The organism is Streptomyces sp. NK08204 (assembly GCF_020400585.1).
Lineage (GTDB): Bacteria > Actinomycetota > Actinomycetes > Streptomycetales > Streptomycetaceae > Streptomyces.
The window spans coordinates 1-57,671 of record NZ_JAINVF010000031.1; the positions used below are offsets into that span (position 1 = coordinate 1).

Annotated in this window: 35 protein-coding genes and 4 pseudogenes (1 of these 39 running past the window's edge); 20 read left to right on the forward strand and 19 right to left on the reverse strand. The window is 70.0% G+C overall.

What is annotated here, in order from left to right:
- Nucleotides 1–92 precede the first annotated feature (92 nt).
- Together K7G59_RS30655 and K7G59_RS30660 are read left to right on the forward strand one after the other, a co-directional pair.
- Nucleotides 93–628, forward strand: a pseudogene (locus K7G59_RS30655) (transposase).
- Nucleotides 629–807: 179 nt separating this feature from the next.
- A complete protein-coding gene (locus K7G59_RS30660) occupies nucleotides 808–2,220 on the forward strand; it encodes an endonuclease/exonuclease/phosphatase family protein (protein WP_225839941.1) in 1,413 nt (470 codons plus the stop codon).
- A 190-nt stretch (nucleotides 2,221–2,410) separates the two neighbouring features.
- On the opposite strand, the pseudogene K7G59_RS30665 reads toward K7G59_RS30660, so the two are convergent.
- Nucleotides 2,411–2,680: pseudogene (locus K7G59_RS30665) on the reverse strand (transposase); the annotation flags it as partial.
- Between the two features lie 185 nt (nucleotides 2,681–2,865).
- Entirely contained in the window at nucleotides 2,866–3,597 is a 732-nt protein-coding gene (locus tag K7G59_RS30670; protein WP_225839942.1) for an EcsC family protein, read from the reverse strand.
- Nucleotides 3,598–3,843: 246 nt separating this feature from the next.
- Here K7G59_RS30670 and K7G59_RS30675 point away from each other — a divergent pair, with 246 nt between their 5' ends.
- The 3 genes from K7G59_RS30675 (at nucleotide 3,844) to K7G59_RS30685 (ending at nucleotide 5,910) form a co-directional block, all read left to right on the forward strand.
- Nucleotides 3,844–4,419, forward strand: a complete 576-nt coding sequence (locus K7G59_RS30675; RefSeq protein WP_225839943.1) for a helix-turn-helix domain-containing protein — start codon at nucleotides 3,844–3,846, stop codon at nucleotides 4,417–4,419.
- Nucleotides 4,412–5,323: an MBL fold metallo-hydrolase gene (locus K7G59_RS30680; protein ID WP_225839944.1), complete on the forward strand. Its 912-nt coding sequence runs from the start codon at nucleotides 4,412–4,414 to the stop codon at nucleotides 5,321–5,323. Before K7G59_RS30675 ends, K7G59_RS30680 begins: the two co-directional genes overlap by 8 nt.
- Before the next feature lie 122 nt (nucleotides 5,324–5,445).
- Nucleotides 5,446–5,910: a hypothetical protein gene (locus K7G59_RS30685; RefSeq protein ID WP_225839946.1), complete on the forward strand. Its 465-nt coding sequence runs from the start codon at nucleotides 5,446–5,448 to the stop codon at nucleotides 5,908–5,910.
- A 16-nt stretch (nucleotides 5,911–5,926) separates the two neighbouring features.
- Here the strand turns inward: K7G59_RS30685 and K7G59_RS30690 are convergent.
- The 9 genes and pseudogenes from K7G59_RS30690 to K7G59_RS30730 all read right to left on the reverse strand — a co-directional run bounded on the left by K7G59_RS30690 (nucleotide 5,927) and on the right by K7G59_RS30730 (nucleotide 22,190).
- Nucleotides 5,927–6,930 (reverse strand): annotated as a pseudogene (locus K7G59_RS30690) (IS5 family transposase).
- 306 nt (nucleotides 6,931–7,236) lie between these two features.
- Nucleotides 7,237–9,393: a UvrD-helicase domain-containing protein gene (locus K7G59_RS30695; RefSeq protein WP_225839948.1), complete on the reverse strand. Its 2,157-nt coding sequence runs from the start codon at nucleotides 9,391–9,393 to the stop codon at nucleotides 7,237–7,239.
- 50 nt (nucleotides 9,394–9,443) lie between these two features.
- Complete coding sequence (locus K7G59_RS30700; RefSeq protein ID WP_374114310.1) at nucleotides 9,444–10,988, reverse strand: protein kinase; 1,545 nt, start codon at nucleotides 10,986–10,988, stop codon at nucleotides 9,444–9,446.
- Between the two features lie 169 nt (nucleotides 10,989–11,157).
- Nucleotides 11,158–11,622 (reverse strand): ATP-binding protein, encoded by a 465-nt coding sequence (locus K7G59_RS30705; RefSeq protein WP_225839952.1) that lies wholly within the window; start codon nucleotides 11,620–11,622, stop codon nucleotides 11,158–11,160.
- Nucleotides 11,623–11,786: 164 nt separating this feature from the next.
- Nucleotides 11,787–12,881 carry a hypothetical protein gene (locus K7G59_RS30710; protein ID WP_225839954.1) on the reverse strand — a complete coding sequence of 365 codons (1,095 nt, stop codon included), beginning with the start codon at nucleotides 12,879–12,881 and terminating at the stop codon, nucleotides 11,787–11,789.
- A 387-nt stretch (nucleotides 12,882–13,268) separates the two neighbouring features.
- Complete coding sequence (locus K7G59_RS30715) at nucleotides 13,269–16,451, reverse strand: type I restriction endonuclease subunit R (RefSeq protein ID WP_225839956.1); 3,183 nt, start codon at nucleotides 16,449–16,451, stop codon at nucleotides 13,269–13,271.
- Nucleotides 16,448–17,782 carry a restriction endonuclease subunit S gene (locus K7G59_RS30720; protein WP_225839957.1) on the reverse strand — a complete coding sequence of 445 codons (1,335 nt, stop codon included), beginning with the start codon at nucleotides 17,780–17,782 and terminating at the stop codon, nucleotides 16,448–16,450. The genes K7G59_RS30715 and K7G59_RS30720 overlap by 4 nt, the downstream gene beginning before the upstream one ends.
- On the reverse strand, nucleotides 17,779–19,770 hold the full coding sequence (locus tag K7G59_RS30725; RefSeq protein ID WP_225839958.1) for a class I SAM-dependent DNA methyltransferase: 1,992 nt from the start codon (nucleotides 19,768–19,770) through the stop codon (nucleotides 17,779–17,781). The genes K7G59_RS30720 and K7G59_RS30725 overlap by 4 nt, the downstream gene beginning before the upstream one ends.
- Nucleotides 19,771–19,895: 125 nt before the next feature.
- On the reverse strand, nucleotides 19,896–22,190 hold the full coding sequence (locus K7G59_RS30730; RefSeq protein WP_225839959.1) for an N-6 DNA methylase: 2,295 nt from the start codon (nucleotides 22,188–22,190) through the stop codon (nucleotides 19,896–19,898).
- A 210-nt stretch (nucleotides 22,191–22,400) separates the two neighbouring features.
- Here K7G59_RS30730 and K7G59_RS30735 point away from each other — a divergent pair, with 210 nt between their 5' ends.
- From K7G59_RS30735 to K7G59_RS34830, 3 genes are all read left to right on the forward strand, one after another.
- Nucleotides 22,401–22,970: a hypothetical protein gene (locus tag K7G59_RS30735; protein ID WP_225839960.1), complete on the forward strand. Its 570-nt coding sequence runs from the start codon at nucleotides 22,401–22,403 to the stop codon at nucleotides 22,968–22,970.
- Between the two features lie 184 nt (nucleotides 22,971–23,154).
- Nucleotides 23,155–26,571 carry an ATP-binding domain-containing protein gene (locus K7G59_RS30740; protein WP_225839961.1) on the forward strand — a complete coding sequence of 1,139 codons (3,417 nt, stop codon included), beginning with the start codon at nucleotides 23,155–23,157 and terminating at the stop codon, nucleotides 26,569–26,571.
- Nucleotides 26,572–26,642: 71 nt separating this feature from the next.
- Nucleotides 26,643–26,771: a hypothetical protein gene (locus K7G59_RS34830; protein WP_263976982.1), complete on the forward strand. Its 129-nt coding sequence runs from the start codon at nucleotides 26,643–26,645 to the stop codon at nucleotides 26,769–26,771.
- 143 nt (nucleotides 26,772–26,914) lie between these two features.
- Here the strand turns inward: K7G59_RS34830 and K7G59_RS30745 are convergent, their stop codons facing one another.
- Together K7G59_RS30745 and hutH are read right to left on the reverse strand one after the other, a co-directional pair.
- Nucleotides 26,915–28,255, reverse strand: coding sequence for an endonuclease domain-containing protein (locus K7G59_RS30745; protein ID WP_225839962.1), 1,341 nt, complete (start codon nucleotides 28,253–28,255; stop codon nucleotides 26,915–26,917).
- Between the two features lie 234 nt (nucleotides 28,256–28,489).
- Nucleotides 28,490–30,286 carry a histidine ammonia-lyase gene (gene hutH, locus K7G59_RS30750; protein ID WP_225839963.1) on the reverse strand — a complete coding sequence of 599 codons (1,797 nt, stop codon included), beginning with the start codon at nucleotides 30,284–30,286 and terminating at the stop codon, nucleotides 28,490–28,492.
- A 397-nt stretch (nucleotides 30,287–30,683) separates the two neighbouring features.
- On the opposite strand from hutH, the gene K7G59_RS30755 reads away from it, so the two are divergent.
- The 5 genes from K7G59_RS30755 to K7G59_RS30775 all read left to right on the forward strand — a co-directional run bounded on the left by K7G59_RS30755 (nucleotide 30,684) and on the right by K7G59_RS30775 (nucleotide 37,782).
- Nucleotides 30,684–31,289 (forward strand): bifunctional 2-polyprenyl-6-hydroxyphenol methylase/3-demethylubiquinol 3-O-methyltransferase UbiG, encoded by a 606-nt coding sequence (locus tag K7G59_RS30755; protein ID WP_225839964.1) that lies wholly within the window; start codon nucleotides 30,684–30,686, stop codon nucleotides 31,287–31,289.
- Between the two features lie 1,714 nt (nucleotides 31,290–33,003).
- A complete protein-coding gene (locus tag K7G59_RS30760) occupies nucleotides 33,004–34,296 on the forward strand; it encodes a triacylglycerol lipase (protein WP_225839965.1) in 1,293 nt (430 codons plus the stop codon).
- Between the two features lie 11 nt (nucleotides 34,297–34,307).
- Nucleotides 34,308–35,336 carry an alpha/beta fold hydrolase gene (locus K7G59_RS30765; RefSeq protein WP_225839966.1) on the forward strand — a complete coding sequence of 343 codons (1,029 nt, stop codon included), beginning with the start codon at nucleotides 34,308–34,310 and terminating at the stop codon, nucleotides 35,334–35,336.
- On the forward strand, nucleotides 35,333–36,787 hold the full coding sequence (locus K7G59_RS30770; RefSeq protein WP_225839967.1) for a carboxylesterase/lipase family protein: 1,455 nt from the start codon (nucleotides 35,333–35,335) through the stop codon (nucleotides 36,785–36,787). Before K7G59_RS30765 ends, K7G59_RS30770 begins: the two co-directional genes overlap by 4 nt.
- Nucleotides 36,788–37,233: 446 nt before the next feature.
- Nucleotides 37,234–37,782, forward strand: coding sequence for a hypothetical protein (locus tag K7G59_RS30775; protein ID WP_225839968.1), 549 nt, complete (start codon nucleotides 37,234–37,236; stop codon nucleotides 37,780–37,782).
- A 107-nt stretch (nucleotides 37,783–37,889) separates the two neighbouring features.
- On the opposite strand, the pseudogene K7G59_RS34835 reads toward K7G59_RS30775, so the two are convergent.
- Nucleotides 37,890–38,127, reverse strand: a pseudogene (locus tag K7G59_RS34835) (transposase); the annotation flags it as partial.
- Nucleotides 38,128–39,037: 910 nt separating this feature from the next.
- Nucleotides 39,038–40,243, reverse strand: a complete 1,206-nt coding sequence (locus K7G59_RS30780) for an Ig-like domain-containing protein (RefSeq protein WP_225839998.1) — start codon at nucleotides 40,241–40,243, stop codon at nucleotides 39,038–39,040.
- A gap of 928 nt (nucleotides 40,244–41,171) precedes the next feature.
- On the opposite strand from K7G59_RS30780, the gene K7G59_RS30785 reads away from it, so the two are divergent.
- The 7 genes from K7G59_RS30785 to K7G59_RS30815 all read left to right on the forward strand — a co-directional run bounded on the left by K7G59_RS30785 (nucleotide 41,172) and on the right by K7G59_RS30815 (nucleotide 55,406).
- Nucleotides 41,172–42,758, forward strand: coding sequence for a Na+/H+ antiporter (locus K7G59_RS30785; protein WP_225839969.1), 1,587 nt, complete (start codon nucleotides 41,172–41,174; stop codon nucleotides 42,756–42,758).
- Nucleotides 42,759–42,840: 82 nt separating this feature from the next.
- Entirely contained in the window at nucleotides 42,841–43,827 is a 987-nt protein-coding gene (locus K7G59_RS30790) for a hypothetical protein (RefSeq protein WP_225839970.1), read from the forward strand.
- A gap of 50 nt (nucleotides 43,828–43,877) precedes the next feature.
- Entirely contained in the window at nucleotides 43,878–45,764 is a 1,887-nt protein-coding gene (locus tag K7G59_RS30795; RefSeq protein ID WP_225839971.1) for an HSP90 family protein, read from the forward strand.
- A 2-nt stretch (nucleotides 45,765–45,766) separates the two neighbouring features.
- Nucleotides 45,767–48,700, forward strand: coding sequence for a hypothetical protein (locus K7G59_RS30800; protein ID WP_225839972.1), 2,934 nt, complete (start codon nucleotides 45,767–45,769; stop codon nucleotides 48,698–48,700).
- A gap of 758 nt (nucleotides 48,701–49,458) precedes the next feature.
- Nucleotides 49,459–50,202 carry an SGNH/GDSL hydrolase family protein gene (locus K7G59_RS30805; protein ID WP_263976983.1) on the forward strand — a complete coding sequence of 248 codons (744 nt, stop codon included), beginning with the start codon at nucleotides 49,459–49,461 and terminating at the stop codon, nucleotides 50,200–50,202.
- A gap of 827 nt (nucleotides 50,203–51,029) precedes the next feature.
- Nucleotides 51,030–53,861 carry a SpoIIE family protein phosphatase gene (locus K7G59_RS30810; protein ID WP_374114309.1) on the forward strand — a complete coding sequence of 944 codons (2,832 nt, stop codon included), beginning with the start codon at nucleotides 51,030–51,032 and terminating at the stop codon, nucleotides 53,859–53,861.
- A gap of 381 nt (nucleotides 53,862–54,242) precedes the next feature.
- Complete coding sequence (locus K7G59_RS30815; RefSeq protein WP_374114311.1) at nucleotides 54,243–55,406, forward strand: ABC transporter substrate-binding protein; 1,164 nt, start codon at nucleotides 54,243–54,245, stop codon at nucleotides 55,404–55,406.
- 122 nt (nucleotides 55,407–55,528) lie between these two features.
- Here the strand turns inward: K7G59_RS30815 and K7G59_RS30820 are convergent, their stop codons facing one another.
- From K7G59_RS30820 to K7G59_RS30835, 4 genes are all read right to left on the reverse strand, one after another.
- Nucleotides 55,529–55,942 (reverse strand): hypothetical protein, encoded by a 414-nt coding sequence (locus K7G59_RS30820; protein ID WP_225839975.1) that lies wholly within the window; start codon nucleotides 55,940–55,942, stop codon nucleotides 55,529–55,531.
- 19 nt (nucleotides 55,943–55,961) lie between these two features.
- On the reverse strand, nucleotides 55,962–56,375 hold the full coding sequence (locus K7G59_RS30825) for a roadblock/LC7 domain-containing protein (RefSeq protein WP_225839976.1): 414 nt from the start codon (nucleotides 56,373–56,375) through the stop codon (nucleotides 55,962–55,964).
- 39 nt (nucleotides 56,376–56,414) lie between these two features.
- Nucleotides 56,415–57,392: a MarR family transcriptional regulator gene (locus K7G59_RS30830; RefSeq protein WP_225839977.1), complete on the reverse strand. Its 978-nt coding sequence runs from the start codon at nucleotides 57,390–57,392 to the stop codon at nucleotides 56,415–56,417.
- Between the two features lie 212 nt (nucleotides 57,393–57,604).
- On the reverse strand, nucleotides 57,605–57,671 hold the final stretch of the coding sequence (locus tag K7G59_RS30835; RefSeq protein WP_225839978.1) for an MFS transporter. The gene runs 1,169 nt beyond the window's last position; 67 of the gene's 1,236 nt are visible here — the last part of the coding sequence; its start codon lies off the right edge, out of view; its stop codon occupies nucleotides 57,605–57,607.

Consider the following 57,671-nt stretch of genomic DNA (forward strand, 5'->3'; position numbering starts at 1 on the left):
CAATTGTGGAAGAAGGAGGTGTGGCCCCGGGTAAAAGGCTCGCGGCGGAGCACGGGGCCTGGATCGTCTTCGAGGACGAAGCCGGCTTCTCGATGACACCGCCCCGTGCCCGCATCTGGGGCCGACGCGGACACACCCCCGTGATCCGGGTGAGAGGCAGGTCCGCCGCAGGACCTCGGTCGCCGCCCTGTGCTGCTACAAACCCGGCGAGACCAGTCGTCTCATGTACCGGCCCCGCATGCCTCTCCTGCTCAAGGGCGCCCGCAGGAGCTTCTCCCGGCAGGACTACCGGGACCTGCTGGTGCGTGCACACATCCAGCTCGGCGGCCCGATCGTGGTCGTCTGGGACATCCTCAACACCCACCTGGCCGCCGGGCTGAAACGGTACGAGGCCGAGCATGACTGGCTCACCACCGTCCGGCTCCCGCCCTACGCACCCGACCTGAACCCCGTCGAGGCCGTCCGGTCACTCGTACGCGGGACGATGGCCAACACCGCCTTCGCTACACCCGACGACCTCGACCACACACTCCGCCGAGAGTTACGCAGGATCCAGCTACGGTCCCGCCTGATCGACGGCTGCCTCACCGCCACCGACCTGCCCTTCACAACCCCGCCCCCACCCTGAAAAGCTCAGTAGCGCGCGGGAGCGGCCCTTTCCTGGACCCTCGCACAGCAGCGGTAGGGACGCTTGTCGGCAGGCCACGGCCGACCTTAGTGTCAAGATCACTTAGGTCAACGTCCCGTTGAAATCAGGTGAACATGCGAAGATTATGTCTTCTTGTGGTAGCTGCTCTGGCTGCCCTCATGGGTGTGGTGGCGCTGCCCGCCACGCCCGCACTCGCGGCGTCGGCCCCGCCGTCATCCACAGGCCAGCGATGGGCCCTGAAGGTCAATGGGCTGTACGTCGCCGCAGAGGTGAACGACTCCGGCGACCAGTACGGCAAACTCCGGGCCCGGTCGACGTCCGCGGGCAGCTGGGAAACCTTCTCCCTGCACACCGACCACATCGACAACGTGGGCTATGGCACGACGATCACACTGAGAAACGAGGAAAACGGTCTCTACGTCACCTCGGAGATCAGCACCACCGGCGCGCAGAGCGGAATGCTGCGAGCTCGAGGTACCAAAACCGGTTCCTGGGAGCGGTTTTACGTCATCCCGCAGGGAAGCCACCAGTACGCGCTGCAGTCCGCCGCAAACGGGCTCTACGTCTCGGCGGAATTCAACTACACCGGCGGAGACGAGGGATTGCTGCGCGCACGCTCCACGTCGATCGGCAGCTGGGAACGGTTCACCTTCGAAAAAGTCGGCGGCACGGGCGACATGTCAGTGCCGTCGGCGCCTACCGCGACGGCCTCCGGCCGGCACGACGTGGCTTCGTGGAACGTGTGCGCGAACAACAACCCGAGCACGGACTGCAAGCTCCAGTACGCCGATGCGGACACCGTCGCTACCAGCGTCGCCAACGACCTCGCCACCATCCCGGCCGGGTACCTGACCCACCGGCCGGAAGCGATCTTCTTCCAGGAAATCTGTGAAAAAGCGGTCAAGCCACTGGAGTTGCAGCTGGAGAACCAGCTCGGGGGCGGCTGGGACGTACGGTTCGCGCCCACGTACTACAAGGTCATCGATGAAAACGGATCGACGGATTCCTTCCTGATGGCCCAAAAGACCTGTTCGGACAGCAACCCCCCCAGCACGGACCGGGGCTCGTTCGGGATCGCTCTGGCGGTCAAGGACACCAACACCTGGTACCGGGGGTACACCCTTCCCTCCCCCGACGGCAAGGAGCAGCGTCCTGCCCTGTGTGCCACCGTCCCCGACGCCGGAACCGTCTACTGCAACGCACACTTCAGCAGCGGCTCCTACTTCGTCAACGGTAAACAGGCCGGAGACGACCCCCGCAACATCTACCGCCCCCAGCAGGCCGACACGCTGCGGTCCATCGTGGACGGCTTCCAGGCCGACGGATTCACGCCTTTCTACGGTGGCGACCTGAACACGACCACGGCGGATGTGTCGGTTCTGTCCAACCTCTACTCCTCGCACCAGGAATGCGGCCAGGCAACGCCGGACGCACCTCACACCGGAGCACCCACGGACGGAAGCAACAAGATCGACTACATCGTCGGGCCGGTCGGCCCGACGTACAGCTGCGAAGTCGTGGATCCGCAGCTTTCCGACCACCGGGTTATCCACGCCATCGTCACTTTCTGAGGCTGCTGATGACACGTCGGCACCGCTTCACCTGAGGTCCACCACTCCCTCTCTCTCGCTGGCGGCGCCTGTCGCCCCGGTGAGAGAAAGGGTGCCGGGGTCGCGCTCGCCACCGTGGGTACCGCCCCCGAAGGGGACGCTGGGGCACAGCCCCTAATTACCGAGGTTGAACTCGTGATGTCGTGGCGGGTCATGCAGGATTGATAGTCAGGCTGGTCTCGGCGAGGCAGCCGTCTATGAGGTGGCTGCGGTACTGGATGTGCCGTGGGCCGCGTCGGATGCGCTGGACGAGGTGCTCGGGGGTGCTGAAGGCGACGTTGGAGAGCCAGCCGCGCCGCAGCAGGGACCAGATGCCTTCGACGGGGTTGAGGTCGGGCGCGTAGGGCGGCAGGTAGTAGATGGTCAGCCAGTCCTGGCCTTCCGCCCACTTCTTCAGATCAGCGGCCTTGTGGACGTTGAGTCTGCCGGCAGCTGAATCCCGCCGTTCTGCACGCCGCGACCACGCGGTGAACTGGTCCCGGTGGCGACGCCGCCACCAAGCACGTGCCCAGTGTTGCCATTACATGCGGCGCGAGCACACGGTGGGTGGACACTCCAGAACAGCGGCCGCCGCGACCGCCACCTTCGTCCACCTGGTTCGCCTTGTTACTTCGGTTCATCGCCCCGCAGGCTGTCGCCGCGCAAGGCCTTGTCCGTGGCCCGTCCGATGACGGCAGTCGCTCCCGCGTCCACAGCCCCTCCGACGAGGCCTCCCAGGATCGGGACCGCCTTGGCGAGCGTGATCGCAGCACGCTGGGTTCCATACTTCGCGAAGAGGAAGAATCCGACCTTCTTGTTGATCGCCCGGAGCATCGCGATCGGGATCTTCTTGATCATCTGCTCACCGATCTTCTGACCGACCTTCACCCCGAAGGCGGCCAGCACGCTCTGCGCGCTCATCCCTATCGCGAGCATCATCACGACGGTCCGCACGTGTGGATCACGGATGTCCCATCCCCGAAGGTGCGCGATGGAACCGGCCATCCGCATGTTGACAGTGAAGGACGCGGCCACGTTCGCAGGGATCGTCACGCCTGCGGTGAGGAGACCTCCGAGCCCGGTGACGAACCCCTGGGTCCCAGCCGCGGCCACGGACTCCTTGATGAGGCGGGCGACGACCGCATCGATGTCATCCTTCATGTCATCAGGGGAACGGCGCTCATCGTCGCCGGGTGCCCTGTAATCGGCGCCCTGCCGACGCGAAAGACGGTCCTCGGCCCAGGTCACCGACCCCGTGAGTGGCCCAACACCGTGCACCATGACCTTCTCCGCGAGATCGGCGACCCACTTCCCGGCCTTCTCGGCCCCTCCTTCATCAGGAGTCTTCACGCCAACCATCCCAGCCCCTTCCGCGAGTGCCCCATCGATGGGCACCCCGCACTGCTAGGGCGCGTATTTAGTCGCGATCATGCGGGGCCCTGGGTGAGGACCACAGCACCTCATCCGGCCTTCTCCTCCTCGGTGCCGGCCTTCTTCAGGGCGGTGATGACGTCCTCGCCAGGTATCACCCCACTACGGCCCAGCGACTCCCCAGATGCCAAAGAAAGCATTGACATCCTCAGAAGCCAAAGTATTCTTTGACATGTGGAACTCACTGATCCCAAGGCGATCCGGGCCCTGGCCCACCCTCTCCGGCTTGATCTGCTGGAGCTGCTGACCGCGACCGGCCCGGCTACGGCCGCCCACTGTGGCCGCGTTCTCGGCCACTCGCAGGCCAGCTGCTCGTTTCACCTGCGCCAGCTCGCGAAGTACGGCTTCGTCGAGGACGCGGGGCCGGGCAAGGACCGGCGTGAGCGGACGTGGCGGGTGCCGGACCCCCGTCCGGTCCTGCGGATCCGGGGCGCGGGCAAGGAGCTGGAACGCCTCGTCGTCGAGAGGGAGACCGCGGCAATCCTCGACTGGCTGGACCGAAAGGCCAGCGAGACCGCCGAATGGCGCGAGCAGGCCGACGTGGTCAGCGCCATCGCCGTGCTCTCGCCGAGGGAGGCCGCCGAGCTCAAAGCGCGGATGTGCGAACTGATCGAGCCGTACCTGCTCCGCTCCGAGTCCGACACGCACACGCTCCACCCGGGCCGGCGCGCGGTCCGATACTTCATGGCGGCGACGCCGCTTCCGCTTCTGGAATCCAGGGGAGACGAAGATGAGCCAGGCGATGACTGACCGTTCACTTGATGTCGCGTGGATCCATGGCGCGCCGGGCGAGGCGGCGATCCAGGTCCACCGCTACGACGCCGGGACGGTGATCCTGCGTCAGAGCAAGCGCGTCAACTACGAGGCACCGTTCCTGTTCCTGCTCTTCGGCGCGGACCGCGCCCTGCTGTTGGACACCGGCGCGACCGAGGACGCCGCGCTCTTCCCGTTGCGGGAGACCGTCGATGGGCTGATCGCCGAGTGGCTGGAGCGGCACCCCCGCGAGGGCTATGAGCTCGTCGTCGCCCACACTCACGGCCATGGCGATCACGTCGCCGCCGACGCGCAGTTCGCGAACCGGCCGTATACGACGGTCGTGGCCCGCGAGGCGGACGCGGTGCGCGAGTTCTTCGACTTTGGCGAGGAGTGGCCCACCAGCACCGTCCGCTTCGAACTCGGCGGGCGCGAGTTGACGATCCTCGGCTCGCCGGGGCACCACGCGGCGTCGATCACCGTCTACGACCCGGCGACGGGCATCCTGCTCACCGGCGACACCGTCCTGCCGGGGCGGCTCTACGCCTTCGACTTCCCGGCCTTCCAAGACACCCTCGACCGACTGGTCGCCTTCGCCGCCGAGCACCCCGTGACGCACGTCATCGGCTGCCATGTCGAGATGAGGAACGCGCCGGGCCGCGACTACCCGATCGGCTCGCAGTACCAGCCGGACGAGCGCGCACCGCAGATGACACCTGCCCAACTGACCGCCGTCCGTGACGCGGCCGTGTCCGTCGCCGGCCGGCGCGGGGTGCACCGGTTCGACGACTTCCTCATCTACAACGAGCCGCGCAAGCGCGACATGTACCGCCTGCTGGCCCGCGGCCTGACGCACAAAGCCCTCGCACGCCTCAAGCCGAAGGCGGCGGCTGGCCGATGAGGTGGAATTCCTCGCGGGTACGCCGCTACCGCTAGGGCGCGTATTTGGTGTGATCAACAGGCCCGGGTGAGGTGCTCGAGCCAGATAAGGTGCCCCCGAAGTCAGGCATGAGGGGGATCTCGTTGGAGCGACGGAAGCTGATCGGGATCGGGGCAGTGCTGGCGGTCCTACCCGCCTGGTGGACCCTGCGTCAGGTGGCGAACGGGGCCAAGGGGGACTGGCACACCGACGCCACACCGCTGGAGCGGGCGTTCCCACTGCTGGGCCCGCTCACCGACGCCAAGTGGGTGAGCAGCCGAGACAACGCTCGGGGCACACCTTCGCCGGAGCTGGTGATCTCGGGCTTCGCCCGGCTGACACCGGGGAAACTTGCCGAGCTGACGGCGGCCCACGCCTTCGTCTCCGAGGGGCCTGCCGATGACTTCTCCTCGTGGTTCGAGAAGCCGCTCAAGGGCGAGGGGCCGGAGAACCCCCAGTGGATCCGGTCGCACGAGCTCGACCGCGATGGCAGCGGCTACTCCACCAAACTGTGGTTTGACCGTCGCAGCGACACCGTCCGCTTCTGGGCACTCAACCCGTACGGCTAGGGCGCGTCGATTGTGATCAATGGGCTGCCCGCGTGAGATCCCTGATCCAGATCATCGAGGCGCGCAGGTGGAGTCCGGCGAGGTAGCTGTCTGGGGTCTTGTCGTATCGGGTGGCGATGCCTCGCCAGGCTTTCAGTTTGTTGATCAGGCGCTCGACGGTGTTCCGCTCCTTGTAGAGGTTCGCGTCGTGACTGACGGGCCGGCCGCCCCTGAAGCCCTTCTTCTTCCGGTTGGCGGCCTGGTCCTTCTTCTCCGGGATGACCGCCTTGATGCAGCGTTTGCGCAGGTGGGCGCGGTTGCCGCGGGAGGAGTAGGCCTTATCGGCGGCGACCGCGTCCGGCCGGGTGCGGGGGCGGCCGATGGGCCCGCGGACTCGTATCTTCCTGAGCACGGGGATGAACTGCGGGCTGTCCGCGGCCTGGCCCGTGGTCAGGACGAACGCCAGCGGGCGGCACTTGCGGTCGGCGGCGAGGTGGACCTTGCTGGTCTGCCCACCCCTGGAACGTCCGAGGAGGGCGGCCTTCAGCCGGAGTTTTCGCCGACGCCGGAGGCGTCGTCGCTCCTCCCGCTCGGGATCGCTCGTGGCGTCCTGCCCGTATTGTTCTTCGAGGTTGCCCCTTTTGACCTGGCCTTCTCCTCCTCGGCCGCAGCCTTCTCCAAAGCGGTGATGACGTCCTGGCCCAGGTGCATCCCGGCAGCGTCGTGGTGAGCCCTGGCGGTGGTGGAGTCGATGCTGACCAGGGAAAGGTCCACCTCGCCCCGCTTCGCGGCTTCCGCGATCAGGCCCTCCAGCAGGGCCTCGAAGACGCCTGCGTCACGCCACTGCCGGAAGCGGTTGTGCACGGTCGACCAGGCGCCGAACTCCTGCGGCATCTCCCGCCACTGCCCGCCGGTCTTGAACCGCCAGATCACACCCTCGAACTGCTGCCGCAGCCGCTCGGGGTACGGACCGTACTCGCCGATCGGCAGGTACAGCCCGATGAACTCCCACTCATCATCCGTCAGTTGCACTCGCGTCACGCAAGAAGATCTACCGCTCCAGGCCCCACCGCGAGGGCAAATCCCGCACATTGATCACGACTCAATACGCGCCCTAGGGGGCAGGAGAAGGATTCCGGTCGCAGACACCCCCGGCAACGGGTCGGGCGGTTGAAGCCGCATCCCCCTCGCTACCGCCCGTCCACCCCTTCGCGCCGCGATGTCCTTCGCCGCGCCACCTTCACGAGCTGAAGCGACTACAGCTTCGCATGCGGATGAAAGCCCCGTCAAACAGTGCTCGTTGACTGGTCTCCGTTTATTTCAGGGATGTTGAGCGGACCGTGCCGGCTACCCAGCCCCGCAGCCCGCCTCCACCAGGAACGGACTCGGCTCGCCCGACCACGACACGTACAGACTGTCGCGCGCTCTCGTGCAGGCGACGAACAGGAGGCAGCGTTCCGACATCATGTCCGTCTCGTGCTGCTTGGCGTCCAGCTCGGCCGGCGTCACCGCCTTCGCGAACGGCACGGCACCGTCATCGGCGCCGATCAGCGCAACGCAACGGAACTCGAGTCCCTTGAACGAGTGCATCGTTCCCACGCGTACGGCGTCCGCCGCACCCGCGGTGTCGGCGGACCGCAGCGGTACGGCGGGGATGCCGGCGGCCTTGAGGTGGGTCACCACCTTGGCGCACGTCTTGTTGAACCGGGTGCTCACCCCTATCTCCTCGGCGCCGACTCCGGCGTCCAGCCACACCCCCACCTGGGCGACCAGCGCCGCGAGTTCGGCGTCCTCGTCCACCGCCGCGTGCACGGCCGGCCCGTCGCCGTGCAGCGCGGAGCGATAGCCGAGCAATGTGTCGTCGCGGCCCTCGTCCTCGAGCTGGGCGATGGGGCGGCCGATGAGCAGGGCGGTGGACCAGCGCAGGATCTCCTGGGTGCTGCGGTAGTTCTTGCGCAGCTTCACCGACCGCCCGGTGACCTTGATGCCGAGCGACTTCAGGGACACCTTCGAGTCGTAGATGCGCTGGTGCGGGTCGCCCGCGATGAACAGGTCGTCCGGGCGGGCGGGCACGGCCGCGCGCAGCAGACGCCACTGCGCCGGGTGCAGGTCCTGCGCCTCGTCCACCACCACATGCCGGTACTGCGGCCCTTTCTCCGCCAGCAGCCGAGCCGCCTCCGCGCAGGTCTGCAGCCAGGTGCGGGCCCCATCCGCGGCCAGGCCGTCCGTGAACCGCTCCACCGTCTCCCACACCAGCGGCCGTTCGGCCGCGGTCAGCCGGCTCCCGCGCCCACGCCGGTCCGCGGACTCGTACTCGGCGAGGCTTCTGATGTCCTGGGCGAGGATGACGTGCCGGTACTCCTGGGCGAGGAACTGTGCGCTGCCGGGGAACCCGGTCGCCTTGGCGGCCTTGCCCCAGCGGCTCTCCTCCTCGTTGTTCATCAGCGGCCGCAGCGCCACCGCGCCCGGCGCCTCGGCGACGACCCGGCTGGCGAAGCCGTCCACCGTCGAGATGTCCACCCTCTCGCACAGCTCCGGGGCCTCCACCAGCGACTCCAGGCCGGAGCGCAGCGCGTTGACGAGCGCGTTGGTGTAGGTGGTGAGCAGGATGCGGTCCCCGTCGCGCAGGTGCCCCAGCAGGTGCTTGACGCGGTGCAGGGCGACGACGGTCTTGCCGGTGCCCGGCCCGCCGGTGACCTGGGCGGGCCCCGAGTACGACGCCCGGTAGGCCACCTTGCGCTGCGAGGGGTGCAGGAACACCCGCCAGGCCGCGAACGGCTTCTCCAGGATGTCCCGCAGCTCCTCCGGCGCCGTGATCAGCGCGATGCGTGCCCGGGTGTGCCGGATCGCCGTCTCGTAGTCCCGCGTGTCCACCGGCTGTGTCGACGCCTGCAGGGCGGGCGCGACGATGTCCTGCCACACCTCCTGGATCGGGATCCCTTCGGCGAGGTACTGCAGCACCTCCCGCTGGTCCTGCGGCAGCAGCGGCGCGAACACCTCCAACTGCTCCTTGTCGACGAGCGACCGTGCCTGCCGCAGCGTCTCGTCGTCGATGCCGAGCGCCTTCAGGTCCCCGTCGGAGAACTCCGCGAACAGCCGCTTCTTCGGCGAGTCCTCCGCGACCCGCTCGTACGCCGGCGTGAGCTCGTCCAGGGTCGCCGCGTCCCGGATCTCGACGGCCCGCGTCACCTCGTTGATGCTGGCCTTCTGCTTCTTCGCCCAGGCGATCGCCTTGTCGTGCTGCATGACCCGCAGCAGGATGAACGTGTCCCCGGTCGGCGGGGCGAGCACCACACCGCGCCAGAACTGGTCGATGCGGATCGTCCGGATCTGCTTGTCCTTCGCGTTCGTCAGGCTCTCCAGCTTCAGCCCGGGATCCTTGAAGAGCTGATCGAGGGTGAGCTGGTTGAACTTCTCCCAGGCCTCCAGCACGCCCTTCCTGACCGGCGGCTGGAGCTTGGGGAGTTCGGCGAAGAAACCGATGTCGAAGGCGAGTTGCGGCATGAGGGGGATCCTAAAGGCCGGGCGGGGTGCGATGCGGGCGGAGTACCAGGTCAGGAGGAGACGCCGGGGCTGCCGCCGTCGAGATCCAGCCGGATCACGGCCAGCGTCTCGGCGACCTCGACGGTGAGTTCGTCGTCCGGGCCGAACACCATGCACAGGTCCTCGTGCAGCGGCTCCAGGACGTCGAAGGCGTCCGCGGCCCGGCCCTGCGCGAGCAGCAGCATGCCGATGTCGCGCCGCAGTTCCACGGCCGTCTCGCTCATGTCGCCGTCCACGGAGCGGACGACCTCGAGGACGTCGTGCAGCCCCGCCAGGGCCTCGGTCACCTGGCCGAGTTCACCTCGGCAGCGCGCCGCCTGGGCCCGGCTGTCCAGCGCCTCCTCACTGCCCGGGCCGCTCACCCGCCCGTAGGCGTCGGCGAGCGCCTCGAACTCGGGCAGCGCGGCCCGGTGGTCGCCCGCGAGCTGGCGGCTGACCGCCCGTCGCATGCGCAGCCCGAGGACCGCCTTGTTCTCCGAGCCGAGGGCGCGCGCGGCGGGCTCGATCATCTCGCCCACCACCTCGGCCGCCTGCGCGTACCGCTCCTCCTCCAGCAGCGCGCGGTAGTGCGCGTGGACCTCCCGGATCCGCTCCCGCAGCGCCTCCCGCTCGGCCGCGGGAACGGCGGGCGGCACACCGGGCCCGGCGGCGGCCCCGGCAGGCCGCGCGCCCGCGGCGCCGGCGCGCGAGCGGGGCGCGTACGGGCGGCGGAAGATCCCGGTCGGGTCGGGCGCCCCCGCGGGCCCCGCCTCCCCGGGCGCCGGCTCCTCGCCGGGCGGGGGCAGGAAGGGCCGCAGCCGCTCGTACACCTCCTGCACGTCCGCCGGACGCGCCTCGGGCGCCTTGCGGAGCAGGTGCAGGACCAGGGCCTCCAGCTCCGCCGGCACCTCGGCGCGCAGCTGCCGCAGCGGCGTCGGGTTGGCGTTGACGTGCTGCATCATCAGCTGCCACTCGCTGTCCCCGGCGAACAGCGGCCGCCCGCAGAGCAGTTCGTGCAGCACGCAGCCCAGCGCGTACAGGTCGGCGCGCGGCGTGACCCGCCCGCCGCGCACCTGCTCCGGCGCCATGTACTGGTGCGTCCCGAGGGGGCTGCCGGTCGCGGTCAGCTTGGTGACGTCCGTCCGCAGGATCGCCGCGATGCCGAAGTCGAGCACCTTCACCGTGCCGTCCCGGGCGACGAGGATGTTGCTCGGCTTCAGGTCGCGGTGCACCACGGGCACGTCGTGCGCGTACGACAGCACGGTCGCCACCTGCGCCGCCACGGCCACCGCCCAGCTCACCGGGAGCGGCAGCTCCGGGTGCACGTACGCGGTCAGCGGCACGCCGTCGACCAGCTCCATCACCAGGAACAGCTGCTCGTACGACTCGTCGAGCACCGCGTCGTACACCTGCGGCACGCCCGGATGCTGGATCCGCGCGGTGATCCGCGCCTCGCGCCGGAACCGCTTCTCGAACTCCTCCGCCAGGTGCGGCGACGCCACGGCCTGCGGGCGGATCAACTTCACCGCGACCGGCCGGTCCAGGACGGCGTCGTAACCCCGCCACACGTCCCCCATGCCGCCGTGACCGAACTGCTCCAGCAGCTCGTAGCGTCCCGCGATCCGCCGTGACTCCGGCACCTGGTCCCCGCCCCCGCCCCCGTCGAGTTACCGAAGTGGTCTTCGATGCGCTGGGAAGCAGTTTCGCGGGTGCGGGTTCCGCGCGTCCAACCGGGTTACGGGCGACCTACGTGATCAGGTCACGCGGGGTGGCGCGGTCGGCGGCGCACTCCGCCCAGACGGTCTTGCCGGGGCCGCCCGTGGCGCGCGGCGAACACCCCCACCGCTCGGCCAGCGCCTCGACGAGCAGCAGGCCGCGCCCGCCGTCGCCGTCCTGCGGCGTGGTGCTGGGAATGCGGGGGAGGCGTTCACCGCAGGTGTCGCTGACCTCGATCCGCACGGTGCCGGTGGCCGGGTCGGCGGTGAGCTGGACGTGGAAGTCCCGGCCGGCCACGTGTCCGTGCCGGACGGCGTTGGCGCACAGTTCCGCCACGACGAGGGTGACGACGTCGTGCGCGTCGCTGCGGTACGGGATGCCCCAGGCGTCGAGCCGGGTCCCGCACAGCCGTCGGGCCAGGCGGGCGCCACGCGGGGTCGAGATGAAGCACATCACGAACTTGTGCACCGTGAGGGGTGATTGTGCTGCGGTCATGCACTCACGGTGGCGTCCCATGGCCTAGCGTCACCAGGGGTGACGCGCTGACGCCGACCCTTCGTACGGGGCGGGTGGGCGCTCTGTACGTGGTGGTACGCGAGTACGCGGGGAAGAGCCGCACCCCCTGCGGCCGTGCTCGCCGGGCCGGCGGGCCGTGCCGGTCAATGGGCCAGGACAAGAACAAGGACGAGGACGACGAGGGCGACGACCGCCGCCCCTGCCAGGAAGACCTTCCTCCGTCCCTCCTCCGACACCCGCCGACGGACGCTGAGTCGTCCGTCGCTGCTTCGGAAGACGTAGAACTCCCGGTTGTCGGAGTCGGGAGGCGTCGCCTTGACGACCGTGAGCCGCTTGATCACGACCTCTCGCTCCTTCTCTCCCTGCCGCGGGCGCAGATGCGGTTCGAGGGCCGAGCGATGCTCAGGGGAGAGGTCGTCCGGAAGCGGATCGTGAGTGCCGAGCCGGTCCTTGTGCCAGCCGCCCGAGCCCAGTTCCGAGGCCACTTGCCGGGGCCGTGGGACAGGGGGTGGCACTCTCTCGGGCTGCGAGGTCCACTTGATCCGTCCTGCCGTCCAGGACGTCAGGTTCCCGTGTCCATGGCAGGTGCCGCACTCGACGGTGCCTGCCCCCTTGCACGGTACGCAGGGGATGCGCCCACTCGCCTCGCACTCCGGGCATCTGACCTTCCCCCAGCCCCGGCACCCGGGACACGCGCTGTCGGGTGTCTGGCAGGCCTCGCACTTCACCCGCTCGTCGGGTCGGTCGGCCCGGCCCGGCTTGGGCGGCCGGGGAGGGGTGCTGGGCAGGCCGCCGTGCTTGAGGCTCTGCGTGCATGCGGTGACGCCCTGGCACACGGTGCATACGCGGGCGGGCTCGCACGGGCGGTACTTCATGCCGTTGCAGTCGGCACACCGGCGCCGGCCGTTGCCGCAGTCGCAGTCGCAGGACCTGAGATGCACCGTGCCGCGCTTGACCAGTTCGAGCGGCTGGTCGCTGGGCTTCTCGTGCGGGCTCAGCTTGTAGTTCTCCAGCACGTCGTACACCGGTCGCTCCGAGAGGTCGACGGTGCCGGGCTCGTGCTGTGTCCCCTCGGTGCGTTGCTCGACGCACCGGATGACGGTGGCTTCCAGCAGGTGCAGGCGGGTGAGGTGGAAATCCGCAGGTGTCGGACCAGGACGCCTGCTCCGGCCGCGTGCCAGGAAGGCGTCGAGCGCCGCACGCACCTCGTCGTCGGACGGATCGTTGGGTGCCACCATGAAACTCGCTCCCCCCAAGTAGCGCCTCGCCCGCCCGAGACAGGGGCCGGACCGGTGCCGAGCGACCCCAGTGTGACGGGACAGGGCCCGCCGCGAAAGGGCGCGAAAGGGAGAGCTCATGTCGCCGCCCGCTCGTGCGGCGCACGCAGGCAGTCTGTGCCGGAAGCGGTGCTCACCAAGCCCGGCCGCCGCGGGCACGACGGGCAGCGCGTCGGCCCCCGGGGCGCGGCCGTGAGGGACGTGGAAGCGGAACAGCGGCAGCAGCGGCGGGAGGACGAGCCGGGACGGGCGTGGTGACCGCGTTCGGGCGGCAGTTGAGGCTGTTGCGGGTACGGGCGGGGGCGGGCGGGGCTCGGTGCACGCGTGGTGCACCGGGCCCCCACCACGTCAGATGTCGTCCAGCCCCTCCTCCCGGCGGATCATCCGCCAGGCCGCGCGGCGGGCGCTGCGGTCGAGGTTGGACTTGAAGTCCCGGTCCGTACCGAAGTACCGCTTGCCGAGGGTGTCGATCGTGGAGACATGATCCATCATGTTCTCCTCGAACTTCTTGTCGAAGACGATGCCGAAGTTCTCCTCGTCGTTGACGAGGGCAGCGGCCCGCACCTTCGGGTCCTTCTTCGTGGCGTTGAAGGCCGGGAGGACGTCCTCCTCGGTGAACTCCGTGCCGAACTTGGCGTTGAACCTCTCGATCAGCTCGGAGAGCAGTGACTTCTCGGAGTCCTTCGCGCCGCCCGCACCGTCCCCGAAGCCCTTCAGCTCGGCGGGACCCTCCGGGTTGAGGGACACGTCGTACTCGCCGGTCTTCTCGACGCGGAGGTGGCTGAGGTCCACCTCGCCTATGTCGACTCCGCCGTCCGCGAGACGGGGGAGCCGGTTGAGCAGGTAGCGCCCGTAGAGGTACAGGCGCTCCAACTCGGCGTCCTGGTACGGCACGATCTGCGCGAGGAAGCCGTACTTGCGGACGTAGTCGTTGAGGTTGGCCCGGAAGTCCTCGGCGGTCTCGACGTCGTCCTCCTCCTCGCTCTCCAGGAGGTGGGTGAAGCGGGTGACGGCGGGGGACAGGAGCCGGTACAACTCGGCGTGCAGCTTCTCCCACTTGGGCTGGGAACCGCCCGCCTTCTCCTGCGCCTCGAAGTACGCGGCGACGAACTCGTCCATGTCCTGCTCGGAGATGACCGGGGCGGACATGACGCGGCTCTGGGCCGAGTACAGGAGGTTGGGGTCGGAGGGCAGGGTCTGCGCCTCCTCGAAGTACGGGCGGAACGCTTCTTTGATGTCCTCGGCGTCGTTGACGAAGTCCAGGACGGCGAGGTCGGCCTGGGACTTGCGCTCGGCAGTGCGGTTGAGGCGCGAGAGGGTCTGCACGGCGGCGATGCCGGTCAGCGTCTTGTTGACGTACATCGTCGTGAGGAGCGGCTGGTCGAAGCCGGTCTGGTACTTCTCGGCGACGACGAGGATCCGGTACTCCTGCTGCCCCTTGCCGCCGGCCTTCGCGGCCTTGTCGTCGGCGCGGGTGTAGCCGAACGCCTTCGGCAGGGCGCTCTCCGACAGGCCGCCGTTCTCCTTGCTCTCGGTGGTCTCCTCGCCGTCGATGGTGAGGGACCCGGAGAAGGCGACGAGAACACCCAGGTCGGGGTACTTGGTGTCGTACTCGCGGTCGGCGATGTAACTGCGGATGGCGCGGGCCATCTGCACGGCGGAGTGGCGGGAGGCCGTGACCACCATGGCCTTCGCGCGTCCGCCGAGCCGGCCGCGGCTGTGGGCGACGAAATGCTCGACGATCACCTGGGCGTGCTGGGACACCGTGTGCTCGTGCATGAGCGCGAACCGGGCGAGCAGGCTGCTCGCCTTGGAGGGGTCGACCTCCTTCTCGTCACGGTTGAGGTTCGCGAGCTTCCAGTAGGTGTTGTAGGTGACGTAGTGGCGCAGCGGGTCGAGGATGAAGCCTTCCTCGATGGCCTGGCGCATGGAGTAGGTGTGGAAGGGGCGGTAGACGGTCTTGCCGTTCTCCACCTCTTCCGTGCCGAAGAGTTCGAGGGTCTTGGACTTGGGTGTGGCGGTGAAGGCGAAGTAGGAGAGGTTGCCGGCCCGGGAGCGCGCCACCGCCTTCGCCTTCAGTTGGTCGTCCAGGGTGACCGTGGTCGCGCCCTCGTCGTCCGAGTCGGCGTCCAGGCCGAGGTCGCGCAGGGCGGACTTCACGGCGGTGGCGGCGTCGCCGGACTGGGAGGAATGGGCCTCGTCGACGATGATCGCGAAGCGGCTGCCCTTGATCTCGGTGGGGTTGCGCTTGATGTAGTCGAGCAGCGCCGGGAACGAGTGCAGGGTGACCGTGACGATCTTCCCGGTGTCCCGGGAGAGGGCGCGGGCGAGCTGCTCGCTCTTCGCCCCGTGCTTCTCGTCCACCTTCACGACCAGGCCGTCCGTCTGCGAGAAGCTGCCGACTGTCGCCGAGAGCTGGGCGTCCAGCGCCCGGCGGTCGGTGATGACGATGACCTTGTCGAACACCGGCTCGCCAGGCTTGATGCGGCCGTCGGCGAGGGCGTCGGGGCGGAGAACCTGCGGGTCGGTGCGGGCGTGGAGGTCGCTGAGGCGGTGGGCCAGCCAGCCGATGGTGTTCGACTTGCCGGAGCCGGCGGAGGCCATGACCAGGTAGTTCTGGCCGGCGCCATGGACGGACGCGTGCGCGGTGAGCTTCCGGACCACGTCCCACTGGTGGAAGCGGGGGAAGATCGTCGACTTGGTGGTGCCCCCGCCGGGCGTCTTGTGCTTCTGCTGGTGCACGAACCGCTGGAGCAGGTCGAGCCAGTTGTCCCGCTGCCAGACCTGTTCCCACAGGTAGGAGGTGGCGTACGTGCCGTGGGCCGTGGGCGCCGGGTTTCCGGCCCCGCCGGGCTGGCCGGGGCCGTTCGAGCCGGTGTTGAAGGGCAGGAACCGGGTGCTCTTGCCGCGCAGTTGCGTGGTGACGAACACCAGGTCCGGGTCGACGGCGAAGTTCGCGATGACCCGCCGTGTGAAGATCAGCTCGGTCGGGTCCCGGTCGGTCCGGTACTGCTCCTTGGCCTGCTCCACGCCCTGCCCGGTCAGTGGGTTCTTCAACTCGGCCGTGGCGACCGGGATGCCGTTGAGGAACAGGGTCAGGTCGAGCCGGTGGCCCCAGTCGGCCTGCTTGGTGGCGTAGGGGAGTTCGCGGACGACGGTGAGGCGATTGGCGCGGTAGCCGTCGAGGACGGAGTCGGCGGAGATCAGATTGGGCTTGAAGTAGGCGACGCGGAGGCGCACGCCCCGGTCCTTGACGCCGTTCCGGAGGACGTGGAGCAACCCGTCATCGGCGATGGCCCGGTCGAGCCGCTGAGCGAAGCCACGCTGCGCCTCGTTGGGGTTGCCGCCGTAGACGGTGAGCAGTTCGTCCCACTCGTCGGGCTGGGTGGCGCCGATGAAGGTGAACAGCTCGTTGGTGTCGAGCCCGAGGTCGGGTCGGTAGTCCTCGGGGGCCGCCTCCCTCCAACCCCGCTCGCAGAGCGCGGCGACGATGGCGGACCCGAAGGAGGATTCGTCGTGCACGGCGCTCATACGGCTACTCCTTCAGTGACGTTGCGGCCGCTGGCGGTGGATACGTCGAACTGGCCGGTTACGGCGGCGGTGATCAGGGCCTGGCGGCATTCGGCCAAGAGCGTGTCCCGGCGTTGAAGGAGCGAACTATGGGTTCGAAGCTTTTCCTCCTTCTTGCTGAGCGCTGTGACGATCTTGTGCTGTGTGTCTGCGTCCGGCACCGGGATTTTGAGTTGCCGGATGGTCTCCTGACTAAGGTTCGGCTGTCCCGCGCCCACTGCCTGAGCCACAATCCCTTCCTTGTGTGCGCGGAACCAGTAGAAGGCGAATTTCTCGGAAACGCGTCCCAGCGACGTCAGTGCGCAACACGCCTGATTGAGGTATGCATCCATTTGTAGAAGGCCGACTCGCCCCTTGGTGGTTCCCTGTCCGTACAGGGCGACGACGAGCGATCCGGCTCGGCAGATTTTCAAAGCCGAGAAGTCGGTTAGCGCCTCGGCGGAAACATGCTTGCCTGATGAAAGGACAGGAGCGTCCTTGATGTCGGAGCTGTTTACCCACGGATAAGGTCCGTCGAAGTAATCAGCGCGGCTAGAGGTAGGAGTAGTCCCACTCGATGTCCTGAACTCGTATCCGATCCTGGACAGCCCCCACCCCGCATTTACACGGGGCATCCAGGGAACTCGCGTCTCGATTTCCTCGTCGGATTTCCCTGTCGTCCACTGTCGCATCTGCTCGCCAAATCGTTCTTGGACGAGTTCGATCTGTCGCTGTGTCAGCGCACGCAGGCGGTCGATCTGGGCAGTATGGGCATCGAGGAAGTCGGCGATGCGGCGCTGCTCTGCCTGTGCTGGGTAAGCCCAACGCGAGGTAAACAAGGCTGCAGTGTCGAGGTTCTGGATGCCAGTTGTTTGCTTGATTGCAGCCTCCGTCAGACCTTGTCCGTATGCGACGGCGAACACGTAGGTCAGGAAGCGGCTGTCAACGTTGGCAGACGGCTTGATGCGCGCGCAGAAGTTCGAGCAGACCGCCTTATCGATGCCGGTGAACAGGACAGCCATTCCCACAGGCTGCTTTTCACCGCCTCCTGACTTCTCAAGGATGAGGTCACCGGGGCGCAGGAGATGCTGGCGAAGAGATGACGGCTCCACGTAGCGCAGCGGTGCGTTGGAGAGGTCTGCGCGTCGGCTTATGCGATCGAAGTCTGCGGCGCGGACGCAGCGGACGTTATCGCCGTCTTGGGTGGGATCGCTCCCCCAAGTGCCGTTCGTTGCCGAGGAAAGGAGATCCTTGATGCGCCCGCGAGTCCAGTGAGCGGGTGCTGTGTCCAGCCACTGATCCGCGGTGGTCATTCTGTAACCTCCTCCAGGAGGCGCTGAATTTTCGCCTCGAGTTCCTTCAACTCCGCATCGATCTCGCTCAACGGCCGCGGCGGCTCATACACGTAGAAGTGTCGCGTGAACGGAATCTCGTACCCGATTTTTGTCTTACTGTGGTCGATCCACGCATCCGGAACATGCGGATGAACTTGCCGCTCCAGGTACTCCTCGACGTCCTCTCCCAACGGCACGTTCTCGTAGTCCCGAAGGTCAGCGTCCGGCTCAGGCTCGCCCTTGACGCGCTGCACCTCGCCCTCCGGGTCCCGCACCCCGACAACCTCACGCAGCGCCTTGTTGAACGGCGCCCCCGTCGGCCACGTCCCGCCGGCCTGTACCACCGCGTCCTTCAACGCGAGCCAAGCCTCCTGCTTCGTGCCCCAGCTCGACCCCATCAGGGACTTGAAGGCGTCGGCCATGACCGGAGCCTGCGGCAGCTTCTGGATCGCCTTCGACGTCTCCAGCGCCGCCAGCGTCTCCTCCGTCACCTCGAACCGCAGCTTCAGCGGACGCTCCACCGTGATCCGCTGGAAGCCGAAGTCCCGGTTGGCGAAGACCTTCACCTTGCCGTGTTGCGGGTGCTCCGCGTCCCCCGCAACGGCCAGGGCCTCGCCGTACAGCTTGACCACCGTCGCGATGTGGTCCTTGCCCAGCGCCTTGCGCTTGTCGCCCAGCGACTTGCGCATCTTCTGCCACTGGTCACGGGCGTCCAGCAGGACGACCTTGCCCTTGTGGTCCGGGCTCTTGCGGTTGGTCAGGATCCAGAAGTACGTCGAAATGCCGGTGTTGTAGAAGAGTTGGTCGGGCAGGGCGACGACGCCCTCCAGCCAGTCGTTCTCCAGGATCCAGCGGCGGATCTCCGACTCACCCGAGCCGGCCGCGCCCGTGAACAGCGGCGAGCCGTTGAAGACGATGGCGAGCCGTGAGCCACCCCCGCCGTTCACGTCCACCGGCTTCATCTTGTCGATCATGTGCTGGAGGAACAGCAGCGAGCCGTCGTTGATGCGCGGCAGCCCCGCGCCGAAGCGGCCGGCCTCGCCGAGCGCCTTGTGCTCGTGCTCGACCTCGTCCTTGACCTTCTTCCACTCCACGCCGAACGGCGGGTTGGCCAGCATGTAGTCGAAGGACTTCCGCGCATGGCCGTCGTCGGAGAAGGAGTTGCCGAAGGCGATGTTGTCCGGGTCCTGGCCCTTGATCATGAGGTCGGACCGGCAGATCGCCCACGACTCGGGGTTGAGCTCCTGCCCGTACACCTCCACCGTGGCGTCCGGGTTCAGCTCCTTGATCAGGTCGTCCATCGCGGAGAGCATGCCGCCCGTACCGCAGGCCGGGTCGAGGACCGTGCGCACCGCACCCGGCAACTGCAACGCGTCGCCGTCCGGCGCGACCAGCAGCCGCACCATGAGCTGGATGACCTCACGCGGAGTGAAGTGCTCACCGGCCGTCTCGTTCGACTGCTCGGCGAAGCGGCGGATCAGCTCCTCGAAGATGTAGCCCATGTTGTGGTTGGGCACGGCCTCGGGGCGCAGATCCAGGTCCGTGAACTTGCCGATGACCTGGTAGAGCAGCCCGGCGCCGTCAAGCCGCTTGATCTGCTGCGCGAACTCGAAACGGTCCAGCACACCCCGCGCGTTGTCCGAGAACGCCCCCACGTACACCATGAGGTTCTTCGCCGCGTTCTGCGGGTCGTCCGCGATCTTCTTCAGGGTCAGGCTGGACCGGTTGTAGAAGGAGTGGCCCGAGGCCCGGCGCAGGAAGCGGTCCGGGTCGATGCCGCTGTCCTTGTGCTGCTCCGCGATCTCCGCGACCTTCTCGCGGGTCGGCGCCAGCACGCACTCCAGCCGCCGCAGCACCGTGAACGGCAGGATGACCTTGCCGTAGTCGGACTGCTTGTAGTCCCCCCGCAGGAGGTCGGCGACGGACCACGCGTGGTTCGCCAACTCCGTGTGCTTACTGCTGTTCAACTGGATCCCCGGATTCCTTCCGAAATGTCCCAACCCCCACCGCCCGGGCCGAGCCGAGCCGAGTCGATCGGCCAGCCGGCCGGGACGGTCCGACAAGCGTCGTCTATGTGTGCGAGGCCATGTGCCTAATGGGACGAGACGTCACCCCGGCCGCCCGCCTCCGCCGCCCCCGCCGGCTCCCGTGATGGCAGCAACTGCCCGCCCGTGAGCCCGCCCGCCAGCAGCCGTGCCGTCTCCTCCGCCAGTCGCGTCGCCCGCTGGGCCCCCGCCCGCAGTTCGTGCACGTGCCGGAACGCCTCCCCGTACCGCCGCTGCTCCTCCAGCGGCAGCAGGGGCACGCGCAGCCGTCCCGGGCTGACCGTCAGAACGGTGCTGCCGGTCGACGCGCCCGCGATGTTCTCCTCCGCGCCCAGGAAGCCGGCGAGGAACCAGGTGTCCAGGCGGGCCGGGTCCGGGCGGAAGAGGTGGACGTGGGGGCCGAGCAGCGCGCCGGCGTCCGCCTCGTCCGCCACCCGGGCCATCGGGCCGTCCGTGCTCGCGACCGCCCGTACGAGGACGTCGCCGACGGCGATCACGGGTGCCGTGTCGTCGTACAGCCCCATCGGGTCCCCGGTGGGGCCTGACCCGGTCGCGATGTCGGAGCTGGTGAGCACCGGCCGCGTCTCGGGCCTCCCGCCCCCGCCGGTCCCGCCGCTCGCGGCCTGGGCGCGGGTGCGGACGCTGTCCGGCAGGTTGCGCAGCAGGGTGAGCGCCCCGCCGCGCGTGAGGTCGGACGCCGTCGCCGTCCGCCACTGTCGGGCCGTGGCGCCCGCGGCGCTCCAGCCCTCCTGACCGGCCGTCCGCGCGAGGGACTTCGCGGCCTCGACGAGGCTCCGGCGGGTGGCGTCGACGTCGGCCGACAGTTCCGCCGGGTCGACCTCGGCCCGTGATGCCCGGACGAGTCGCGTCGGCGTCAGGTCCACCACGTCGTCGAGCAGGTCCACCACGCCGGTCGCGTGCGCGACGCCGGGCTCGCCCTCGAACGTGTCCGGGCGCTCGGTGAATGCCCGCCAGGCGTTCAGAGCGCGCGCCGTGATCCCGTCCCAGTCCAGAGCGGCGGACCTGCTTCCGCCCCGCGCTCGCGCGGGCACCGCCGTGCCGCCGGGCACCGCCGTGCCGCCGGGCACCGCCGTGCCGCCGGGCACCGCCGTGCCGCCGGGCACCGCCGTGCCGCCGGGCCCGGCCGCTGTCGCCGGTGTTTCCGCCGCCGTGTCGACGAACAGGACCGACTTGCGTTCCGGGCCGCCCGGTTCGGGTCGTTGCAGGACCCAGATGTGGAGGCCGATGTGCAGGGGTACCGACGCGCCGGGCGGCAGGGCGATGACCGCGCGGAGGGCGCCGCTGCGGACGAGTTCGGCCCGTACGCGGCGGCCCGATGCGCGGCCCGCGGTGGCCGGCGGGAGGAGCAGGGCGGCGTGGCCGCCGGGGGTGAGGTGGGAGAGAGCGTGCTGGACCCAGGCCAGCTCGGGCTCGGCGCGGGGCGGTACGCCGTAGGCCCAGCGGGGGTCGTAGGCGAGTTCGTCGTGGCCCCAGTCGCGGTCGCCGAAGGGCGGGTTGCACAGCACGGCGTCGGCGAGGAGGCCGGGGAAGGCGTCGGCGCGGAGGCTGTCGGCGGCGCGTACGGTGACCGTGGCCTCCGGGGCCGTCAGCGTCAGGCTGACGGCGCTGCGGCGGGCCTGCACGGGGAGGGTGTCCTGGCCGTACAGCTCGCTCGCGCCGCGGCGGGCGGCGGCCGCCAGGAGGGTGCCGCTGCCGCAGGCCGGGTCGAGGACGCGGGCGGGGGAGTGGGGGATCAGGCGGGCGAGCAGGTCGGCGAGCGGGGCGGGCGTCTGGTAGGCACCGGAGGCGGCGCTGTCCTCCAGTTCCCGTTCCGCGAGCACGGCCAGGGCGGCCTGGCCGCCCTCGTCGCGTACACACGCGTACAGCGCGCGCAGCACCGGCGCGGCGCCCGGCTCGAAACGGGCGGCGGGCTGCGCGGCCGGTACGGCGTCGGCCGCGGCGGCCGCGTCGAGCTGGGCACGGGCCGCGAGGTCCGCGTCCGGCAGCCGCACGGCGGCCGTCAGTTCCTCCGGTGAGCGGCCGGCCGCGGCGAGGACGAGCAGCAGCAGGTCCTCCGGTGTGCCGCCGCCGTCGCGTGTGTGCAGGCGCAGGGTTGTACGCAGTTCCTCCGCGGGGCTCGCGGCCGAGGTGTGGCCGCGGGAGGCGAGCCAGGCGCGCACGGCTTCCAGGTCGTACAGCGGGCTGCTGTCGGTGCCGCCGGACGGTGCCGGGAAGTCGTCGTGCCGGCGGCGCCAGTTGCTGACCGTGGCCCGGGTGACGCCGGCGATGCGGGAGATCTCGGCGGCGGTCACCTGGGCGGGTGACGCGGATGACTGGGGCATGGGCGGAGTCCCTGGGCCTCTCGGGAGCGGACGTCAACAATCTACAGCACCCGTCAAATCCGTCAAAGCGTTTGACGATGCTTTCACTGACCTGCTTATCTGGTTGCGCTTCCTCCGGAGGGCGTCCGGCAGGCCCTTGTGCTGCGGGCTGCCCTGCCGACCCGCCGACCCGTCGGCCCTCCGGGCCGACCCCGTGAAACGGAGAACGTCATGACCTTTCAGCAGCCCGCTCCCCAGCAGCCCGGACGCGGCCCGCAGGGCGTCACCGGCCTGGCCGCGCCGCACGGAGGGGGCCCGGCCGGCCGCCGCAGGGGATGGCTGAGGTACGGGGCCGTCGCCCTGGTCTCGCTGTTCATCGGCGTCGGGATCGGATCGGGCGACGGTTCGGCCGACACCGGCAAGGGGGCGGCCGGGACGGAGGCCGCCCCGCGTCCCACGGTCACCGTCACGGAGACCGCCGCGGCCGCCGGCTCCAAGCCCGCGCCCACGGTGACCAGGACGGTGACCGCCAAGCCGAAGAAGACGCAGAAGTCCGGGCCGGTGGCCGGCTTCTCCGGCGAGGGGGAGTACCTGGTCGGCGAGGACATCAAGGCCGGCACCTACAAGACGGCCGGGCCCGATGGCGAGTGGGGCTGCTACTGGGAGCGCGCGAAGGACGCCAGCGGCGAGTTCGGCTCCATCATCGCCAACGACAACCTGGAGGGACCGGGACGCGTGACGCTCAACCAGGGGGAGTACTTCAAGACCAACCGGTGCCAGGAGTGGAAGCGGGTCGGCTGAAGCGCGAGACCCACGTGTACGAGTGCCGACGTGCAACTGCCCTTTTTCATGGACGGAGACCGACGGCCTCGTCCGAGAACTGATCCACTGACTGTTCGTCACCGTCCGGTTTCTGATAGTTGTTTCAGCGGGGTACGGGCCTATGCCCGTGGCGGTGTTCCCAGGCACCGCAGGGAGGACGCACATGAGCACCACGACTCGGGACGAGATCCTCGCCGGCGAGCAGCGGGCGGTGGACCACGCGTACGACTGCTACACCAGGAAACTGGCCGAACTGAGCGGCACTTCGGCCGCCACCGCCTCGGCGAGCGGCAAAGACGGAATCGCCAACCGGGCCGGGGCCGAGGCTCGCGCAGAGGCATACGGAGGGCTCGGCGACGAAGCCCTGGTCTTCGCCCGCGTCGACGCGCCGGAGGACCCGGGAGGAGACCCCCGTCCCTGGTACATCGGGCGCCGCGGCGTGCACGACGCCTCGCAGGAGCCGGTGGTCCTGCTATGGACCAGCCCCCTGGCGAAGAAGTGGATCGAGACCCGGCCCGAGAACCCGGGCGAGGTGGTCCTGCGTCGGCAGCTCCGTTGTGTACAGCAGATCGTCGAGAGCTACTTCGATGAGATCTCCTCTCCGATGCCTGTTCCCGTGCCCTTGGCCGTACCCGAGCCCGCCGCCGTACCCGAGCCCGCCGCCGTGCCGGAACCCCGTAAGGCCGCCGATGACAGTGCGGCGGGGGAGACAAAGGCGCCCCCCGCCCCGGAGAGTGCGTCGGCCCCCACGCCCGGCGATGTCGTACGACACCAGCGGCGGAAGGCGCTCCAGCCGGACGACTTCCTGCTGCGGGAGCTCCAGCGGTCGCGTGGCGGCCGGATGAGGGACATCGTCGAGACCATCCGCCGTGACCAGATGGAGCTGGTCACCGGCTCGCCCTCGGACATCCTCGTCGTGCAGGGCGGCCCCGGTACCGGCAAGTCGGCGGTCGGTCTCCACCGAGTGACCTGGCTCGTCAACAACGAGCACTTCAAGGCCCAGGACATCCTCGTCATCGGGCCCCACCAGCGGTTCCTCGACTACGTCGGTCAGGTCCTCCCCACCCTCGGCACCCGGGACGTCAACGCCGTCCAGCTGGACCGGCTGTGGGAGGGCGAGATTCTCGGTGCCGACTCGCCGAAGGCGCGTCTCGTGAAGTCGGACGAGCGCATGGCGGCCGTCCTGCGGCGTCGCGTCGAGAGCGACTACCGGCCTGAGGCTCTCGATGCCCTCACCGTCGATCCCTCTTTCGAGGGCGATGAGCCCGCGATCGTCGTCACCGCCGGCAGCACGACCCTCCGCGTGCCCAAGTCCGAGGTCCTCGCCATCCTCGACCGGGCCCACGCCGGCGACGGGCCCTTCCGGGAGCGGCGCGACCGTTTCCGAGGCCTTTTCGTCGACCGGCTTCTCCAGGAGCTCGCCGACATCGCCCCACGTCGCGGGCAAACCGGCACGATCCGCCGTGACCTGGAGCGCAACCGCCGGGTTGAGCGTCTCGTCGAACGCCTCTGGCCGTCCCCCGGCCCCCGGGAGGCCCTGCGCAGCCTCTACGACTCGGCCGACCTCCTGCGGGACTGCGCCGACGGCATCCTCGACGAGGACGAGCAGGCGGCCCTGCTGCGACCCCGCGCCGCCAGCGCCGACGCCGACCCGTGGACCCTCGACGACCACGTCTGCCTCGAAGAGCTCAGCCTGCTGATCAGCGGCGACACCCCGCCGAGATACGGCCATATCGTCATCGACGAGGCTCAGGACCTCACGCCCATGCAGGCCCGCTCCCTGCGGCGTCGCTGTGCCGTGGGCGGCTCCATGACCGTCCTGGGCGACCTCGCGCAGGCGACGGGTGCCCACATCCCGACGAACTGGGACCTGCTCGGCGCACTTCTCTCCGACCACGGCGACTGGAGCGTGGCTCAGCTCACCACGAGCTACCGTGTCCCCGCCGAAATCATGGACTTCGTCGCTCCGCTCGCACATGCGATCGCTCCGGCCCTGCCGTACCCGCAGGCTGTCCGGGAGGCGGGAGCGGACGCCGTACGGACTGTGGCGACCGAGCCGTGGAAGCTGCTCGACGACACCGTCGCCCACGCGGCCCGGCTCATGGACACCAGCGATGGCAGCACCCCCCGCTCTGTGGCCGTCATCGTTCCTGACGACTCGGACTGGCTGGACGCCATCAGCCGCAGGATCGCCGAGGACGGCGACATCGGCGAGCGGAACGGCAAGGCTGTCTCCGTACTGGCCGCGGCTCAGGTCAAAGGCATGGAGTACGACCACGTCGTGGTCGTCGAGCCCGCCACGATCGCCGACCGCGGCCCCGCCGGTCAGCGCCAGCTGTACGTCGCCCTCACCCGCAGCACCCAGAGCCTGACCGTCCTGCACACCGCCCCGCTGCCGGAGGCGCTCACCGGCGCCGGGGACGCCCAGGCCCCGACGGTGCCCGATGTCCGGCCGGAGGGTGGCGGGGTCGGAAGGCTTCCCCGGATCGGCACCGACGTCCGGGTCGAGGTCGTGGACCGGGCCCCCGGCGGTCGCTTCAAGGTCAAGCCGTTGTCGCCGGTGATCGACCGTCCGCTCGTCCTCACCGTCCGCCATGGGTCGGTTCCCCCGCTGCGGGGGGAGAAGCTGGACTGCTGGGTGTTCGCCAACGAGACGACCCAGACGGTGCTTGCCGCCGACCAGCGTGGTCGGTCACCCGTTTCGGAGCGGATGGCCAGGCGCTACCTCGCGGCACTGGATGTTCTTGGAGAACTGGCCGAGAGCGACAGCGACGTTCCCGACGCCCGCAGCCGTCTCTCCGAACTCCAGGGCATGGCCAACCGCATCCTTCGACGGGACCAGGCCGACTGGGTCGACGTGCTTCACCTGTTCGGCGATCCGGACAGAGAACGACTCGGAGTTCTTCGCGACCTCGCCGCGACGACCAACCGCGCGCTCAAGGAGGGCACTTTCGACGCGGGTCGGCTCGCGGAGGGCTTGGCAGCTTCCGGCTGGGCGGGGCCCCTCGCTGAAGCACGGCGAGAACTCCAGAAGCGCTTCGGCATGGCGACGAAGCCGAACTCCGACGGCGCGGTCCCCGTCGCCCCGACGCAAGCCGATCAGAAGGAAGAAGTGCAGATGACCACCGCGGACACCACCGCCACAACACCGGCCGCCACCGCGAAGGACGGCTTCCTTCGCGCGCTGGAGACGGCCGCCGGCACCGACCGCGCGTGCAAGAAGCACGAAGCGGTTCGTCACGCGCTGAAGGCATCACTCCTCTGGGCGGACCTCCAGCCGACCGACTCAGTGATCGTCGACGTCAGCTGCGTCACCCAGCACGGTCTCTTCCTCTACGAGGCCTTGGGCGCAGGCTGCTCCACCTATGCGGACCTGCGATCGGGCGCGACCCGTCTGCTCGAGATCAACCACACGCTGCCCGAGCCGGCTGACGGCCTCTACCTCGTGCTTGCCGAACCGCCCGCTGAGGACTGGTCTGTAGACATGATTCGCGACGTCTTCCGTGTCAATGTCATCTGGCGCAGCCCGACCGGCTGGGGCGGCGAGAACGCAGACGTCGTTCTTGGAGCCTCTGGATGAGTTCCCCGCCAGGTGGCCGAAGCGCCCGCCGCGCCTCAGTGCCACCGGCGGTCGGACGCCGGGTGTGGGCCGTGGGGGCGGCCGAGCCGGCCACGTTCCCGGATGCCCGGGAGGAGTTGCGCAGCGAGGCCGGTGCGTGGGAGTGGTCTGCCGAGACGGTCGCGAGCTGTCTGGGCGCTCTGGACCCGGAGTTCACGTAGCCGCGGTCAGGCGGCTGCGGATACGGCCGGGTCCAGTCGTTGACTAAGGCCCACGCCGAGTTCACGCGGCGGGGCGTGCGGGGTGACCGTGTCGAGGGGCAGCAGCTGCGAGATGTTGGGGTGTCAGGTGTCCCGGTGCCCGCTCAGAACAGCGCGAGACCCTCGCCGTCGGTGTCCGCGATGACCGGCCGGAACTGGGCCGGGAGGTCGTCCAGGCGGTCAGGACCGGCCGCGGCGGCAACGGCAGGGGCCGTCTCGGCCAACCAGACGCGAAACCGCTCGGCGGCTTCACGGTAGGGGACTTGCGCCAGGACGCGGTGCTCACCGGAGGGGCAGCAGTCGACGGCGACAGTGAGCAGGCAGGAACGGGGCGCGTTCTGGCTGCCTGTCCAGGACACGCGCAGGACACCGCAGGGCTTGCGTCCGCGGGGGGCGCGGTGGGTCGGTCGCAGCGACCGGCAGGCTATGTGGGCCGTCCATGCGGCGAGGTGCGGCAGGGGCAGGGTGGTGCGTGCGCGGCAACCGGGGCAGCGGTGCCAGTGTCGGAGCCAGCCGTCGGTGTCGGTGTGGAAGAGGCGCGTGTAGTGGCTCGCCACGCGGATGTCGTTGCTGTACAGGTGGTCGGGGCGTTCTTGTGTGTTGCAGGACTGGCAGACGGGGGCGCGGACGTAGCCGTGTTCGTGACAGTGGTCGAGGACTGCGGCGGGCGCGGTGCGGCAGACGGCGCACGCCCACTCGGCCACCTTGCGGGAGGTACCGGGCTTCCTGCTGAGCACCGAGTACAGCCGGCCCTTCAGCTCTTCGTTGTACGGGCGCAGTGAGGGGGTGAGGTCCTCGGGGTTCTTCGTCTGCCGGCCGTCGGCGTCTCGGGACTGCCGGGGGGAGGGCGGCTCGGCGGCGGCTGCGCCTGCCTGGCGGGCCCGCGCGGCCTGCAGCCACTGCGCTTCGGCGTGCTCGGCCGTGTCGAGCAGCCTGACGACGGCGCGCGGCAGCCACCACGTCCGTTGCGTCCGGTCGCGGGTCCGCTCCACGAGCACCTGTCGCCAGTCGATCCCCGCCAGATGGTACGGCCGGCCGGTTTCACGGCGTGCTGCCCGCTCGGGGCAGCCCGGCTCCTGCAGTTCCCCCGTGATGCGCCGGCGCCAACGCAGCGGTGTTTCCTCGTCGCACTCCTGCCTCGGCGCACCGCGAAACGGACCGACGCGGACCAGGTCGCGCCGATCCATCCCGACCGCGTTCAGTTCCGAGGCCGCCCGGCGCACTTCGGCCTCCGGAACACTCCACTGACCGCCGCTCGCCCTCACCGTCGCCACCGCGTGGCCGCCGAGCAGGACGTACCCCACCCAGGCACGGGCAGGAGAGCAGGTGAACGCCCCAGAAGCCGTCGGCACAGCGCTGCCGACCGTCAGATCGACCCACAGAGCGTCCGCGGCACCCAGGGTGATCAGGCCGTCCGTACGGCCGGGCATGACAGGCTCCGACATAACGACAGGCTAGCGGCCTGCAAGGCGGCAACGGGCTGCACGCGGAGGACATCGCGAAACCGTCCGTTCGCGGTGGCGCGGCGGGCCCGCGCCGCTCGGTGGGGGAGGAGCGGATGTGCATGCGGCCAGCGTTGCGGCTGCGACCACCGTGTCACGATGAGTGACGCCTGAACGGGAGTCCGCTGTACGCGACGGAGAGCGCCCGTACATCCCGCGTCCGTGACCGGCGGGTGCTCACGCCGCCCGGCGAAGGGCCGCCGGTTCGGCCCCGTGGACGGTGTCGAGAAGCGCCTGTCCCTTCACCAGCCGGATCATCTCGTTCAGGTCGGGGGACATCCAGCGGTCGTCCCCGAGGGGAGGGATGTGCCGGCGGATCTCCTGCCGGATGACCGATGTGCCCGACCCCAGGGGGAGTCCCTGCATGCGGGCGCGGATCAGGTCGATGCCCTGGGCGGACATCAGCATCTGCACCGCGAGGACGGTGTCCATGCGGTCGAGGTTCTCGTGGAGGTCGCGGGCGGAGGCCATGGCCATGGTGTTGTGGTCCTCCTGTCCCGCCTTCGCCGGCCGCGACAGCACACTCGGCGGGTAGGCCCGCACCTGCATCTCCGGTACGAGGGCGGTGGCGACGGTCTGCACCTGCACCATGCCGGAGTTCAGGCCCACGCGGCCCCCGGCGAGGTTGGCGGGCAGGCCGTAGCTCCAGGCCGGCGACATGAGTCGGGCCGACAGTTGCTCGAACAGGACGCCCACGTCGGCGATGTTGCCGTTCAGCCTGTCGATCTCGTGCGCCATCAGGTCGGCGTCGTAGTTCCCGCCCATGACGAACTCGTCCCCGCCACCCGGCCGCGGGAAGACCAGGGGGTTGCTCGTGGAGGAGTTCGCCTCGCGTTCGAGCACCTGGCGCTCGTCGCCGAGCGTCTCGCGCAGCGCGCCGAGGATGTGCGGCGCGGCACGCACCGAGACGGCGTCCTGTACCCGGTCGTGGGTCTCGCCGAGCCGACGGCGACCCGTGTCGGTCATCCATCCGCTGCCCGCGACCAGCGCACGCAGCCGGGCCGCCACGTCGATCTCACCGGGAATGCGGCGCTCGTCGTGGGTGCGGGCGTCCAGGGACTGCTTCTCGGCGCGGGTGGCGTCCATGAACAGGGCGAGTCCGCCCTCGGAGAGGTCTGCCAGCCGCTCCGCGCGCTCGACCGCGTGGGCGAAGGAGGCGGCGACGACCGCGCTTCCGCTGATGACCGGAAGGGCCTCTCCCTGTTCGAGCGTGAAGGAGGGCGCCAGACCCGCCCGGGGCAGCAGCCGCGACGCCGGGGCCACCTCGCCCTGGAACCGGGCCGGAACGGCCTCACCCAGGGCGACCAGACCGGCTTCCGCCATCGGCTGGAGGTCGCCGATGCCCAGTGACCCGATCTGCGGCATCTCGGGAGTGACGCCGGCGTTGACCAGGTCGAGTATTCTCTCGGCGAGTTGCGGACGCACCCCCATCCGGGCCCGGGCCATCTGGTTCGCGCGGATGACCAGCGCGAGCCGGGCCACCTCCGGCGGGAAGGCGGGCCCGACCCCCGCCGCGTTGGAGCGCAGGATGTTGTGTTGGAACCGGAGTTGCTCGTCCGGGGTGAGCGCACGGTCCTTCAAGGGGCCCAGTGCCTGGTTCCATCCGTAGACGCGCTGACCGGAACGCAGCGCGTCGAGCGCCTCCCGGCGGTTCTGCCGCATCCGTTCCCGGGCCTGTGGCGCCAGGTGCACGGAGACCGAGGGAGCGTCGAGGACGGCGAACATCTGCCGGAGGGTCAGGGATTCCCCGTCGAGGACCACGCGCACCGTCGCGGGCCCGCCCGCGGCGGCCGTGGTCCATGCGGGCGGCGCGGCCCCACAGGTGCCGAGGGAGAGAACGAGCGTGGCCACGAGGGGCAGGACCAGCCGGGCAGGGCGGCGCATCACCGACCGCTGTCCGCGGCGGCGCCGCGGCGGGCGTCCGCCGCGCCGGGCCGGGCTGATTCTCTCCTCGCCTATGTCGGCTTTCTCCATGCCGTCCCTCCATGAGAAAGGGGGTGGGGGGCCGTCGCGTGCCTCGCACACACGGGATCGGGGAGCCGGGTGGAGGAAGCCGGACCCTGCACTCCTTGCTTCCCGTGCGCTGTCCGCGGACCGTCCGGGCGCGCCGATGCACCCGACCGCCGGCCGGTGCGGAGGGTGGGGAGGGCTTCGCGCCCGGATCGACGCATGGTGCCGGTGCCTGCAAGGCTGTTGTCGCCAGGCCGATGGTGTCGCCCCACGGCTACACCGTCGCACTGCGTACAAGGCTCCACCACTCAGCGCAGCCATTCGGGGGACCGCGGACCATCTTGTGAACGCCGGTGAGGCGGCGCCGTCTCACCGACACCGCCTCATCGATGTGGCAGACGGTCCACCTATAGTTGGTGCCATGAGCCGTTGGAAGGAGTTGACCGGGGAGACGTCCGGCGAGGACTACGCTGCACGGTTCGCGGCCCTGGCCCTCAGTGGGAAGGATGTGCACGGTGAGGCGCGGTTCTGCGCTGCTCTCGTGCCTGCCGGAGCGCGGGTGTTGGACGCTGGGTGTGGTACCGGACGGGTCATGATCCGGCTGGCGGAGCTCGGGTACGACTGTGTCGGGGTGGATCTTGATGCGTCGATGCTGGCGGTGGCGCAGAAGCAGGCGCCGGGGCTGCCCTGGTTCCAGGCCGATCTGGCCGGGTTCGATCCGAGCCTGCTCGGCATCGCAGCGGACTTCGATCTCGTCGTCGCCGCAGGTAACGTTTTCCCGCTGCTCGCTGCCGGTACCGAGGTCACTGTGGTCAAGCGCCTGGCCGCGGCCCTGCGTCCGGGCGGTCTGATGGTCGCCGGCTTCGGCCTGGACGAGGCCCACCTGCCCGTGCCGCCCAGCATCACGCTGGCAGAGTACGACGACTGCTGTGCCGAAGCCGGCCTCACCCTCGTTGACCGCTTCGCCACCTGGGACGCTGCCCCTTACGACGGCGGCGGCTACGCCGTCAGCGTCCACTGCCGGTGAGGATTCCTTTCAGGCGAGGAGATGCTGGGAGCACCCTGCGGACCCCGCACCATGAGGTGTCCTTGCAGGGGGGGTGGGGTCACCGTACAAGTACACTGCCCAGCGAAAAGTCACGCTTCCCGGGACATACGTCGATCGGAAGTGACCGTGCCGTGGTCGCGGCAACGTGTAACACCAGAACCGCGTACATGTCCGTCGTGGTGGACTTCTGGGGCGACCGTGTCGAGGATACTCCCACCGGCTATAAGAAACTCCAACGCGTTGTCAACGACTTCGTCCCTCGTGAAACAAGAATCTCCACTGCACCGATTGATCTCGATCTTGGATGAGGGTCCGCCTTGCGTTTCGAGGGACTACACGTTAGTCGAGGCGGTAGCAGACCGTTACGGGCAGTCGGGGTGACCACCTATTCGTTTGCTGATCATAAGCGCGTGCATATCCGTTCGGGCTGCCGGCGCAGGGAGCAAGGAGACTCGTGTCGACGATGATTGCCCCACCGGCGATAAAGGGGTGATCCTGCCAGGACGTCACCCACTGGCTGAATTTTACCGTGCCGCCGTCGAGTTTCACGACAACGTAGACACGGCTGCTTCTGGTGTAGTTAGCGCCAGCTAGCTTCAAGTGGCCATCGAATTGGTAACTCCACAGAGTCGGCGCGTCGGCCTGCTCGACCGCCCTGGGCGCCAACGAAGCCGCACGGGAAGCTCCTTGGGATGTTGCGTGTGCCGATGTTGCACCAGGAGCACTGACACTGGTTGCGGCGATCACGGCTGCGATGACGCCGGTCATACGTTGCCAGCGGTGATGCGAGCGAGTAAAGGTACCCATGAGTGTTCCTCGTGGATTGCATAAGAGTCAGGGTTATACCGACTGCTGTTGCGCGAGCCTTTACATGAGGACACGGTAGCGTTTCCGCCCTCCAGGCGTCGCCCTTAACGCCTCCGTAGTTCAGTTTGGCACTGGAGATAGGAATTCGCACCCAGAGCGACAGTGGGCACATCAGCCCCGCCCGTGCCTGACTGGCAGTCCTCTTTCCGTCCGCGTGGCCGGAGGGGTTCGAACAAGGGCCTGGTTCGGGTGAGTCGGCCGGTGCGGGTGCATAGAAAAAGGGCCTTTCGGCAGCTCGCGGTTGTCGAAGCCAGCGAGAGGCAGAAGCCCTGTTGCCGAAGTGTCGCGTGGTCGTGTTCGCCGAGTTAGTTCGTCCACTCCGAGGCGTGACTGTCTCGCCCATCGGTTCAGGAACGCGGCCGACCGGCCGGAGCGCCGGCCTCGGTACGGCTCGGACATGAGCGATGCGGAGTCGGCCCTGGTGCGGGATCTGCTGCCGGTGCCGGGGTGGCTTGCGGGCCGGGGCGGCAGGCCGGAGGGCTACTGCCACTGGCAGATGATCGACGCGGTGCGTCACCTCGTCGACAACGGCGCGACAACGGCATCAAGTGGCGAATATCCCGCCGACTTACCGCCATGGTCACGGGTGTATGCCTCGGACTCAGGTAATACCGACCGAGGTGGCACGGAACCATGTGGTGCGGCGGGAGGACGGCGTGGCGCACCCCCGCAGGCCTCGTCGGCGGGCGTCAGTGGCCGGAGACTCCATAGCGCCTATCCCTCTTGTGGGGCCCACGCACATGCCCTTCCCGGATGACCCTTGCCTAGCGTGTGCGCCGTGCAGACAGCGAAGTCGCACGGTGTGCGGCCAAAGGGGGTCCAGGGGATGCGGTACGGAGGAAACCACCGGGGGTGGTGGCGGCGGCTGCTGCTCGCGTTGCTGGTCTCGGTGGCGGTCGGGCTGCCCGCCGCCGGTGGGAGCGCGGCCGCCGCCGGGCTGCCCTCGTACCTCACCCTGGAGGCGAGCTACGGCGCAGGCACCGTCAGCAACGGCTGGGAGCGGGTGGAGCGTTACCTCGACACCACCAGCGGGTTCCGCACCGAGGGCTTTCCGCAGGACGGCAGGGGTGATCAGGACGGCAAGCGGGTCACCTACTTCGGCGGGGTCTCGCGCCCGTACTCCGGCCGGTTCCTGCTCTACTCGGCGCCCGGCTGGGACACCGGCAGCAGCACCACACCGGTGCTGCTGGTGCACGGTGCCAATGACACCGCGGACCGCGCCTGGGCCAACCCGGGCGAGTCGGGCGGCTACGGGTGCGGCGCCGCGTCCTGTCCGTCCACCGGGCTGATGCAGTACCTGGCCGGGCGCGGGCACCGCGTCTTCGCCGTCGGCTTCGCGCACAAGCAGGGCGACAACCTGATGCAGGCGCAGATCGTCGGCGACGCGATCGCGGTGATCAAGGCGAAGCTGGGCGTCAGCAAGGTCGACCTGGTGGGCTGGAGCAAGGGCGAGATGTCGACCCGGGCGTATGTCTCCTCGGTCAAGCCGAGTTGGGGGCGGTCATACCCGGGGGACGTACGCAGGCTGATCACCGTGGGCGGCCCCAACGGCGGCTACGACTACCCCTACGCGCACGGCTGGGCACATGACTTCTCCATCTGGCCGGAGTGCGGCGGCAAGGTCAATGCCCCCTCCCCGCACTCCTACATGACCTGCTACGGCCTGTACACCGCACACCCCGAGTTCTCCATGACACCCTCCGGCGGCTACGACAACTACCCCGGGCAGCGGCAGATGCTGGCCCGCTGGGACGGGGTGTACGGAGTCGACAGCGCCGCGCAGGACTGGTACACGACCTACTACGGCGGCCAGGGCTTCTACACCGCGGGCAGCGGCATCCAGGCCGCCATCGACGCCGGGTCGCTGATCAAACCGCTGCACGACGCCGGGGTACCCGCCTCCGTCACCACCTATCTTCTGGCCGGCGGCTCCGCCGACGTGCTGGGGATCTTCAACGAGAACCGCGGGCCCAGCGACGGGGTGGTCTTCATCTCCAGCGCGCTGGACACCACCGGCATCGCGACGGTCGGCGGCAAGGCCACCATCTCCGGCGCCAACCACCTGGAGCTGGGCTGGAACAGCTCGGCCGCCGCACAGATCGCCGACTGGCTGGCATAGAAGGACCACACATGAGCGCACATCCCGTCCGTACCCGCCGGGTGCCCACAGACCGGCTGACCATGCAGATCACCGAGGTACGGGAGGAGGGCGAGCCGGTCGTCTTCGTCCACGGCAACGTGTCCTCGGCCGCCTTCTGGCACACCACCCTGACCCTGCTCCCGGAGCGCTACCGACCCGTCGCGCCGGATCTGCGCGGCTTCGGCGGCACCGACCCCCTGCCCATCGACGCCACCCGCGGGCTGCGCGACCATGTGGACGACCTCGCCGCGCTGCTGGCCACCCTCGGGATAGCGCGGGCGCATCTGGTGGGCTGGTCCATGGGCGGCGGCGTGGTCATGCAGTACCTGCGCGAACACCCCGCCGCGGTGCGCTCGCTGACCCTGGTCAACCCGGTCTCCCCCTACGGCTTCGGCGGCACCCGCGGGGCGGAGGGAACCCTCAACTCCGCGGACGGGGCGGGCTCCGGCGGCGGCACCGCCAACCCGGAATTCGTCGCCCGCCTCGCCGAGGGCGACCGCGGCGAGGACTCCCCGCTGTCCCCTCGGGCGGTGCTGGCGAGCTGCTACGTCAAGCCGCCGCTGCGCCCCGACCGCGAGGACGAGTATGTGGAGGCCATGCTCACCACCCGCACCGGAGCGGACCATTATCCGGGCGACACCAAGGCCACCACGGCCTGGCCGGGCGTGGCCCCCGGCGCCCGGGGCGTGCTCAACTCCCTCTCCCCGCTCCACTTCCGGATCGACGACCTGCATCTGATCGACCCCAAGCCGCCGGTGCTCTGGATCCGCGGCGAAGACGATGTCATCGTGTCGGACACCTCGATGTTCGACCTGGCGCATCTGGGCGCGATCGGCGCGGTGCCGGGCTGGGACGGCACCCCCGCCCAGCCGATGGTGGCGCAGACCCGCCATGTCCTGCGGCGCTATGAGGCGTCGGGCGGCGCGGTGCGCGAGGTGTGCATACCCGGCGCCGGACACGCGGTGCACCTGGAACGTACCGAGGAGTTCGGCTCGGCACTGCTGGAGGCCCTGGTATGACGGTGTGCATCACTCGGCAGGGCGCCGTCCGCGGGAGCCTCTCCGCGGACGGGGTGGCGTCCTTCCTGGGCATACCCTACGCCGCGCCGCCCTTCGGTGAGCTGCGGTTCCGCCCGCCGGCCCCGCCCGAGCCGTGGACGGGCGTACGCGACGCCCTGTCGTACGGGCCGACGCCGCCGCGGGCCCCGTACCCGCCGCCCTTCGACGCCCTGGTCCCGGAGGACGTCCGGCCCGGTGAGGACTGCCTGAACCTCAACATCTGGACGCCCGCCCCGGAGCCGGGAGCCGGGCTGCCGGTGATGGTGTGGGTGCACGGTGGGGCGTTCCAGAACGGCTCAGGGTCGACCTCGGGGTACGACGGCGGCGCCTTCGCCCGCGACGGGGTCGTCTGCGTCACCTTCGACTACCGTCTGGGGACGGACGGCTTCCTGCACCTGCCCGGTGCCCCTGACAACCGTGGTCTGCTGGACCAGGTGGCCGCGCTGCGCTGGGTGCGCGAGAACATCGCCGCCTTCGGCGGTGACCCCGACCAGGTGACGGTCTTCGGCGAGTCGGCCGGCGCGATGAGCATCGGTCAGCTGCTCCTGCTGGACGAGGCGCGCGGACTGTTCCGCCGGGCGATCCTGCAGAGCGGCGCCTGCCACCACTTCCTGCCCCCCGCCACGGCTACCAGGATCGCGGCCCATCTGGCGGCCAAGCTCGGTATCGAGCCGACCTCGGACGCCTTCGCCGAGGTCCCGCTCGCCGCACTCATCCCCGCCCAGGGCGAACTCCGCACCGAGCTGAACACCCGCCCGGACCCTGCGCTATGGGGCGAGGCGGTGCTCAACATCATGCCCTTCGAACCGGTGAAGCCCGATCTGTCCCTGCCCGGCCCCGACCTCGGCGTGGAGCTGCTGATCGGCAGCACCCGCGAGGAGTACCGCTTCTTCCTGGTCCCCACCAAGCGCATGGACGCCGTCTCCGAAGACCGTCTGCACGCCATGGCAGCCGCCTACGGCCTCGACCCGGACCAGGCCCTCCCGGTCTACCGTGCCACCCGCCCCACCGCCACCCCGGGCGAACTCCTGGCGGCGCTGGCCACCGACTGGTTCTTCCGCCTTCCCGCGATCCGTCTCGCCGAGGCCGTCCCCGGCTCGTACCTCTACGAGTTCGGCTGGCGCTCCCCGCAGTACGGCGGCCGGCTCGGCGCCTGCCACGCCCTGGACCTGCCCTTCGTCTTCGACCGCCTGCACGACCCGCGCTATGCCGCGCTGCTCGGCCCCTCCCAGCCGCCCCAGACCCTCGCCGACGCGATGCACGGGGCGTGGGTCTCCTTCGCCAAGACGGGCGACCCCGGCTGGCCCGCGTACGACACGGCCACCCGCACCACCATGATGTTCGGCACCGAGCCGGTCCCGGAGGCCGACCCGCGCCCGGTGGAGCGGGCGCTCTGGGAGGGGCGGCGCTGACCCCCGCGCATTCGCCGCGCCGGCAGGTCATAGCGGAAGTGCCGCTGGAGCTGCACCAGGCCCGGCGTGTCCACCAGTTCGCCGAGATGTGCCGCGTGGGCGGAGCGCAGCGGGTCCAGGCTCCCGGCCGTCTGGCGCACCTCTTCCCTGGGGCCTGTCCGATCCGGGCGGCGTCGGGGCCGGCCTCGCTCGCCCCACACCGGCGGCACGGCCATGCCGGACATCGTGACGGCTGCGGATGTGCTGCGCTACGGCGCAACCCCCCGTTGTGGCCGGCGGCCGGGAAGTGGCTGCGTTCTTGAGCCCGTTGATGGTCCGTTGATCACATTGGCCGTCAGGGTACCGACTGGCCACGTTAGTCTCCGATCATGGCCTTGCGACCTGATGAGTTCTACGACCGAGCACGTGCGGCCGCGGACGGTGAGCTTCGGCTTCCGTTGGCACGGATGACCAGCTGGGACATAAGCCCGTTCGAGCCCGATGGACTTCGCGTCGCGCCGCTGCGCCCGCCCCATCTGCCCGAGCCGGAACGGCACGGCGAGGACCCGGCGAACTGCGACGTGTGCCGCGCCCGAGATGAAGGCGTCTGGTTCGACGAACGATGGCGACTGGCCCGGGTGACGGGCGTCGGTGTGCCTCTGGTGCTGATGCTGTATCCCCGGGACCACTACGACATGGCGGATCTGCCCGACGAGATGGCCGCCGAACTGGGGGTTCTCACCTCTCACGTCGTCCGCCATGTGCAGGCGCTGCCGCATATCTCCCGAGCCCACGTCTACCGGCTGGGGGACGGAGCCGCACACCTGCACATCTGGTTCTTCGCCCGGCCCGAGGGGCACGCCCAGCTGTTCGGCTCGTGGCTGCCCGTCTGGGACGACCTGCTGCCGGAGTACCCGGCGGACGTGGCCGACGCAGACGCGGTGGCCGTCGCTGACGCATTGGTCGCCTCGTACGGAGGCCGCCGCTCGGCCACCGACGCACAGATGCACGTCTGACCCTTCTGCACGGTTTCGAAGGCCGCGGTCTTGCCGCTGGCCCCGTACGGCGCCACCGCCTGACCGCACCGCCATGTCGGGTCCGTCGGTGGTACCTCCCCTTTCGTCGGATGGGGTCGGTTCCAGGATCGTGCGGTGGCGGTGCCGTAGAGGCGTGTGCCGGTGACGGTTTCGGTGTCCGGGGTGCCCCAGGTGTCGGGCTGACCGAAGAGGAACTCGCCTCCGTGCCGTGGCGGGCGTTCCTGTGCGGCCGGCGGGGCGGGACAGCCTGCGCAGGGCGCGGTCCGAGCGCTTCCGGGCCGGCACCTGCACGGGCAGGTCGCTGAGGAGGAACGCGAGGCGGGGTTGTGTCGGAGCAGGCAGATGGACAGCGCGCCTCTGGTCCGTCATGCTGCCCTGGCGGTGATGGGCCGGTGCCGGCCGCGTTGTGTGAGGGGCGGGGATCGATGGAACAATCGCAGGTCGCGGCTATGCCGCCGGAGAGCGTCCGTTACCGGCTGACGCGCCGCCAACGTCTGCTGACCGCGGTGCCCGCCATCGTCGTCATGGCCTTCCAGGTCTTGTTCTGGTTGGACGGGGGACCGTTTGGTCCTGTACTCGTCTCACTGCTCATGTGGGCTGTCCTCTTGCCTGTGGCGCCGATCACCGCGCGGTACTTCGGGGTCACTCTCACACCGTCGGCTGCCGTCGTGCACAACCTCCGCCGCAGGACCATCCCGTGGTCGAACGTCCAAGCCGTCCAGATCGAGCATCTCCTCGGAAGCCGGACCGTCGTGATCTACGAAGCGGGCGGCCGACGTACCCGCCTGCGGGCGCCGATCACCGGGTTCCTCAGCTGGGATCGCAGCTTCGAGGAGAAGTTCCACACCATCGGTAGGTGGTGGCTGTATCACCGCGGCCCGGACTGGGCTCCTGCCCCGCCGCCGAGGCCGCAGTGGGGTGGTCCACCGGCGTCCGACGGGAATCCTTACGCCCCTCCCGCCTAGTCGGAAGCTGATCCACGCACCCTCCGGGCGGCGGAGTCTCTCACCGGCCGCACCGATCGGGCCGTGAGCCGCACCTGGCCGGTTACCGCGGTTGCCGCCGATTCACGGGACGTTCCCGTGAGGCGGCATCCGGGCAAGCGGAGCGTTGACGACGTGCGAGGACTTGCTGGGGCGAGGGCTGTTCCAGCCCCTGACGCCGCGGGCGGCGGCCGACAGTGAGTCGGCCGCCGCCCGGCGGAAGGGATTCATCTGCGTGGAGTGACGCGGCGTCAGCTGGTCGCGCTCCCCGCGACCCACTCGTTCCACGGCATGTTCCAGTCGCTGAGGCCGTTGTCCGGGGCCAGCGTGGTCTTGTCCGCGGAGTTCTTGACGATCACGACGTCACCGATCATCGAGTTGTCGAAGAACCACGCGGCGGGCTGCTTGCCGTCGCCGCCGCCCTTGACGTCCTTCAGGCCCACGCAACCGTGGCTGGTGTTGACCTTGCCGAAGACCGAGTCGGCACCCCAGTAGTTGCCGTGGATGAACGTGCCCGAGTCGGTCAGGCGCATGGCGTGCGGTACGGCCTTGATGTCGTACGCGGGCTTGCCGTCCTTCTCGAGGCCGACGGTCGCACCGTTCATATGGATCTGCCTGAACTTCTCGGAGATGACCATCTGACCGTTGTACGTCGGGTGCTCGGGGCTGCCGGACGAGATCGGGATGGTCTTGATCGTCTTGCCGTCCCGTACGACGGTCATCTGCTTCGTCCGGGCGTCGACGGTGCTGATCTGGCTCCGGCCGATCTTGAACGTGACCGTCTTCTGGGTGCCGTGGAGGTTGAGCTTGACGGTGACGGTGGAGCCGGGCGTCCAGTAGTTCTTGGGGCGGAAGTCCAGGCGGTCGTCGTTGAACCAGTGGCCGACGACCCGCTGCCCGCTGCTGGAGCTGACCTGGATCTTCGACTGCACGGCGGCCTTGTCGCTGATCGCCTTGTCGAAGTTGACCGTCACCGGCATGCCCACGCCGACGGTCGAGCCGTCCTCGGGGGAGAGGTGCCCGTTGAAGCCGCCGGCCGGGGAGGTCGTGGTGATCGTGGCGTTCCCGGTGACGGAGCGGCCCTTGGCGTCCTCGGCCTCTGCGGCGACCTGGTACCTGGTGGCCCGCTCCAGCCGGCCGTTCGGCTTCCAGGAGGTGCCGTCCGTCGACAGGGTGCCCGAGATCTCGGCGCCGGTCGCGACGGCGGTCATGGTCACCTTGGTGAGCTTGCCGTTGCTCACCGTGACTTCGACGGGTCCGTCGATCCCGACGTTGTGGGCACCTTGCCCGGGCGTGATCTTTATTCGGGCGTCGGAAGCGTCCTGGGTGCCCGCCTGATCTGCCCGCGCCTGCGATGCCCGGTGACTCCCGGCGTTGTCGCCGCTGGTGGCGGCGTTGCTGGTACCGCCGAGAGCCGTGAGGGCGATGACGCCGCCGAGTACGCCGGCCGTAGCCATCAGCCCGGTGTGCCGCTTACGTGCCGTGATCAAACGCTTCTCCCATGTCACTGTTCGTTGAATCCCTGGAGCTGGTTACCGAGGAGTGCAACCGTCCGCGAAGAACCACCTTTACGCATTTATCCGTTTTGAGGGGTGAATTGTGGCGAATTCCACGCGTCCTGACAGCGTTGCCGAGGCTCTCGACGGCCGGACGGCACATGGTCGCCCTGCTCTCGCCGCTCGTCGCGGGTGTTGCGGGCGGACGGCGCCGACGACGAGCGGGAGCGGTGATCGGTGGCGGTCGGCGGGTTGCCCACGACGGGCGAACGCGGGTCGGCCCGGCCGGGGCTCGCCGGTACTGACCGTGGCTGACAACCGGACGGCACGGCCAAGACGCGCCAAGGAGGCTGAGCTCCTCGGTGCAGCCGATGACAGTCACACGGCGGGTGCCCCGTTCGAGGCGGCCGGCGATCACCGCCGAAGGAATGCGCGGGAGGCGGTCTTGGGCCATGTGGTGCAAGCTTCGAAGAGCAGGCGGCACCTCGCCGGTGGGCGGCGGTGCGAGGTTCGCGGCACCTCAGCCTGCCCTGGGCGGATGACCTGTGAAGGTGATCATGAGTGTGAGGGATCCGGACGCCAGGCACGCGGAAGCTGCGGATCAGGGCGTTACGGCGGCGGGCGTCGGCGTCGGCGTCGGCGTCGCCGATGGCGATGGGCCATGGGCGGGGTGTGGCAGTGGCTGCCCGCCGTGCGGCGGCTGGAGGAGCCGGCCCAGTGATCCGTGACCGGGGTGGCTCGTGCAGCGTTCTCACCGCTGACGTCGCAGACGCAGCGCAGGGCACCTCGGGCCGTCGAGGACGCCCGGCCCTCGCATGCCGCAGTCGGCGAGATCATGGTCCGCCCCACGGCCCAGGAACACCGACCGTCGACCCACCGGGGACGCTCCATGACCGGCCTGATCGTTGTCCTGCTGCTCGTGATCCTGGCCACGGCCGTGGCGACCGGTGCCCGGCTCTGGAGCCTGCCCGCCCCGTCACTCCTCGTGATCGCCGGCCTGGTCGTGGGGCTGGTGCCCTGGGTTCCCGAGGTTCGCCTGCCGCCAGAAGTGATCAACGTACTGGTGCTGCCTCCACTGCTCTACGCCTCGGCCGGGGAAATCTCTGCCCGCGACCTGCGCACCGTGTGGAGGCCCGTGAGCGGACTGGTCTTCGGTCTGGTCATCGCCTCGGCCATCACCGTCGGGTACGTGGCCGCCGCGATCACTCCGCTCACCGCCGCGACCGCGCTCATCCTCGGCTCTGTCCTGGCCAGCACCGATCCCGTGGCCGTTACCGCGCTCGGCCGACGTCTGTCTCTCCCCCCGCGCGTACAGGCCATGGTGCAGGCGGAAAGCCTGTTCAACGACGCCACGTCGCTCGTCCTGTACAAGGTCGCCGTGGTCACCGCGGTCACCGGCAGCGCCATCAGCGTGTCCGGCACCGTTGAGCAGTTCCTGACTCTCGCAGGCGGAGGAGTGCTCGTCGGCGCGGCGGTCGCCGCAGTGGTGATCCTGATCCGCAGACGGACCGAGGACGTGATGCTGCAGACCGTCATCGCGTTGGTCACTCCCTACGCCTCCTACGTCATCGCGGAGCAGTCGCACACCTCGGGGGTGACCGCCGTCATCGTGTCCGGGGTCGTCCTCGGCAGCACCGGCCACAAGCTCACCAACGCCCCCGTCCGCCTCCAGGTACACGCCGTCTACGACACGGTGACCTTCCTGCTGGAGAGTGTCGTCTTCGCCCTGATCGGCCTCGAGCTGCCCTCTGCCGTCCGCCACCTCGCGCGCGACGAGCACGGCTGGCCGCTGTGGGTGCCGGTGATCGCCTTCACGCTGCTGGCGATCCGCCTGCTGTGGATCTTCCCGCTGTCCGCCCTGATCCACCACCGGCACGCGGAGAGCGACAACCGACTCTCCTGGCGCGTTCCGGCCGTGCTGTCCTGGGCGGGCACCCGAGGTGTCATGCCGCTGGCCGCCGCGCTCTCCATCCCCCTGGTCACCCACACAGGGGCGCCGCTGCCGCACCGGGCGCTCATTCTCACGCTCACCACCGGGACCGTGGCGCTCACTCTCGTCTTCCAGGGTTTCACCCTGGCCCCGGTCGTCCGTCGCTCCGGCATCGCTCTCGAACCGGAGCACACCGCTCGCGAAGAGGCGCGGACCCGCCGGCACATCGCCCACGCCGCCCTCGAGGAGCTCAAGCAGCTCGGCGATCTGGATGAGCTCTCCGGTCTGGGTGCCGCCGCGGAGACCGCCTTGAAACAGGCCCGTCGTCACCTGGAGGCCCGCATCCACCAGGTTGAAGACGCCCACTACAGCGACCCGGACGCCCGTCCCGCCGACGCCTACCGTGAGATCCGCCGGACACTCATCGCCATCGAGGCGGCCGAGCTCCAGCGCCTGTTCGAAGCGAACAAGATCAGCAACGCCACCCGGCGCCGGATCCAGCACGAACTCGACCTCGAAGAAGCCAGCCTTCACCCCCGCGACTGACTGAGCAACCCTGCGGAAGCGGTGTCGGTGGGGCCCCCTATGCTGCACCGGACGATCACGCGGAACCTGGGGAGGGCGCGGCATGTTCGGCAAGCTGTTCGGCAGGGGCGGGGAGAGACCGGCGGTGGATCCGCACGCCCTTCCCGCCCCGCGCAGGCCGAAGAACGGGATGTACACGCTGCGCGCGCTCGGAGACGCCCGGGTGCTCGCGCTGGTGGAGGCCGCCGGTGCGGGTGACTGGGCGGCGGTCAAGGCGGCGCTCGCCCCCTTCGATCTCGGCCGTGATCATCAAGTCCTCGGTGAGCTGGCCGACCTGGACGGCGTGCAGGACTGGATCGGCCGGGCCGTCGAGGAGGACAAGGAGCACCGGGCGACGGCCCTGCTGATATCCGGGGCGCGGCACATCAGCTGGGGCTGGGAGGCGCGCACCCGAGCGCTTGCCGCGCACGTCACGCCGGAGCAGTGGCGGGTTTTCCGTGAACGGCTCCGCATCGCCGAGGAGCAGTTGCTCGAGGCTGCCGAGTTGCGGCCGGAATGGGTCACGCCGTGGCGCCGCCTCCTCACCTCCGGCCGTGGCATGTCGCTGGGCCCCGCCGTCAACGAGACCCGGCGCGACGCCGCCCTGCGCCGCGACCCGCTGGACCTGGAGACGCACATCGAGTGGGTGTCGCAGTTGCAGCCCCGGTGGGGCGGCGAGCCGGGCGAGGCCCTGGCGTTCGCCCGTGAGGCGTTCGCCGGGGCGCCCGAGGGCCATCGTCTCGGCTGTGTGATCGCCGTCGCGCACATCGAGGACTGGGTCGAGTCCGGCCGTAAGAACTGCCTCGTGACCGCCGAGATCCAGGACGAGTTGCTGGACGCGGCCGAGCGCAGCATCCTGCACCCCGCCCACGTGCGTCGCCCGGGCTGGCAGCACGACTTCAACATGTTTGCCATGGCCTTGTCCCTGGCCTCCGAACGCATCGCGTTGCCGCGTGTCTTCCGCGAGCTGGGCGGCGCCTACACCTCGTGGCCCTGGCAGTACATGGCGCAGCCGGAAAAGATGTACGCCCGCGCCCGGCGCAACGCCTGAACCCGCCACCCCGCCCGCCGCTCGTCGCTCACCTCACCCGGGACTGCCCGATGACTCTGTCCGAAACCCCTTCTGGCCCGACCGGCGCCGACCGCACCTTCCAGGTGGACTTGCGCGGCCTCGTCGATCTCCTCTCCCACCACCTCTACTCCAGCCCCCGCGTCTACCTGCGCGAACTCCTGCAGAACGCGGTGGACGCGCTGACTGCGCGGCACGGCCTCGAACCGGCCGCCCCCGCCGACGCGTTCGGTATCCGCCTGTACGCCGACGGTTCGGTGGTACGTGTCGAGGACGACGGCGTGGGTCTCACCGAGACCGACGTGCACACCTTCCTCGCCACGATCGGCCGCAGCAGCAAGCGCGCCATGGGGGGCTCCTCCCCGGCCGAGCCCGTTCCGGGCTGGGGCAGGATCGACGAGCAACGCGGCGACTTCATCGGCCAGTTCGGCATCGGCCTGCTCTCCTGCTTCCTGGTCGCGGACGAGATCCACGTCCTGAGCCGTTCCGCCCGCACCCCCGATGCCCCCGTCGTGGAGTGGCGAGGACGCGGTGACGGCAGCTACACCCTGCGCACCCTGCCCGTCTCCGCCCGCCCCCGGCCCGGTACCACCGTCACACTGTCGCCGCGCCTCGACGCGGGCGAGTGGACCCGGCCGGCACAGGTGCACGCGCTGGCCCGCCACTTCGGCTCCCTGCTGCGCCACCCTGTGACCTTCGACGACGGCACGGGCGGCCCGGGCGCACCGGTCAACCCCGAGCCCGCACCCTGGGCGCGTACCTACCCCACGCCGGGAGCACGCTCCCGCGCGCTGGCCGCGTACGGCGAAGAGGTCTTCGGCTTCACGCCGCTGGACACCATCGAGCTGGACCTGCCGGCCGTGGGCCTGAAGGGCATCGCGTGCGTGCTGCCCGAGGCGGTGCCGGCCGGGCGCCGCCACGGCCATCGCGTGCACGTCAAGGGCATGCTGCTGTCCGAGCAGGCCGAGGAGATCCTGCCCGAGTGGGCGTTCTTCGTCCGCTGCGTCGTCGACGCCGAGAGCCTGCGTCCGACGGCGTCCCGCGAGTCCCTGTACGAGGACGACACCCTCGCCGCCGTCCGTGACGCCCTCGCCGAACGGCTGCGCGCGTGGATCGCCCGGACCGCGGCCAGCGACCCCGACCTCCTCGGCCGCTTCCTCCAGGCCCACCACCTGGCCGTGAAGTCGCTGGCGGTGCACGACGACGAGATCCTGCGGATGCTGCTGCCCTGGCTGCCGTTCGAGACCACCGACGGACACGCCACGCTGGACGAGTTCGCGCGCACCCACCGCACCGTGCTCGTGACATCCAGCGTGGAGGAGTTCCGGCAGGTCGCGGCGATCGCCTCGGCCGCCGGGCTCGGCGTCGTCAACGGCGGCTACACCTACGACCGTCAACTCGTCCACAGGCTGCCGGAGATCAGGCCGGAGGTCAGCGTCGCCGATCTCGACCCGGCAACGCTCACCGCCCACCTCGACCCCGTCGACCGAGAGACGGAACTGGCCGCCGCGGCGTATCTCGCCCTGGCCCGCGACGCCCTCGCGGTCTTCGACTGCGACGTCGCGCTGCGCACCTTCCAGCCCGTCTCCGCCCCTGCCCTCCTCCTCGACAGCCGCGAGGCCCGGCACGAGCGCACCCGTTCCCAGCTCGCCCGCGAGCAGCAGGGTGGCCTGTGGGGCGACATCCTCGGCCACCTGCGTCAGGAGGCTCCGCGGGCCCAGCTGATCCTCAACCAGCTCAATCCGCTGGTCCGTACGGCCGTCACCATCGACGAACCCGAACTCGCCCGAACCAGCGCCGAAGCCCTCTACGGGCAGGCCGCGATGCTGTCCCGGCGTCCGCTCAGGCCCGCCGAATCGAGTCTCATCAACCGCTCCTTCCTCGACCTCCTCGCCCACGCCCTCCGCAAGGACAGCTGATGATGCCGACCGCACCCCAGACCACTGGCGAGCTGTACCAGGCGCTCCAGGAGAACGACCGGCGCCCCTACGGCCGTCCCCGCACCGTCACTGCCGAGGAACTGGTCGAAGCCGCCGAGCAGTTCACGGAACCCGTCCCGCTCGTCCATGCGCTCCTCGAACTCCAGGAGGCGTACAACTACGGCTCCGAACCCAGGAAGTCGCCCGTCGTCTTCGCTCGCCTGCTCACCCTCTTCGACGAGCAGCCCGACGTCTTCGACGAGCGGCTGCGCCACACGCTGTTCTGGCGGTTCAAGTGGGTGGCGGGCGCCCTGCGCGCGCTGCCCGAGATACCGCTGGCCAGCCTGCGCCAGTGGTTGGCCGAGATGCGCGACCGGTACGAGAAGGCCGGCTTCGGCCTCCAGCCCTACTACGGACAGGTGTACCAGCTCGCCGCCCACGTCGGCGAGGACACCGCCCTGGCCTACGAGCTGTGGGCGGGCCGTACCCGCACCAGCCTCAGCGACTGCGAAGCCTGCGAGATCTGCGAGCGCGCTCTGTACCACCTCGCGGCGGGCGACGACGAGCGGGCGCTGCGCACCTGGGAGCCCGTCCTGACCGGGCAGGAGTCCTGCCAGGAGGAGCCTGCCCGCTCCGTCTCGTACGCGCTGCTTCCCCTGCTGCGCACCGGCCGCACCGACCGGGCCCGCGAGCTGCACCTGGCCGGATACCGCGGCTGCCGCCGCAACCCTTCGATGTCCGGGGAGGTCGGCCGGCACCTGGAGTTCTGCGCGCTGACCGGCAACGAGGCACGCGGCCTGGAACTGCTCGCCGAGAACCGGAACCTGTTCGACGAGGTCGACTCGCCGCTCGACCAGCTCGACTTCCTCACAGGCGTCGAAGTCCTCCTCCGACGCGTCGAACTCCTCGGCCACGGTGAACTGCCCGCCGCCGGATACGCGGGCCGCACCTGGACGGTGGCCGGGCTGCGCACCGAGGTCCGCGGCCGGGCCGACGGCCTCGCCGCCCGCTTCGACGCCCGTAACGGAACCACCGCCCACACCGACCGGCGCAGGGCCCGCCTCGACCGTGCCCCCCTCCTGGACACACTGGAACTGACCCTGCGCACCCGCAGCCTTGAGGACGTGGCCCCGGCCGCCCCGGCTGCCACGCCCGCCGCGCGCACGACCGCCGCCGTCCCGGAGTCGCTGCCCGAACTCATCACCAGGGCACGGGCATTGGACGAGCAAGGGCATCCGGACGCAGCGGCCTGCTGGGCGCGGCTGCGCACGCTCGTCGCCGCCCCCGACCACACCCATCCCGACGACCCGGCCGTGGGACCGCTCGTACGGCTGCGCGCGGACCTGCTGTCCGACGAGGCGAGCCAGGCGGGCGAGAAGGACCGGTTCGACGAAGCCGCCGCCCTGTACGAGGAGGCCGCGAGCCTGTACGACGAGGCCGGAGCGCCGGGCCATGCGGCGCTCGCCCGCGCCTGCGCCCTGCTCCCCGCGGGTGAGATCCCCGCGGAGCGTGCCGACGGAGCCGAGGCGAAGGCCGCCGCGCTGACCGCCGCCCACGCGGCCCTCGTCCGACTGCACGAGGAGACGCCCGGCCTCGCCCCGTACCAGGAGGCCCGTCTGCTACGGCTGCGGGCGACCGCGCTCGGCCTGCGTCTGCAGACGTCGAAGAACGAGGAGCACGTCGCGCCGGTCCTCGCCGAAGTGGACCTGCTGCTCGGCTTCGCCACCCGGCACGACATCGCCGGACAGATCTCCGGCGCCCTCATGCTGCGAGCCAGCACGTACGCCCTCTCCGGCGATCTGCCCGCCGCGGTCACGGAGATCGACGCCCTCCTGGACCGGCTGAGGGCGCACGGCCCCGCCTGGCACCTGCCCCGCACGCTCGCACTGCGCGGCCGGATCCAGCTCGGCCTCCGGGACGCGCAGGCCGCGCACGCGGACCTGACCGAGAGCCTGCGACTGGCTGCCGACTGGCCGTCCGACACCGTCGACACCGCCCGCCTCCACGCTGATCTGGCCGAGGCATGCATGCACCTGCGCCACCCCGACGAGGCACTGCGGCACCTGACGCGCTCCGCAGAGCTGGAACTGCGCCACGGCAGCCGGACGGACGCGTTCTGTGCGTACAGCAACGCGGCCCAGCTCAGCCTCGACCTGGGCCGCGTCGAGGACTGCATCGCTCTGCTCGACTCCCTCCTGGCCGAACCGGACGTCGCCGCCGGAGAGCTCGACGACCGGCTCGTCGCCCAGCTGCGCCTGACCCGCGCCCGTGCGCTGCACGCGGGGGAGGACCTCAAGGCGGCCACGGCGGAGTTCGCCGCCCTGGCGGCCCAGTCGGCCGGCTGGGACGACGACCCCGGAAGCCACGCCATGATCGCCTCGGAGACTGCCGTACTCCTCGCCGAGGCCGGGGAGTTCGGCCGGGCCCGGGAGGCCGCGAACCAGGCCCTCGCCGCCCATGTCCGGGCCCCGCGCTACGAGCAGCTCAGCAGCTGCCTGCGCGAACTCGCCCGCCTCCAGGCCCAGCAGCAGGGCACGGAGGGCCTGGCCGACGCCCTGGCCCTTCTCGCCGACGCGGGCAGGATCGCCGACGAGGCCCGCGCTGCGAAGTACGAGGCCCGAGGCCGCTCCTTGGACAGCGCCCTGGCCTATGAACACGGACGGGTCAACGCCTACGCACGTGAGTACGAGACCGCCCTGGCCGCTCTGGACGAGGCCCTCACCCTGCTCGGCGAACCGGGATCCGACGAGGACCACGCCGGTGAGTGGGCCGAGTGCGTCCGTCTCGCGGCTGCCGTGGAGGGTATCTACCTGGAACGCCCCGCCCCCGCGCTCACCCGCCTCGACGGGGCGGTCTCCTGCCTCACCGCCCTGGGCCACGCCGAGGAGACCGAGCCGCTGACCTCCCTGGCGGCCCGGCTGCGCGACAAGGGGTGACGCGGCGGGCGCGGTGCCGGGGCGACAGCCCGCCCCGGCACCTGGTCGCCGTGGCGATACCGGGTGCGAGCTGACCGTCACGGGCCCGAACCGGTTCCTCGAGGCGCTTCGTCGACGACGTCGCCACGGCCGGCGAGGACCTCGTCGTCGGGGCCGGCTGCTACCTGCCGACCAGCCGGTGACGTTCACCATCGCGCACAACCAGTACGTCTCCGGTGCCGCGAAGAAGATGAGGGGGCTGCCGCGCACCGCGAGGAGGCGTGGGTGGTCAACCGTCCGTCGAGGACCGGCCTTTCCGGCGCGTTGTCACGAGTTCCTGGACTCCAACGGTGCGTTGCCGCCCCCGGATCAAGAGCTGATGGCGGGCTCCGGGGCGGTGGCCGCCCCCAAGCTCGAGCCGGCTCGCAGCGGTTGAGAGCAGCCCGGCGAACTGCCGGATGTGTGGCCCGCAGTTCGGTCGCGCGACCCGGGATCCGTCGGTCAGTGGTCGTGGGACCGACCCTGTTGACACCTCATCAGTTACTTTGCAGTAAACGGCGGGTGCAAGGTTCCTTGACCGCCCTTCGCCTGAGTCCTCGTGCGCTTCCCGTGTCTCCGAGCTGTGAAACGTGAGGTCTACGCGGGAAGAATTTTTGACATGAACACTTCCCTAGGGTGGCTGTCTGCTGTACCAAATGAGGGCCAGCTCTGCCGCTCAGGGAGGTCTCGTGAGACGCGTCAAATTGCCATCAGTTCTTGCCGCATTGGGCCTAGCGATCATGGCGGGCCTGGGGCTGTCCGGTCCGGCACAGGCTGCCGGACCGGCGTATGTCGCGCTGGGGGACTCGTACTCAGCCGGCAACGGCGCTGGAAACTACGACAGTGCGAGTGGCGACTGTCACCGGAGTTTCAACGCCTTCCCCTACCTGTGGAAGAACGCCCACGCCCCGTCCTCGTTCGCCGACACCTCCTGCTCGGGTGCCGTCACGACGGACGTGACGAACTATCAGCTCGGCCCGCTGAATTCCACCACGGGGCTCGTCTCCCTCACCATCGGCGGCAACGACGCGGGTTTCGCGGACGTCATGACCACCTGCAACCTCGGCTCGGACACCGACTGCGTCAACCGGGTGAACCAGGCCGAGGACTACGCCAGGTACACGCTCCCCGCCCGTCTGGACGCCACCTACAACGCGATCCGGGCCAAGGCGCCCAACGCCAAGGTGGTCGTGCTGGGTTACCCGCACATGTACACCCTCAACGTCTTCTGCATCGGCCTCAGTGACACCAAGCACAAGAAGATCGACGAGGCTGCCGACGTCATCGACAGCGTCATCGCCAACCGTGCCGCCGCCCACGGCTTCGTCTTCGGTGACGTCCGCACCACCTTCAACGGCCACGAGCTGTGCTCCGGCGACGGCTATCTGCACTCCCTGGTGGTCTCCCCGAGCTGGGAGTCCTACCACCCCACCGCCACCGGCCACTCCAGCGGCTACTACCCGGTCTTCAACGCCAACAGCTGAGCCCCTCCCCGGACGAGCCGACCCGGCTCGATCCTCCCCATCCGCCGTGGACGGCACGTCGAACTCGGTCACGCGGTTCGGCAACCGGAACCTACGGAAACGGCCTTCGTCCGGACGTGTGCTCCCCCTGTGAAGGACGCACGTCCCGTGACGAAGGCCGTGAGGATGGGGCTGCTGCGTGAGGATGCCCGGCGACGGGCATGGCCGGGCCGTCCGTACTCCGGGGCCATTGCCGCCGCTCCTCGCCACTCGCTCGCATGCTGCTCACCTGGTGAATCCCGCGGCTGAATCCGTGACGCCCAGGGCCGCCCCGTAGAGCGGGCCCTTCATACCGGCGTCCATGGCTCGAAGGCGCTGTGCGATGTCCCTGCGCTTCTCGGTGATCGCCCGTATCCGGTCGGCGGTGAACTGCGGTTCACTCTTTCGAGTGGCGGCGGGTAGCGCGTCGAGCCTCCTCCGCGCGGCGACCTTGTCTCCTGTGCCCCGTTGACCCACTGAGCGACGCGTGCCGGCCACGCTCCGGGGGTGGCTCGACAGCGGGCCAGGCGCCGCTCCACCGTCCGTGGTGATACGGAGACGACCCGGGACCGCCGGCGCGATAGAAGTCGCCCGTCTCTTGAAGCGGCCCGCCGCTGAAGTCGTCGTCGACCGCACCGTCCCCCGACTCCGACGCGCGTACCGGCCCCCGGTGAGCGAGGGACCCGGCCCGGAGTGCAGCCGCGCCGGCGCGCCCCGCAGGCACCGGAGGTGCCCGTCGGCGTCCCTGTGCGGGCCGGTCCGTCCCGGCGTCTCGTTTGTCGACCACCCAGAAACGATAGAAAGGTGATATGGCTGAAGTTTCGGATCAATCCGGACAGGGTGTGGCTGGTGCGTCCAGGAGGACCCGTGGGCCCGGCCGACTCCGCCGGAGGGTACGGGCGCCCTGGTCGCCGCGCTCGCTGCTGAGCGTGCGCAGCCTCGCCGGGCAGGTTTTCCTTCTGCAGCTGCTGGTCGTGGTGCTGCTCGTCGCCGCCGCCCTGGTGGCCCTCGTGGTGCAGGCTCGACGCGACATCATGACGGACGCCCGGACCCGGACGCTCACCGCGGCGCAGACCTTCGCCAACTCACCGGGGATCGTGGCGGCGCTGCGCAGCGCACACCCGACCGCGGTGCTGCAGCCGCACGCCGAGGCGGCGCGGAAGGCGGCGGGCGTCGACGCCATCATCGTGTACGGGCTGAACGGGATCACCCTCACCCACAGCGACCCGCACCAACTCGGGAAACACATCATCGGGCCGTACGCTCGGGCGGCGACCGGCAAGCCGTTCACGAGCACCTTCCAGGGGTCCCTGGGCCTCTCCGTGGTCTCGGCGGTCCCCGTCAGGGGCCCTGACGGGTCGGTCATCGCCATCGTCTCCGTCCCCGTCACGGTCGAGAAGGTGCAGCACAGGGTGAACCGGCAGCTGCCGCTCCTCTTCGGTGGCGCCACCACGGCCCTCGTCGTCGCCGCAGGCGGGTCGGCACTGGTGAGCCGCCGGTTGCGTCGGCAGACCCATGGCCTGGGGCCGACCGAGATCACCCGGATGTACGAGCACCACGACGCGGTCCTGCACGCCGTACGGGAAGGGGTGCTGATCGTCGGCGGTGACGGCCGGCTGCTGCTGGCCAACGACGAGGCGCGCCGGCTGCTGGACCTGCCGGCGGACGCGGAGCGGCGGCACAGCACCGACCTGGGGCTGGACGAGGACCTCGCCGGACTGCTGGCCTCCGACCGCCCCGCCACCGACCAGGTGTACCTGGCCGGCGACCGGCTGCTCGCGGTCAACAAGCGGCTCACCGCACCTCACGGACCGGCCGGCAGCGTGGTGACGCTCCGGGACACCACCGAGCTGCAGGCCCTCTCCGGCCGGGCGGAGGTGGCGCGCGAACGGTTGACGTCGCTCTACGACGCCGGGCTGCGGATCGGCACCACGCTCGACGTGAAACGCACGGCCGAGGAACTGGCCGAGGTGGCGGTGCCCCGGTTCGCCGACGTCGTCACCGTGGAACTGCTGGATTCGGTCCTGCGGGGCGAGGAGTCCCCCGGGGCGACCACCCAGATCACCGAGTTGCGCCGCAGCGCCGTCGTCGGTCTGGAGGCGGACCATCTCCTCCACCCCTCCGGCGAGCTGATCCGGTTCGTCCCGGACCATCCCGTCTCCACGGCGATGGCCGAGGGCCGAACGGTTCTGGTGGGGGACCTGAGCGCTTCCCACGGCTGGCGGGCCCAGCACCCCGAACGTGCCCGGCGGATCCTCGACCACGGTATCCACTCGATGCTCGTGGTTCCGCTGCGAGCCCGCGGCGTGGTCCTGGGCGCGGTGGACTTCTGGCGTGCGGAGGGCTCCCCGCCCTTCGAGGACGACGACGTGTCCTTCGCCGAGGAGTTGGCCGCCCGCGCAGCGGTGAGCATCGACAACGCCCGCCGCTACACCCGCGAACACACCATGGCCGTCACCCTCCAGCACAGCCTGCTTCCCCGCGCGCTGCCCGAGCAGTGCGCCCTCGACGTGGCCTACCGCTACCTGCCGGCCCAGGCAGGGGTCGGCGGGGACTGGTTCGACGTCATCCCGCTGTCCGGCACCCGGGTCGCGCTGGTCGTCGGCGATGTCGTCGGCCACGGTCTGCACGCCGCGGCGACCATGGGCCGGCTGCGTACCGCCGTGCACAACTTCGCCAGCCTGGACATGCCCGTGGAGGAGCTGCTGTCCCGGCTGGACGAGCTGGTGGCCCAGATCGACGCCGAGGAGGCCGCCGCCGGGGACGACGGGCAGGGCACGATCACCGGGGCGACCTGCCAGTACGCCGTCTACGACCCCACCTCCGGGCGGCTGGCCCTCGCCACTGCCGGCCATCCGGGACCGGCGGTGGTCCGGCCCGACGGCAGCGTCGACTTCCCCCAGCTGCCCGTCTCCCCGCCACTGGGGCTCGGCGCCGGCCTTCCTGTGGAGACCGCCGAGCTCACCGTGCCGGAGGGTTCCCGGCTGGTGCTGTACACCGACGGACTGATCGAGGACCGCACCCGGGACCTGGACGTCGGTCTGGCGGCCCTGCGCGATGCTCTGACGGGGCCCGATCGCACGCCGGAGGCCACCTGCGCCGCGGTGATGGAGGCCATGCTGTCCGACCGGCCCAGGGACGACATCGCGCTGCTGGTGGCCCGCGCGCGCCGGCTCGGACCGGAGCAGGTCGCCGAGTGGGACGTACCCCGTGACCCGGCGGCGGTCGCCCCGGTGCGCACCGCCTGCACCCGCAGGCTGACGGAGTGGGGTCTTGCGGACGTCGCCTTCACCGCCGAACTCGTCGTCAGCGAACTGATCACCAACGCGATCCGCTACGGCAGCGAGCCCATCGCCGTCCGGCTGCTCCGCACAGGGACGGCCAGTGGCCCCGCGGGCACCCTCATCGTCGAGGTCTCCGACGGCAGCAGCACCTCCCCGCGGCTGCGCAGGGCGAAGGTCACCGACGAAGGAGGCCGCGGACTCTTCCTGGTCGCCCGGCTCACCGAACGCTGGGGAACCCGCTACACGACCACCGGCAAGGTCATCTGGGCCGAACAGCCCCTCCACGACGGCGCCACGCCGGAGGCGGAAGGGCTCGACGACGTCCTGTTCGGCCAGTGGGACGACACGGCACTGTGAGGACCCGGCACTGTGAGGATCCGGCACTGTGAGGACCCGGCACTGTGAGGACAGGGAGCACGTCCCCTGCGCGTACGTCCCCGCGTACGGTCGCGCACTCCCCGTGCCGGCACGGGGGTGATGGGGACCGGGGCGTACGAAGGGCCCGCTCGGCCGGTGAGAGGCGCTGCTCGCGGGCCAGGCGGGGGGTATTCGCAGGGTATTCGCCAGGAGGCGGCCGGTACCCTGGCCTCGATGACCACTTCGTCGACGCAGTGGACCCGAGGAAGCCAGGAGGCACAGCCGGAAGGCCCGCCACTTCCGACCCGGTGGTGCGCCGACGGCCGGTCGGCGTGTGCGTGCGCGCAGACCCGAGCACCTCGGCCCGCGGCCCCCGGCGGCCTGCGGAACACCACGACCGCGCCACGGCGGCGCCGGGCATTCTCCCCGGCGGCCGTCTTCGGCTGCTGCGCTCTGCTGGCACTGGGCCTGAGTGCCTGCGGGAACCCATCGACCGCCAGACTCGAGAAGCCGTCGCTGGCCACCTCCGCCGAGAACGTGGGCGGCATGCGCGCGCTGATCGCCGCAGCGGAGAAGGAGGGCGCGCTCACAGCGATCGCGCTGCCGCGCGACTGGGCCGCGTACGGGGCCCTGATCGACGGATTCGAGAAGAAGTACCGGATCAAGGTCACGGTCGAGGATCCGCATGGCCACAGCGAGGACGAGATCGACACCGTGAAGAAGAGGGGAAAGGGGCCGACAGCCCCCGACGTCATCGACGTGGGCGATACGTTCGCGCGCAACGCGGCGGCACAGGACCTGCTCGCGCCGTACAAGGTCGCCGCCTACGGGTCGATCCCCCGTGACCAGAAGGATCCGAAGGCCCGCTGGTACAACAACTACGGGGGCTACATCTCCATCGGCTGCGACGCCAACCGGGTGAAGATCTGTCCGGAGACCTTCGCCGATCTGCTGAAGCCCGCCTACCAGGGCAAGGTGGCGCTGGAAGGCGACCCGCCCCGCTCGGCCACGGCCTTCGCGAGCGTCTACGCTGCGGCGCTGGCGAACCACGGGTCGTTCGATGACATCCAGCCCGGTCTCGACTTCTTCGCCGAGCTGGAAAAGATCGGCAACTTCAACCCCCTGCACTCCAGCGCGGCAACGGTCGAGGACGGCCGGACGCCCGTCAGCATCAACTGGGACTACATCAACCTCCACTACGCCGACCAGCTCCGCGACAGGGGCGTGAACTGGCAGGTCGTGATTCCCTTCGACGGCAGCTTCGCCCAGTACTCCGCGCTGGCCGTCAACAAGAACGCCCCGCACCCGGCGGCTGCCCGCCTGTGGCAGGAGTACCTCTTCAGCCCGGAGGGCCAGAACCTCCGGCTGGCCGGCTACGCCCGTCCCGTGCTCATGGAGGTCATGAGGCGGGACGGCACCCTCGACAAGGCCGCAGCCGCACGACTGCCGACGGTCGAGGGGACACCACGGTTCCCGACGGACACGCAACTGGAGAAGGCGAGGAAGACGGTCACCCAGGGCTGGGCGAAGGCCGTCCACGGCTGACCGGGACGGGCCACGGGGCACGCGTTCCCCGTCGCCCGTCGCCCGTCGCCCGTCGGGTTCCCCCCAGTCGTCGGGCGTGGGCCCCTGCAGCGCCGGAAGGGGCCCACGCCCTGGGTGCGTGCTCAGAGGCTGTGGTTCTGCACCACCCGCCTGGCCTGGGCGAACAGCATGCCCACGTTCACGGACTTGCGGCAGACGACGACGGCCACGACGTCCTGCTGCTCGTTCATACGGATGAACAGGTGGGTGAGGTTCTCGCTGTTGACCAGGATCTCCTGGAAGAAGTGCTGGTCGTTGGCGACGCCCCGGCGCTCCTTGAACACGTCCTCGATCATCACGACCGTGCGGCCCTGGAACAGGTCGAGGGTGGCGCCCGCCAGCAGGTCGAGGACCTCGGGCGGGTGGTTGTCGACGGTCTCGTACGACAACAGCATCCCGGTCGCCATGTCGACCACGCCCGAGGCGACGCAGTCGGGCGCCTCGGTGCGCAGGGTCTTGACCAGGCTCATCACCTGGTCGGAGAAACCGGATGTCATGTGTTTGGCCGGCACCGGCTCACACCACCCCGGTCTTCGGTGCGGAGGCGACCGACGCCTTCGCGGGCACGGTCAGGATCGAGTCGATACGGGTGAGAGTGGGCCGTGCCTCCTCGTGGAGCCGGTTCATGTCGATGCCCTCGTCACCCAGGACCACCATCAACGCGGTCTCCCCCACCGCGTAGAAGGCGGCGCAGCCGTGGCTGCCGTACGCCACCGTCTGGCGCAGAGTGCCGCGTCCGGTCACCTCGGCCGTGCGGCGGGCCAGACCCAGCCCCGCGGCGGCGATCGCGGCAAGGCCCTCCGGGTCGATCGAGTCCGCGGTGTCCGCGGCGATGAGCAGTCCGTCGGCGGCCACCACCGCCGTGTCCGTGATGCCGGTGACCTGTTCGCGCAGACCGCGCATTTCCATGGCCAAGGCCTTGTGATCCATTGCTGAACTCCCTGACGTTCTCATGGTTCGCCGCACGGGTCAGGTGCCGGCATCCGGGGACCAGATCCGGTGACGCAGGCGGAAGAACCCTTTCCAGCCCGCCTCGCGCTCAGCGGAGGCGAGAGACTCGGTGATGCCACTGGTCCCGGGCTCACGCCGGGGCAACTCGCGCGGTGGTTGCGGTGGTTGCGGTGGTCTGGTCGGCACGGCTTCTTCCGGCCGTACGACCTGCCCGATGGCCCTGCGCGGGCGTACCGGGCACAGCATGCCCGTCGGTGGTGTCCGCACCGGGATCGCAAGGGCGGCCGTGGTGCTGTCCAGGCAGGTCAGGAGGCCGTCAGCGAGCATGCGGGCGAGTTCGACGGTGGTGGGGTAGACGCTGCGGCCGGTGAGGAAGGCCAGGTCGCGGGCGGTACGGCGGCCGTTGGCGCGGGTGAGCAACTCCCGCCGAACCGGCGGAAGTCGCTCGTCGTCCGGGTCGGTTCCCGGCGCGGGGACGGGGCGTTCGCGGTCGGGCAGGACCGGGCAGGGCAGGGCGGCGAGGGCGGTGAGCTTGCGGGTCGCTTCCTGCAGCAGCCGCAGGGGCGCCTCACCGACGGCGACCGCCGTGGGCGGGAGCGACCACTCGGTGAGCGGCTCGACACGCTCCACCCGGCCCGCGACGACCGCGAAGACGGCGTCCTGCAGTGCCATCATGCGCACGACCCTGAGCTGGGCGGCCCCCGCGTACCCGTGGGCGACGAGCCCCTCCTCCGGCCAGCGTCCGGCACCGGGCTCGCCCAGCAGTACGTCCCACTGCTCGGCGCTGACCCGCCCCGAGCGCAGCAGGAGCGCCTCGGGCCCGGGGGCGCCGGGGCTCTCGACGGCGACCACGTGTCCGTTCCGCAGGTGGAAGCAGCCGCCCGGCCGACCGGACACTCGCACAGCCCCGGTGACCGCGTTCCGTCCGCACTCCGTGAGGGTCTGCGACAGCAGCGCGTATCCGGCACGGTCGAGGGCGATCCGAGAATCCGACATCACACCCCTTGACCTGTCGCACACACGCCTGACGCGTCACTCCGAGGGGTGTATGTCTAGCAGTCGTGGAATGTGTTCCGGCCGGGATCGCGTTCGTTGTCCCCAGGTGACGGAAGTTGAAGCATTTCGCCGTTCAACGCCCGTTCCCCAGTGCGCAGTTGATCGATTCGGGCGCGCTTGCTGTCCTGCGCGCCCGAATCCCGGGGCGCGGATCAGCCGGACGCCTCCCCGAGGGCGGGTTGCCGGCGGCGCAGGGTGACCAGCGCCGCCCAGACCACG

Excerpts from the sequence above, each read along its gene's own strand:
- K7G59_RS30760 (WP_225839965.1), top strand. The coding sequence starts at position 33,004 with ATGCGGTACGGAGGAAACCACCGGGGGTGGTGGCGGCGGCTGCTGCTC.
- K7G59_RS30820 (WP_225839975.1), bottom strand. The coding sequence starts at position 55,942 with ATGACATCCGGTTTCTCCGACCAGGTGATGAGCCTGGTCAAGACCCTG.
- K7G59_RS30740 (WP_225839961.1), top strand. The coding sequence starts at position 23,155 with ATGAGCACCACGACTCGGGACGAGATCCTCGCCGGCGAGCAGCGGGCG.
- hutH (WP_225839963.1), bottom strand. The coding sequence starts at position 30,286 with ATGGAGAAAGCCGACATAGGCGAGGAGAGAATCAGCCCGGCCCGGCGC.
- K7G59_RS30730 (WP_225839959.1), bottom strand. The coding sequence starts at position 22,190 with ATGCCCCAGTCATCCGCGTCACCCGCCCAGGTGACCGCCGCCGAGATC.
- K7G59_RS30765 (WP_225839966.1), top strand. The coding sequence starts at position 34,308 with ATGAGCGCACATCCCGTCCGTACCCGCCGGGTGCCCACAGACCGGCTG.
- K7G59_RS30785 (WP_225839969.1), top strand. The coding sequence starts at position 41,172 with ATGACCGGCCTGATCGTTGTCCTGCTGCTCGTGATCCTGGCCACGGCC.
- K7G59_RS30830 (WP_225839977.1), bottom strand. The coding sequence starts at position 57,392 with ATGTCGGATTCTCGGATCGCCCTCGACCGTGCCGGATACGCGCTGCTG.
- K7G59_RS30715 (WP_225839956.1), bottom strand. The coding sequence starts at position 16,451 with ATGAGCGCCGTGCACGACGAATCCTCCTTCGGGTCCGCCATCGTCGCC.
- K7G59_RS30700 (WP_374114310.1), bottom strand. The coding sequence starts at position 10,988 with ATGGGGGACGTGTGGCGGGGTTACGACGCCGTCCTGGACCGGCCGGTC.
- K7G59_RS30670 (WP_225839942.1), bottom strand. The coding sequence starts at position 3,597 with ATGGTTGGCGTGAAGACTCCTGATGAAGGAGGGGCCGAGAAGGCCGGG.
- K7G59_RS30775 (WP_225839968.1), top strand. The coding sequence starts at position 37,234 with ATGACCAGCTGGGACATAAGCCCGTTCGAGCCCGATGGACTTCGCGTC.
- K7G59_RS30780 (WP_225839998.1), bottom strand. The coding sequence starts at position 40,243 with ATGGCTACGGCCGGCGTACTCGGCGGCGTCATCGCCCTCACGGCTCTC.
- K7G59_RS30745 (WP_225839962.1), bottom strand. The coding sequence starts at position 28,255 with ATGTCGGAGCCTGTCATGCCCGGCCGTACGGACGGCCTGATCACCCTG.
- K7G59_RS30755 (WP_225839964.1), top strand. The coding sequence starts at position 30,684 with ATGAGCCGTTGGAAGGAGTTGACCGGGGAGACGTCCGGCGAGGACTAC.
- K7G59_RS30705 (WP_225839952.1), bottom strand. The coding sequence starts at position 11,622 with ATGACCGCAGCACAATCACCCCTCACGGTGCACAAGTTCGTGATGTGC.
- K7G59_RS30735 (WP_225839960.1), top strand. The coding sequence starts at position 22,401 with ATGACCTTTCAGCAGCCCGCTCCCCAGCAGCCCGGACGCGGCCCGCAG.
- K7G59_RS30800 (WP_225839972.1), top strand. The coding sequence starts at position 45,767 with ATGCCGACCGCACCCCAGACCACTGGCGAGCTGTACCAGGCGCTCCAG.
- K7G59_RS30770 (WP_225839967.1), top strand. The coding sequence starts at position 35,333 with ATGACGGTGTGCATCACTCGGCAGGGCGCCGTCCGCGGGAGCCTCTCC.
- K7G59_RS30720 (WP_225839957.1), bottom strand. The coding sequence starts at position 17,782 with ATGACCACCGCGGATCAGTGGCTGGACACAGCACCCGCTCACTGGACT.
- K7G59_RS30825 (WP_225839976.1), bottom strand. The coding sequence starts at position 56,375 with ATGGATCACAAGGCCTTGGCCATGGAAATGCGCGGTCTGCGCGAACAG.
- K7G59_RS30810 (WP_374114309.1), top strand. The coding sequence starts at position 51,030 with ATGGCTGAAGTTTCGGATCAATCCGGACAGGGTGTGGCTGGTGCGTCC.
- K7G59_RS30795 (WP_225839971.1), top strand. The coding sequence starts at position 43,878 with ATGACTCTGTCCGAAACCCCTTCTGGCCCGACCGGCGCCGACCGCACC.
- K7G59_RS30710 (WP_225839954.1), bottom strand. The coding sequence starts at position 12,881 with ATGGTGGCACCCAACGATCCGTCCGACGACGAGGTGCGTGCGGCGCTC.
- K7G59_RS30660 (WP_225839941.1), top strand. The coding sequence starts at position 808 with ATGGGTGTGGTGGCGCTGCCCGCCACGCCCGCACTCGCGGCGTCGGCC.
- K7G59_RS30695 (WP_225839948.1), bottom strand. The coding sequence starts at position 9,393 with ATGCCGCAACTCGCCTTCGACATCGGTTTCTTCGCCGAACTCCCCAAG.
- K7G59_RS30680 (WP_225839944.1), top strand. The coding sequence starts at position 4,412 with ATGACTGACCGTTCACTTGATGTCGCGTGGATCCATGGCGCGCCGGGC.
- K7G59_RS30790 (WP_225839970.1), top strand. The coding sequence starts at position 42,841 with ATGTTCGGCAAGCTGTTCGGCAGGGGCGGGGAGAGACCGGCGGTGGAT.
- K7G59_RS30805 (WP_263976983.1), top strand. The coding sequence starts at position 49,459 with ATGGCGGGCCTGGGGCTGTCCGGTCCGGCACAGGCTGCCGGACCGGCG.